A 57,671-nucleotide genomic window follows, 5' to 3' on the forward strand; every position below is an offset into this window, starting at 1 on the left:
TTTTGGCTTGTTTTAGGTATCGGTTTGTGGTTAGTTTATCTTATTTTTAAGTTTTCATTCCCCTCCTATTTTTTCGTCTGTTCGTAGTTAGTTTATTTTTTATGTCTCTTTCTTTTAACCTTATTTATTTCGATTATCATGACGGAACATAAAATTAAACAATAAAAATTTATTGATATTCGATAAAGGATATTGTATACTACAAATAATTCTAAATTTGTGAGGTCTTATTTATGAAAAAAGAAACGCTATTTTTAAAAATTGCGATTTGCATTTTATGTATTCCCGTCATCTTACTCGCCTTTATCGGTCTACCGCTTTTAATTCGTGAGGCACTTGATGCATTTCCTAAACAGCTTGCCTTAATTTACATTGCATTTGGCAGCATTTATTTAAGCGCCATTCCTTTTTTTACAGTCGTATTCCAAGCTTTTAAATTATTATTATTAATCGATAAAAAAGAAGCATTTTCTAAATCTGCTGTTCATAAACTAATGATCATCAAGGTTTCTGCCTTTATTATTAGTGGTTTATATGTGCTTACATTGCCATTATTTTATATGGCAGCAGAGTATGATGATGCCCCGGGTGTCATCATTGTTGGGCTAATTGTTATTTTTGCTGCATTTGTGGTGGCTATTTTCGCCGCTGTGCTCGAAAAACTGTTAGCTAATGCCATTCTAATTAAATCTGAAAACGACTTAACGATATGAGGTGAACGAAGTGGCAATTATTGTAAATGTAGATGTTATGCTCGCAAAACGTAAAATGTCCGTTACCGAACTATCTGAAAAAGTCGGGATTACTATGGCCAACCTATCGATTTTAAAAAATGGGAAAGCAAAAGCCATTCGTTTTGGAACCTTAGAGGCGCTTTGCAAGGCGCTCGACTGCCAACCAGGCGACATTTTAGAATACCGTAACGATTCTTAAAAACACGCAAACAAGCACACATCGTAATCACGATGTGTGCTTGTTTACTTATAAAATAATATTTTCCTGAATGAGCGCTAAATTTCGAATCACAATATAACGTTCTTCTATATCAATCGCGCCGGCCGCTTTTAATTGTTGCAACATCCGATTCACACTACTCGCCGATGTTACACCACAAAAACGAGCGATTTCTTCATTTGTAACAATAAAATCAATTTTATGCCCATTCTCTACTGGAACACCAAAAAGTTCATATAATGTATATAAATGCGTGCAAACCGCACCTATTTTCCCATTCATAAGCATTTGTTGCATTCTTTTGATTGCTTTTAAAAGCCTCATTCGGTAATAATCTTTCACATGCGCTTGAAGTTCAGGCTTACTATTCACATCTTTCCAAAACTGCACCCGATCAATCTTATAAAGCACGGCCACTTCTGATTCCACGCGAATATTAAACGGCGCATTTGTAAACTGCGAATATTCGTCGCGAAGTAGCGAGACGATATCCAGGCGGTTTATATACTCCAAGTTAAACTCTCTACCATCTTTTGAAATTAAACTCGTCTTCACAATTCCCTCTTTTAAAATATAAACAAAAGAATCTTGTATCCCTTCATACGTCAAATATTTCTTTTTTTCCTTTGTAATTATTGAAAAAGCGTGTTGCTCGACATAATCACTCAAGGCCTCACTTTTCATCCTTTTTTACACCCCTTATTTAATAAGCACTTCTTATAGAATAAAATGTTCCGAAACATAATTCCTCAACATTTGTTGTGTAAATTCGTTTTTATCTTATTATCATACCAAAATAAAATGTAGAAAAGCCAGACCTCACCTATACTATTCCCATACTTCTTTAAAATTTTAAAAACGAGGTGGCTTTTTTGAAAGAAAAACTGTTTAATAAAGGATTTATTAGCATTACACTAATTAATTTTATCGTATATTTAGTTTATTACTTAATGATGGTGATTATCGCGGTCATCGCACAAGAAAACTTAGGCGCCTCACTCGGACAAGCCGGTTTCGCCTCTGGTATTTATATCATTGGCACATTGCTCGCGCGCCTCTATATGGGGAAAAAATTAGAACTTTTTGGGAGAAAACAAGTTTTGCGCTACGGGATTTCATTTTACTTTCTAACAACCATCGCCTATTTCTTCCTTCCCAATTTATTTGTTCTGTATCTCGTCCGCCTTTTAAATGGATTTTTTTACGGTATGACTTCAACTGCGACAAACGCCATTGTAACAGCCTATATTCCTGAATCACGAAACGGCGAAGGAATTAATTATTACGGACTAAGTACCAGTCTCGCGGCCGCAATCGGTCCTTTTATCGGCATGATTTTACTTAACACAACAAACTTCCAAGTCATCATTGCCGTTTCCTCCGTTATCATTTTTTTAACAGCCATCACATGTTTCTTAGTGCCAGTAAAAAATCTACCGCTCTCAACCAAACAAATCGTGCAATTAAAAAAATGGTCTCTGCATAGTTTTATTGAATATAAAGTGTTGTCCATTTCGTTTATCGCTTTTCTCATGGGACTCGCCTATTCAAGTGTTTTAACCTTTCTATCTTCCTACGCGATTACTACCGATTTAGTCAAAGTAAGTTCCTACTTCTTTGTCGTGTATGCTCTCGTGATTACGGCAACAAGACCGCTAACAGGACGCATTTTTGATGCCAAAGGAGAAAAATTTGTGATGTATCCTAGCTATATTTTCCTTGCCATTGGTTTATTTACGCTGAGCATGGCAACAAACGGCATTGTCCTTCTTCTATCTGGTGCATTAATTGGGCTTGGTTATGGAACTTTCATGTCAAATGGGCAAGCAATTTGTCTGACGCTTTGTAGCACGCACCGAATTGGCGTCGGGCTCTCCACCTATTTTATTGGCCTTGATTTGGGCCTAGGTATTGGACCATATCTTCTCGGCGAAATTCACGCCATTTTATCTTTCCAAGGCCTATATATTGTCGCGGGTATCATTCCGATTCTTTGCATTATCTTATATACCATTTTAAATAAAGCGCATGCCGCAAAACCTACATTTTCGAAAGAAGGCGTAAAAGAATGAACTTTGTTAAACATTTATTTGTAACCCCTAGAGGCTACATTATTGGACTAAAGGAGGGTGAATCTTCTAACCACCTACGTGACGTTTATATCAACGACACCGTCCGAAAACAACTTGACCATTTCGACTCCCTCACACTACTTGAAAATCAAATTATTGGCTACAAAAAACTTTCAGATGAAGAAGAAAAACAATTGTTAGCCAGATGGCAAACTGAATATTTCACAACCTCATGAAAAAAGCTAATTCTTAAAAAGAATTAGCTTAGCTATAAGTAAACATATAAAGCGCAGAATGGATGTTTAACGGTGAAAATCGCTGTTTGCTTCCAGTCTGAGCTTTTTTGTTAGACGCGGAAGTAGTTCAATCATATTATCTTGCACAATTTTTTCATCATAAGGGATAGCAGTATGTAAGGCATTTTGTCTTAGCTTTTGACGCTCTTCAAAACTAGTACGCTCAAATTGAATTAATTTATGCGCAATCGTAGAAGGATTGCCAGCTTCCGTAAAATAACCATTTTGACCATCAATTAAATAGCCTTTAATGCCAGCAATTTCACTACCAATGACTGGTGTTCCGCATGCCATCGCTTCAAGCCCTACAAGACCTAAACTTTCTCCCTTTCTCCGGCTAGGAAAAAGGAGGACGTCCATTTCATTATAAAGCGCGACTAACTCTTCTTGCGGCAACAGATCATAACATGTTACGCTCGCCTCAATGCCAAGCTCCTTAATCAGTGCTTCTTTTTGTTTATTTTCCTTACCACTGCCGACCATAATTAGTTGAACCGAACCTGTTACCTCGCGTTTAAATTCCGCAAAACCGTAAAGGGCATCATCCCAGCCTTTATCAATATCAATTCGTCCTACGTATCCTACGCACATCGAGTTATTATTCGGTCTTTTTTCCTTTGGTGCAAATAAATTTCGATTGACACCACCAGAGGGTGAAATTAAAATATTATCGGCTTTTAGGTTATAGCGTTTTACAACAACCTTTTTAAAATAATCAGAGGGAACTACAACATGATTAGCTTCTTTAAGAAGGCGCTCCACCCATTTTTGCAAACGTTTTTGAATGCTGGTCTCTGGAAATACATCGCTTCCGTGCAAATTCACAGTTAGATTAATGCGCGGATTTAAAAGTTTCGCAAACAAAATGGGCAGTGCGCTGTGAGAAGCATAATGCAAATATATGAGGTCATGTTGTTTAAAAAGTAAAGTTACTAAAATCTGCCAATAAAAATTAAGATAAGTCATCATTTTTTTGAATCTACTTATCTCCTTTTTCATCGTAATAGTATCCACTGTTTTTGCAGCCTTTTCGAGAATGTGGATATGATTTTTCACAAAAATACCATATGAAGGGTATTCTTTTGATGGGAACATGTTGGCGATGACAAGTATTTTCATATCTCCATTCCTTTCTCTTGTGAAGCAGTTTGATGCCTTTTTTCGCGAAAAGCACGATAAGCGGTTAACATTGTGGGAATATAAATGAGGATAATACCGCCCATCAACACCAAATTAATGAGTGTAATAAGCCAAACAGAATGAATTAAAATATTAAGCGTTGCCCCTACAAAAAGAAAAGAAGTGGTAATCAAATGTCTTTTAACCGAAAAACCTTTCCAAATTTTCATGGAAAAGTAGGTTCTCGCTAAAAAGAAAGCGATATAGGCGCAACCTGTCGCAATAGAAGCTCCAATAGCCCCGTATATAGGTACAAGAAGCAAATTAAGCCCTACAGAAACCGCTAAAGCAATAATCGAAACGAGAATATTAAGCCAACTTTTCTTTAAAAAAAACGATACCTAGATTAGTTGTTTCACTAACTGTCATCATTAGCGGATAAAAACATAGAAACGGGAAAATATATTGCGCTTCTCTATATTCAGGCGATAAAATCATAATAATAACCCCTTTAAACAGAAGTAGCCCTGTGAATAAAAGCGCTATTAAAAACATAATGCTATCGCTCACTATTTTAAAATAGCGCATTGGTTTTTGTTTTTTATACCATTCATACGCGGTCGGCACCCAAAAATTCGAAAAGGTTATCTGAAGAATCAGTAACGCGCTAGCAATTTTAAACGCCGCTGTATAGAGGCCTAGTTGCTCAAAGTCACAAAAATAGCGAATAAATAATTTATCAATAATCACGAATAAACTATAAATTACGGTAGCCACAACTACAGGCAAGCCAAAACTGGCTAACTTTGGTAATAACGTCCGGTCTATATGGAATAAATTAAATCGGAGTAAGCGATAATTTTTAAGAATAAGGATGCTATCTCCAATAATTTGTCCAATAATCGTGGCATAAACGACGGTTATAAAAGTATCCGAAAACGCCAGTAAAAATACAACGGTGCATAGTAAAATCATAAATTTAATCAAAATATTAAATATCGAGAACTCAAGCGCTTTATTTTGCATCCGAATATGCAAAAAGATAAATCGTTCAAAAATTAAAAATAGCGTTGAAAATGCAATCAAGTAAACTGCCTGATAATATACCTCACTATCAAATAAAAATAGGGAGAGCGGCTTAGCAAACAGACACATACATGTGATAACAAAAACTGAAAAGACTAGTGGGACAAAAATAGCCGTTTGAAATAGCTTGTTTTTATCCGTATAATCATAAAATTCTCGAGCGAACGCCTGATCAAACCCAAGATAAATCACACAGATTATTAATGTTTGAGCAAGCATAAACATACTTGTTTTCCCGTATTCCGTTGGCGAAATAAAATAGGTCACAACCGGGATGGTTAGTAAATTCAAAACGGCGGAGCCTAATGAGCCAATCGCAAATTGCATTAGTCGTTTAATGAGAGTTTTCATTTTTTTCACGCAAACTTTCTTTTTGGATAAATAGACCACCGCAAATTAAACCAAATAACGTGGAGGACAAGGCTGAAAATAAAACGTGCCCTGCAACTGTGCCGTATAAAATGAGGACGAAAAATAAAACACTATAGATAGTTCGTTTCTTACAAGCTTTTACAGATAAATAAAGAAGTAAAGTCAATGTCATGAGTAAACCAACAACGCCTAAAGAAAAAAGAACATCTAAAAAATCCATTTCGACCAGGTCCCCGCCTTTCCAGTCTGCAATACGCGTGTTAAAACCAAATCCGATTAGCCGTAATAAGTCATTTCCTGTATCCGTATAGTAAGAAAAGGCAATTTCCAGAAAATTACTACGTGAACTCGTAAAAAAGCGAAGAAGATCATTATTATACAGCCCGTAAAAATAATTTAGGCGCAAAATTAATCCAGCTAAGACGCTTAAAATAAAGAAGCGACCTTTTATGTAAATGATACTTACAATAAGAGCAATAAGTATCCCTGTTATCAATTTAATAGTCACACCAATATCTTTTTGAAAGAAAAAGAAACGAATAAACAAAATCAGTGTCACAATTACACCGTATATAATTCCTGTTTTTGTCCCTAAAAGTAACAATCCAAGCAAGTTACCTAAATATAAAAGGCAGATGGATAGTAAAGGAAGAAACGACATTTGGCGCATTTTTTTAAATAAATACCATCCTGTAAATGTCGCAGATGCAATAAAGCTTAGCGTCGTATCATTATTTGCAAAAAAGAAAGCTTTATAACCTGCATCCGAACCCGCATACGTTTGATTCCCAACACCAAAGATAAATGGAATTAATAAACCTAACGTAAATAACGTACTAATGGTTAAAAAGATTTTTTCATATTGGCTTTCTTTAAATTGGTCCGCGCGTTGATAAACATAATACGGAATAAGCACCCATAGGAAAAACTTAACCATGTTCGTCAAATCATAATAAAATGCAGTTGCCTCGTTTTGAAGTACTATCGTTTGGACAAACAGTGTAATAAGTCCGCAAAACAAAAACATGGATGTTAAAATCGTATATAAGTCTTTCTTAAAGCCTTTCTTTAATATTTGAAACACTAAAAAGGCAATACAGATCAAACGATAAAACACACCAATGGGCAGGTTTATTCCTTCAGTCAGAACAAAACCATACACTGTATCAATGAAAGGAAAAATCGAAAATAACACCATGAAAATTTTTGTTTCTTTTAGCAAAATTATCCTTACCTCTCTTGTTTAATCACTCTTGCTGGAATTCCTCCAATAACACTATAGGGTGGATATTTTTTGGCCGCAGGGACAACAGCACCTGCTGCTACAACGCATCCATCAGGAATTTCTGCTCCTGCTAAAATGGTCACTCGTGTTCCAATCCAAACATCATCACCTATTGTGACTTTCTTTTGGATAGTTCCTGTGTCTAAAATTTTCTTCTTTCCTTCAATAAAATGTGTATCCGTTAAAATGACAACATCCGGGGCGATTAAAACATCATCGCCAATATAAACGGGAGCTGTAGCAATAATCCGCGCATTATCACCGATAGAGGATCTGCTACCAATATAAATATTTTTAGTAAACCTTAGTTTTAATTTAGGACGTAAATTACTATTTAATTCACATTTTCCAAACATGGACTGGGCTACTCGGTTTTTCATAGCTCGTAGTCCCCTTCCAAAAGCCATTCGATTGGGCATTGGAAAAATATTTAATACCGAAAAAATTATTTTAGCAAACATTGTTTCCCTACCTTCCTAACTGTCTTTTATGAACGTCTGCCTTTTAAAAAAACGTACGATGCTCATCTCTTTTTTAGGAATAATCATAATAATTATCCAAACGATTCTTCACACAATTTAAAACGGTTCCAATGATTGGAACATTTGTCTTACGCAATTGATCAACTGCAATTTTAGTCCGATCTTTTAACGATTTTTCACTTCGTAATACAACAACCGTTCCGTCCACATATGGCGTTAGGACAAGTGCATCAGAAGAAGCTAAAATCGGTGGTGTATCAATGATGATTTGGTCAAACTCTTGACTAAATTGTTGCATGAGTTTCTCCATTTTTTTAGATATAAGTAGTTCATTAGGGTTTGGAGGAACTGTTCCGCTAGTTAGAACAACGAGGTTATCAATTTCGGTTTGACGAAAAACCTCACTTCGCTCCATATCTCCTGTTAATAAATTAGATAGCCCTACGTTAACACGGATATCAAATGTTCGATGTACGGTTGGTTTCCTCATATCTGCATCAATTAAAAGCGTTCTGTTACCTTGTTTTGCATAGCAAACCGCTAAATTAGCTGAAATAGTAGATTTTCCATTATTTGGTTCTGGCGATGTAATCATGATAGATTGATACTTTGTGTCTACAGAAGAAAAATGAATACCGGTTCGAAGTGTTTTAAACTGTTCTGAAATAGGGCCATTTGGATTAACGATGGTAATTAAATTTCTCCCTCTAGTGATTTGTTCACTCATAATCATCTTCCCCGCTTTCTTCGACTACCGCTTCGTTTATTTTTAGTAAATACTGATTCCTCTTTGATTTCACTAATAATAGTGAGCACTGGAAGATTTAAAAGCGCCTCTACATCATCCGCAGTTTTAATCGAATTATCAAGCAGGTGACGAATAAACATAATAATGATGCCGATAATTACGCCTAAAGCTGCTGCTACCATAAGAAGTAGACCTTTGCTTGGCTTAACAGCTGGTGCGTCTTTATCAAACGTTGCCTTTGCTAATATATAAACATTATCTATTTGCATAATTTTAGGAATTTCACCTTTAAAAGATTGAACTATACTATTTGCAATGGTGACAATTTCTTTTGGATCTTCACCTTCTACTGAAATTGTAATCACTTGCGAATCTGATGTACTATTTATCTTAATCATATCTGTTAACTCTTTAACAGTATATTTATTGTTTATTTTTTTTGATACTTGCTCTAATAAACCAGGACTTTTCATAATCGATGCATATGTATTAACAAGCTGTAAGTTAGCCTGAACATCTTGAGATTTCATTTGCGCGTTTTCAGGTACTGACTGATTAATCAAAACTTCTGTTGAACTTCTATAAATAGATGTTGAAAAAAAAGTAAATATAAATGAGCATCAGTAAGATTGAAATACCTGTACTTGCAATGAGAACCCACTTGTTTTTTTGTATAAGATTTCTTAGTTGTTTAAGATTTAAACTTTCTTCCATCGTACCCTCCTAAATATGTATTATCGAAACCAAAATTTTTTTCAATTCTTCATCTCTTTTTTAGCCATTATCTATAAGATTGATTTACTTCAAAAATAAGCGCCATTTTAAACAAACTTAGTAAGACTAGTTGAAAATAAATCGTTCTATTGGCTTTATTCCTAACCCTCCTCTATTTTCTAAAAGATCTTCCTTAGATGCAGTTTGTGTATTTTTTAGATATTTATATGAAATGTTGTGATTTTTTAAACTTTTCTCAATATATGTGCTACACAAATACACTATTTTATATTCATTTTATAAACCCATTTTATATCATAGCAGTTTGATTTTTTGAAAAACAGATAACTTTAAAACTTTTACTTTGTTTTTTGTGTACGTTTTGTTACGAAATACTTTAGTTACCTATTAAACAACTTATGGATATAATTTTTTAGCTATTGGTTTAATGAACCGCAAAAAAAGAAGAGGAGAGCCCTCCTCTTCTTCTTCCTAACTTACATATTCTTTTGACATTTGACTAGCTACCAGCTCTAATAAGTCCACCACACGACATGCATAGCCCCATTCATTATCATACCAAGCTAAAACTTTAACTTGTTTTTTTAAAATAACCATCGTACTTAAGCCGTCAATAATAGCGGAGTGCGGATTGGTTGTAAAATCAACAGAAACAAGTGGCTCATCAGTATAATCTAATATTCCTTTATAATCTGTTTCAGTGGCAACTTTAAAAGCCGTATTCACTTCTTCCTGAGACACTTCACAGTCAAGTGTCGCAACTAAATCTACGAGTGAAACATCTGGTGTTGGAACACGAAGACTTGTCCCATTTAGCTTTCCTTTTAAATGCGGTAAAACAAGCGAGATTGCTTTAGCAGCACCCGTTGTTGTTGGTATGATTGATGTTGTACAGCTTCTTGAGCGTCTTAAATCCTTGTGCGGATTATCTAAACTGTGCTGATCGTTTGTAAAGGCATGAACAGTCGTGACTAAACCGTTTTGAATGCCAAACTGATCATCTAGCACTTTCACAACTGGCGCTAAACAGTTGGTTGTACAAGAAGCATTGGAGATGACATGGTGGCGCAAAGGATCATATGCCCCTTCGTTAACACCCATCACAATTGTAATGTCTTCATTTTCTCCAGGCGCTGTAATAATGACTTTTTTTGCACCTGCTAGTAGGTGATTCCCGGCTGTTTCTTTAGACCGAAATTTGCCGGTTGCTTCAATGACAATATCCACATTTAGTCTCTCCCATGGTAATTTCTGCGGGTTTCTCTCTCGCACAAGTTCAATTTCTTTTTCGCATACGCTTAAATGATTTTCATCAATAATCTCGATATCATGATTAAATTTGCCGTGAACACTATCATATTTAATCAAATGACGTATTGTTTCAGCTGGATAACTGGCATTAATTGCGACCACTTCATGAACATCATCCATAATTAATTTTCTAAAACACATTCTACCAATACGCCCAAACCCGTTAATTGCTACTTTCTTCGACAACCTAAATTCCCCCTTAGAATTAGTTACAAAGCAAATTGCATAAACAGTATAGCATGTGTATTTAAAAAAATGTAAGCGTTTTCTTTTCGTGAATAAACGAACAAAGTAAAATTCATCCTCTTTTAACAGAATTTTTTATAAAATTTCAAATTGGATTATTAGTTTTCTACAAGGGATTATTATATACTTTGATTGACGGGACAAAAAAATGTTTTGTTAAACTGTAGAAAAGGAGTGAATTTGTGTATTTAAAAAAACAGAAAAATAACGGGGTGAAAAAATGGATGGATACGTTTACGCGCATATTTTAAGAATCTTAAATTACTTAGAGTGTCAATGTTTAACAATGGACCATCTACAGCAAGAACTTACAAAGATAGAAAGCGAGACTCATTTAAGCAAAAATCACATACTTGAAGTACTTTACAAACTGGAAGAATATGGATATGTACTTCGGGCATACGGGAAAAGTGATACAAGTTATCACATTACAACAAAAGGTAAAAACTTAATGGCGAGAATTAAAAAAAACACTAGTCTTCAAAAACTAGGTGAAAATGGTATTATTCCATTTAAAAGTAAATCTTAATGAATATCAAAATGGCAACGATCGTTTGGTCGTTGCCATTTTGATTTGGGTAGATAGATTAGGTTAAAGAATTGCGCTCTGTTACTCGGTAAATATGAATCGTTAAATAAACTTGTTCGTCCCTTGTGAGTGATGCAAAATGCGTGTTTTTTAAATAAGCATCAATTTTCTGTGTGCATTTAAATGCTTCAGGATATTTAATTTGTACTTGATCATATAAAAAGTCGTCTCCAGAGTCGACCACTTCCTCCATCAGCATTCTTTGGGCAAAATATTGTAGGTGCGTCACAAAACGCGTGTAATTTAGCGACGTTTCATCTAAAACCATGCCGTAATGGTATGTAACAATGTTTAAGATGTCCTGAACAATTTGCGTCATTGTTACTGTGGTGGTCATTTGTTGGCCATCTTGGCGCGCATTCACGATATGCAGTGCGATGAAGCCCGCTTCATCTTCATCTAATAAATATCCGAACTCTTCTTGAATAATGCCCAGTGCTTTTAAACCAACTTGATATTCGGGTTGGTAAAAACGTTTAATTTCCCATAAAAGTGCATTTTTAAGATTAATACCTTGTTTGTACCTAGAAAGCGCAAAATTAATGTGATCCGTGAGCGTTAAATATATATTATCACTCAGTTCAGCATTTAATTTTTCTTTCGCATACTGAACAATATCATCCGCTACACGTAAATGTTTAGCGGAAATTTCGCTCAGTAATTCAGAAAGCTTTTCGGAAAGCTCGTGGGATTCCATGACAAACGTTTTTTCAATCTTTGTTTCATCCACATCATCTCCAACTTTCTTTTGAAAAGCCAATCCACGTCCCATGACAACGATTTCCTTAGCTCCCTCATCTTCGGCAACGACAACATTATTGTTTAAGACTTTCTTAATCTCCATTTTGTCTTAACCACCCTTTCAAAAGAAAAAACCCAAACTAATTCCAAAACTATAAAAAACAATAGTCTTCGAATTAATTTAGGTTTTGCCTGCCGCACAGTAACAATCCTACAATTCTTGTTTTATTATAGTATATAAAGAAAACGTTTGCAATACCTATTTATTATTTATCTTCTATTATTATTTTTTTTAAACGAAATGTCATATATTTATTTATTATACTTGAAAATTTAGTGTTTTGAAACAGGGAGATGGGGAATAAAAATAATTATAAGCGGTTTATAAAAGGAGGATTTCAAGAATGGCAGATTTGAAAACAAATCAAGTTCGGGCAACTAAAAAAGTTCCCAAAATGAGTGACGCATTGCCAAAAGAAAATTCCCACCATCAGTTTGCTGAGAAGACACATGTAAAAAGTAAACCAGCCACGGAACAAAAACAACAATTTCATCGTAGGATTTTAGATTAGTAAGATAAAACTTAAGCACCCAAACGTAAGGGTGCTTTTTTAGGAGGAAAAGGAATGCCCAATGTTAAAATGACGTTTATTAATTTACCAGTTAAAGATTTAAATGAATCCATCGCATTTTACACAGAGCTAGGATTTAAATTTAATCCCGATTTCACAGATGAAAATGCCACTTGCATGATTATTAACGATACTACTTTTGCCATGTTACTAGTCGAACCCTTCTTCAAACAGTTTCTCCCTTCAACCGAAATCGCAGACTACAAAACAACTACTTCCGTCATAAACGCTCTTTCTTTTGATACTAGGGACGAAGTGGACGAACTCTATGAAAAAGCAATTAACGCTGGGGCTAAAAAGGGGTACATCATGGATGAGCAAGGTATGTACTCCAAAAGCTTCCACGATATTAATGGTCATATTTTAGAACTCTTCCACATGGATATGAATTCGAAGTAGATAAAAGCGTTCGAGCCTCGGCTCGAACGCTTTTAATGTACATATTCTTCGGAATAGAAATGTTCACAAATTTGGGAAATGCGTTTTAAATCCACATTCCCGCCAGAAATAAGAGACACAACTTTTTTACCCTCTACATATTTTCTCGTTTTTTCTGAAACAAGAGCTGCTGTACTAAGCGCACCTGCGCCTTCCACGACCGCCTTCCCGCGTTGTAGCAAGTCTTTCATCGCACTTTCTAATTCATCCTCTGTGACCGTTACAACTGTATCCACAAGTTCACGAACAATTTCAAAAGTAATGACCCCAGGCACTTTAACCGCGCATCCATCCGCCATTGTAGGCGCTGTATAATGAGATATGATTTTACCAGCATCAAAAGAGGCTTTCATTCCATGAACATTTTCCGCTTGAACGCCAATAATATGAATATTCGGGTTAAAAGATTTAAGTGCTACAGCAAGACCGGAAATAAGTCCGCCTCCGCCAATCGGTGCAATAACTGTATCCACATTCCACATACTATCTAAAATTTCAAGTCCAATCGTCCCTTGTCCCGCAATAACAGACGTATCGTCGTATGGGTGAAGAAAAGTTTGGCCAGATTTTTTGACAATCTCTTCGCATTTCGCCTTGGCATCATCGAACGTTGCGCCAAATAAAATGACTTCGGATCCGTAACCGCGTGTCGCATCAATTTTTGCTTGCGGAGCTGTTTCAGGCATAACGATTGTGCTCTTAATCCCTTGAAGTCTTGAGGAGAGCGCCACGCCTTGTGCATGATTGCCGGCTGAGCAAGCGATAACACCTTGTTCCCGTTCTTCTTTTGTTAAAGTGGAGATTTTATTGTACGCACCGCGAAATTTGAATGAGCCAGTGAGTTGCATGTTTTCAAGCTTTAAATATGCGTCCGCACCTGTTATGCTTGTTAAATAGAAAGATTTTACAAGTGGCGTTACGCGCGCATTGTTTTGTAGCACTTCTCTTGCTCTTTGTATGTCCCGAATGCTGACATAGTGGTCTGTATTCATTTAAAGCACCTTCTCTACACGTTTAAATGGTAAATCAAGTGTCTCTCCCAGACTTTCAAATGTAATTTCACCTTGATATATATTTATACCCGATGAAAGTGCGTCACTTTCTGCAATAGCTTGATTTAAGCCTTTCTTTGCAATATCGACTAAGTAAGGAATATTTCCTTTTGCGAGCGCCATCGTAGCTGTTCGCGGGGTTGCACCAGGCATATTAGGAACCGCATAATGTAAAATATCATGTTTTATAAAAACTGGATTGTCATGTGTTGTATAGTGATCAATCGTTTCCACCGTACCACCTTGATCAATTGCAATATCGACAATAACGCTACCCGGTTTCATCGTTTTCACCATGTATTCTTTCACAATTTTCGGAGGCTTAGCACCGGGGATTAAAATGGTTGAAATAAATAAATCCGCCTTTTTTATCTCTCTTTCTAAATTTTCTGTTGTAGAAGGTAAAACTTGGACAGATTTTCCGTCGTAACGTGTTTTTAAATATTCCACACGTTCAGGGTTTAGTTCTAAAATGGTCACGTTACACCCAATACCTATAGACATATCCGCCGCATTTAAAGCAGCATTACCACCGCCTAGAATAACCACTTCACCAGCGCTTATGCCGTCAATGCCCGGAAGCAAAATCCCTTCCCCGCCGTGTTGTTTCTCTAAATAGTAAGCACCCATGAAAACAGCACGCCGACCAGCAATAGCACTCATAGGCTTAAGTAGCGTTAAAACACCGTCATTCGAAATGGTTTCCCCGGCAATCGCTGTCGTGCCTGCTTCCATCATCGCCATAACACAAGGTTTAGACGCTGCCAAATGAAGGAAACCCCAAATAATTTGATTTTTTTTGAAGAAAGCATATTCTTCCTGTTGTGGCTCTTTTACTTTTACAACAAGCTCCGCATCCCATGCTTCTTCTTTTGTTACAATTTTGGCGCCGGCCTCTAAATACTCTTCGTTAGAAAAACCAGAACCTAGACCAGCGTCACGCTCCACTAAAACAGTTTGTCCATTGCAAGTTAATATTTGTGCATTTTCGGGTGTCATCCCAACACGAGCTTCACCTTTTTTCACTTCTTTTACAACTGAAATAATCATTTTGACACTTCCTTTGTGATAGTTTGAGAACAGAGTAGGCCTATTAGTCCGTTTTCAACTTGCTTCATTTGCGACTACAGAATAACACCCAATTAAAAAAGCTGTCAATTCAACTTTGAGAATAAAATCACAAACTTATTCTTTACATAAAACTCGAAATCAGTTCTCTATGAGTGGATTTCCCATTTTTTTGAACTTCATTTTATACGCTAGATAAAACTTTGTCCAAACTCCGCTAAAAAAAAACTGGACAAATTAGAGATTTGTTTATATTGCTTATCTGTAAGCGTAGTCATAGGATAAAGATGTAAGGTAAATTACTCAAAAAGCACGACGCTCATCTCCGTTTTAGTCAAAAGGTGCTTTTAAAGAGGGTTACATTTATTTACCCCTTGATAGAAACTGCAAATGAAGTTCTGCGAAAGGAAGAAAATATATGTACCTGTCTGCTAGATCTCGCATTATTTTAGAAAAAATACTTCCTGAAAAAGGTGACGCAACAATTCAACAGCTGGCAAGCGACCTTGGTGTCAGTGAACGAACGGTAAGGCGTGATTTGGATGAAGTAAAGCAAACGCTTGAAAATTTTGATCTCATCCTCGTTCGTAAAGGAAGTAAGTTGTCTGTCAGTGGCAGTCTTCAAAATCGTGAAAATGTCCAAAAAACGCTGCTTGATTTAATCGGTAATGAGTTTACTCCACTCGAAAGACAATATTTTATTTTACGTGTGCTTCTTACAACAAATGAACCCGTTAAACTAATTGCACTCGCTAGCGAGCTTTCTGTTACAGTGGCAACCGTCGGAAGTGATTTAACAAGGCTTGAAGAAGAATGGAACGGCAAAATCCGCATCGAACGAAAGCGCGGAATTGGTGTTAAACTAGATTGTTCTATTATTGAAAAACGTGAATTACTTCGTGAACTTCTCTTTATGTCAATGCCAAAAATCAAGCTTTATCAATACTTGGTAGATATTCTAGATGGTGCCCCTGTTTCAAACAATTATGAGTTTTTAACGCATTTTATTGATTTTCAAATACTTGAACTTGCGGACCGGAGCTTAACACGTTGGATGAAAAAACTTTCTTATGAAGTGAACAATGACTCGCTCGTAGACCTACTTATCTACCTTTTAATTGCAGTCAAACAAATTTCAAAAGGAAAAATGATTTCTAAAAAAAGCGATAACCATATTTTTATACAAGATTATCCGGAATATGATATCGCGGAACGAATTCTAAAAGACTGTTTACCAGACCAGACTATCCCAGAAGCTGAAATCACAGAACTTACCATGCAAGTGCTCGAATCAGAAATTCGAACAGGCGAAGATGTATTTTATCGAAATGAAAAAGTACAAGCCATTCGGATTGCTAAAAAGCTCATTTCTCGTGTTGCAAAGGAAATTGATTTACCGCTTTCCCAGATGTCACTGTTAAAAGGCTTAACCGAGCATATACAGTACTCACTCATACGCCTAAAGAAAAAAATGCCACTTAACAACCCGCTTTTACCACTGATTAAAAGTGAGTTTGGCGACTTGTTTTATGTTGTACAACACATTGCATCCGAACTTTACCCTTTCAAAAAATTGCCTGAAGAGGAAACAGGTTTTATCGTGCTCCATTTTGAAGCTGCTATCATCCAATCGGAGAATTTAAGACCATATAGCGCACTTGTTGTGACATCCAGAAGCAACGGCGTAAGCACGTGGCTACGCGCCAGATTTCGCAAACGTCTACCAAAGCTTCAAAAAATTAAATTCGTCACGCCACTCGAACTCGTCAAAGAAACCAACTTACATAAATACGATATTATTCTTTCGACAACCGATTTAACCGACTTTAAAGTGGATTATGAACTTATCAGCATTTTCATTTCAGATGCAGAAATGAAAGACATCCAACATAAACTTGAAAAAATTGTTTCCGCAAAAGGCGATGATGTAGATTTTCCGGGTTTTGCGAGTGACACAAAAAAGTTACCTGAAACCCTTTCTAACCTAAAATCAATGCACCAATTTTATGGGCTCATTATTTCATTTTTAGAATCCATCTACATCGAAAGCGGTAGCGACATGACGCGAAACAAAGAAGATAATTTACGTTCCTTCAGTCAATCCATTGCAAGTAAAAAACCTGACCTTTCTTCTGATAAAATTTTTAAGAAGTTGAGTTCCCTTGAAGCTAGACAAAAAATCATTTCTGGCGGTACCAATTCTGCCTATTTTTTAGTAAATGACAATGTCCAAACAGCTTCTACACATATTTTCACACTAAATCATTCCATTGATTTTCAAATCGAGGACGGCTTAAAGTCCCCTGTATCAACCGTCATGGTTTTATGCTACCTTACGAACTTAATGCCGAACTGCTTGAAATTACAACGTACCTCTTAACGGTTTTAACAGAAGACGATGCGGCCATTTTACTAGCAGAATCAGGCGACGAAACAAAAATCATATCTTTATTCACAACATATTTAGAAGAGTTTTTAGAACATAAGCGGAAAAATTAATTTTCACTAACTAAATTGTCATTATCATGTTTATAAACGCCTCCAGTTAGTTGGCAAATGAGCATGTTAATATAAAATTTCGAGGAGGAATCATCCACATGTCAAATGCTTTAAATGATTTTCTAACACCGCAACTTGCCGCATTACGTGAACAAGGTCTATACAATGAAATTGATTCCATTCAAGGACCAAATGGCGCCAAAGTTAAAATCCATGATAAGGAGTTAATCAATTTATCTTCCAATAACTATCTCGGCTTTGCAAATGATGAGCGCCTAAAACAAAAAGCAATTGAAGCTACAAAAGAATACGGCGTCGGTGCAGGAGCCGTTCGTACTATTAACGGCACAATGACAATCCACGATGAACTTGAAAAACGTATCGCAGAATTTAAACATACAGAAGCCGCTATCGCCTTTCAATCTGGTTTTAACTGTAACATGGGCGCGATTTCCGCTGTTATGACTAAGAAAGATGCCATTATTTCAGATGAGCTGAACCATGCCTCTATTATCGACGGTTGCCGTTTATCAGGCGCTAAAGTCATCCGTGCACGCCATCAAGATATGGACCATTTGCGTGAACTTGCCAAAGAAGCAACAGAGAGCGGGCAATATGAAAAAGTCATGTACATATGTGATGGCGTCTTTTCAATGGACGGGGATGTCGCAAAACTTCCGGAAATCGTTCAGATCGCTGAAGAGTTTGGCTTAATCACTTACGTAGATGATGCTCACGGCTCAGGTGTAATGGGCAAAGGAGCAGGAACCGTTAAACACTTTGGCCTTTCTGATAAAATTGATTTCCAAATCGGGACATTGTCCAAGGCGATTGGTGTTGTGGGCGGATACGTTGCAGGTTCAAAAAAACTAATTGACTGGCTAAAAGTTCGTGCAAGACCTTTCCTATTCTCCACATCACTAACTCCAGGCGCTGCCGCTGCGTGTATTGAGGCAATCGATATTATGGAAAGTGATCCTCTGACTATGGAAAAACTTTGGGAGAACGGACACTATTTAAAAGCTGGTTTAAAAGATTTAGGGTTTGACATTGGTCACTCGGAAACACCTATCACACCTTGCATTATTGGCGATGAGAACTTAACACAAACCTTTTCGCGTCGTCTGTTAGAAGAAGGCGTATATGCAAAATCCATTGTTTTCCCTACCGTTCCAAAAGGCACTGGCCGAGTTCGTAACATGCCAACTGCTGCCCATACAAAAGAAATGCTCGATGAGGTACTTAAAGTTTATGAAAAAGTAGGTAAAGAATTAAACGTGATTTCTTAACACACAAAAAAAGCGAGGCTAAGCATTCCATCGTCCAAAATGAGCTTAGTCCCGCCTATAAAAAATTATTGATACGATTATTATACCATTAAACTAAAATATTTGGAGGTTTTTCTGATGAAAAAAATTCTAATTACTGGCTGTTTAGGTCAAATAGGTTCCGAACTTACGATGCGTCTTCGAAATGATTATGGAACTGAAAATGTGATTGCGACAGACATTCGCCATATTGATAGCCCAGTTTGTAATGAAGGTTTATTTGAAATTTTAGATGTGACCAATAAAGAAAGTATGCTTGAACTTGCGAAAAAACATGAAGTGGATACGCTCATCCATTTAGCCGCTCTTTTATCTGCTGTTGCGGAAGCGAAGCCACAACTTGCTTGGGATTTAAATATGGGTGGCCTTATGAATGCACTTGAAGTCGCTCGTGAGCTCGATTTAAAATTCTTCACACCAAGTTCAATTGGCTCTTTTGGCCCTGGCACTCCGGCTAATGACACGCCACAAGACACCCTTCAACGGCCAACGACTATGTACGGGGTTACGAAAGTCGCTGGTGAACTTTTATGTGACTACTACTATACTAAATTCGGTGTAGATACACGTGGCGTTCGTTTCCCTGGATTAATATCCTATACGACACTCCCTGGTGGTGGAACCACGGATTATGCGGTCGATATTTATTACGAAGCGCTTAAGAAAAAAAGCTACACTTCCTTTATTGGAGAAGGCACCTATATGGATATGATGTACATGCCTGATGCGATTGATGCGATTGTCACACTTCTAGAAGCTGATCCATCTCGCCTTGTGCACCGCAATGCTTTTAATATTACGGCTATGAGCTTTGAACCGGAACAAATCGCAGCCTCCATTCGAAAAGTTATCCCTGATTTTAAAATGGACTATGATGTGGATCCTGTTCGTCAAAAAAATTGCAGACTCTTGGCCAGATTCTCTCGATGCAAGTTGTGCTAAAAATGAATGGGACTTTAATCCAAAGTTCGATTTAGATCGAATGACTCACGATATGCTTGAAAAACTTGCCAAAAAACTAGAAAATGATAGTGTTGTAAAATAACGTTTCTTTCACAACAACCTTTTAATTAACAAAAAATGTTTTGTGAGGCTCATTTTCACTGCCTCGCAAACAGTGGGGAGAATAACATGGAAAATCAGAAATTAAAAAAAGAAATTGGTTTTTTTACGGCACTAACAGTTGTTATTGGCACTGTTATAGGTTCTGGCGTATTCTTTAAACCTGAAGCGGTATTTTCAGCTACCGGTACAGCCGGTCTTGGACTACTTGCTTGGATTTTAGGTGGTGTCATTACCATCTGTGGTGGTCTAACAGCCGCAGAATTATCAGCTGCTATCCCAGAAACTGGCGGGATGATTGTCTATTTAAGAAAAACGTATGGTAAACTAGCTTCATATATGCTAGGTTGGGCGCAAACTGTCATTTATTTCCCGGCGAATATTGCGGCTCTTTCCATTATTTTCGGCACTCAGGTAGCCAATCTATTTGGAACAAGCGATGCCATCATCATTCCAGTCGCTATCCTAGCTGCAGTATTTGTTATGCTAATGAATTTTTTAGGTGCCAAAGCGGCCGGCTCACTTCAAGCTGTTACCACAGTATGTAAGCTTTTGCCTTTAGCACTCATTATTATCTTCGGTTTATTTCATCAAGGCGATGTTGCTTTTAGATTGTTCCCAATGAGTGTAGAAGATCATCCTTTCTTAACAAGCTTAGGTTCCGGCTTAGTAGCGACAATGTTTGCTTATGATGGTTGGATTCATGTTGGAAATATTGCCGGTGAGATGAAAAATCCTAAAAAAGACTTGCCAAAAGCCATCGTTTTAGGCTTAACTATCGTAATGTTCGTATATTTACTAATTAATATCGCGTATTTAATGGTAATGCCTGCCGCTGCACTTGCAGCAACTGCAACACCTGCTGCTGACGTGGCCAATATTATCTTTGGTTCAATTGGCGGAAAACTTATTACAATCGGTATTTTAATTTCCGTATTTGGCACTATCAACGGCTATACGATGACAGGTATTCGTATCCCTTATGCAATGGCAATTCGCAATCAACTTCCATTTAGTAGCTGGTTCGCTAAACTAGGAAAAACAGCTGTCCCTTATAATAGTGGAATTGTTGTTTTAATCATATCAATTATTATGATTTTCTCAGGTAAGTTCAATCAGCTAACTGATATGTTGATTTTTGTCATTTGGATTTTCTATACACTTGTCTTTATTGCAGTCTTTATTTTGCGCAAACGCCACCCGGATATGGTACGCCCATATAAAGTGCCACTTTATCCAGTTATTCCAATTATCGCGATAGTAGGTGGACTTTTCATCGTCTTAAATACTTTATTTACTCAACCACTCAATGCCGGTATTGGACTTCTACTAACAGCGATTGGACTTCCGATATACTTCTATAAAAAAAGTAAAGGCCACATGACAGAAGATTAATTGGAGGAGTGAAATACATGTCAACGATTGTCTGGGTAACCCTCAGTGCCCTCATTCTTATCGTGATTGTCATTTCTGAACTCGATGAACGAAAAAGTAAGAGAAAATAACTGGACAGTTAAGTAACAAGTAATGTGCTATCACTAAAAAAAGCGATTGGGCTTCTTCCCCAGTCGCTTTTTCACGCCTACCAATATTTAATAAAAAACCTATGATACTTATAAATTAAAATGAGTAAAAGTAAACTTAAAATAATCGGAATAATTGTCATAAGCTCAAACATATTTTGATCTCTAAAATAATAAATCCCAAAACTCATAATAGAAAAATAAAATAAACTGATAAAAAAACTATATAAAAATGCTGGTAAAAAATGCTCCTTTTAATTGAACCCAAACCGAAAAACTCGACTTACCTTTATTTTCTAAAATGAGAGTGGCTACAATAAATAAAAATGAAATGATAAATGTCAGTATCAATACTCTTACCACGTTTTCCCTCTCCTTTTCAATACCCTCTAGTATCATATCACCAAATGTATGACGCAAAAAATCATTTTTTAAGGTATAATTCTCCGATTTTTGTATATTCATATTGGTTTCTTTTGCTATTCATTATATAATTTAAATAGAAAAATAACTTCGGAGGATTACAACAATGATTTTTGAGTGGCTAATTGATTTTTTGGTATGGTTATTTTGGGATATTATTCGTGAAGCGATAACGGAATTTTTTTACTGGTTATTTGATAAAATTACTTTTGGCAAACGAGGGAGAAAGATTAAACCGCGGAAAATAAAGCCAGCTAAAAGCAAATACGGACGGATTAAGCGAGGGAAATATAGCCGTTATTAATACACTTTTAGGGCTTTGTGCTATAAAATTGTATATTTTATTTGGAGTTGAAAGTTTTTTACTTTTTAAATAGAGAAATAAATAAACAAAAAGGGGAGATTTATATTGAAAAAACCAATCCATAAGAGATGGTGGTTTTGGGTCATCATTGTTTTTCTTGGTCTCGGCCTAATCGGCAGCTTTTCAAATGAGGATACTGTAAAAAAAGAGGATTATCAAAAACTTGAGGCAAAAGTTAAATTAAAGAATAATGAAATTGCTGAACTAAAAGATCATTTAACTGATTCAAAAACCAGTATAGACAAGTTAAAAGATGAAAAAGATGCTATTCAGGATAAACTTAGTGTTTACGAAGAAAAAGAAACGGAAATCGCAAAAAAAGAAGCGGAAAAGTTACTTAATTCTGCGGAGAAATCACTAAACGCAACTGATTTAGACAAAGCAAAAGATTTCATTAATAAAAATGAGTTTTTATCTGTAGATTCATTCTCAAGCGAGCTCGATTCTATTCAAGAAAAAATAGACAAAAAAGTAGCTGATAAGAAGCAAAAAGACGAGAATGCTAAAAAAGAAGCAGCCGCGAAGAAAAAAGCTGAACAGGAGGCAGAAGCTAAAAAGAAAGCATCTGAAAACAAGCCCCCTGCTACCAAAAAAGATAATGGTGACCAAAAAACAGCTGAGAAAGCACCAGAACCAAGGCAAGCTCCGAAAACGAACCCACAACCCAAGCAAACAGAGCCTGTGCCAAAAACAAGTGAAACAGTAGCTACTGTTTTCGTTGCACCACAATCCGGGAAAAAATATCATTATTCATCTGATTGTCGCGGATTAAGCCGGGCAAACTCTGTGAAAACTATGAGTAAAAATGAAGCCATCGCAAGCGGATATTCGCTTTGTGGTTTTGAAGATTAATAATTTAATACAGATGATTTCAACTCACATTTTAGCATCGATACTAACTTATTGATGCTTTTTTTTATTTCCTTGTTATATATATTCTCCTACAACACAAAATGCTCTCCCCTAAAAAATTTTAGGAGAGAGCATCTGCTAATTATTGAACAGGAACATCATAAATGACAGGCTTCCAGTTTTGATCATACACATAAAGTTGAACTTTATCTGTTTTAGCAGTGATCTTATCTTGTGCCCAAACACTAATTGAATTTCCGCTTACACTTGCACTTCTAGCAAGTTGTCCGTTAACATAAAGTGCCGCACCACTAGCAGTTCCTGAAGTGACCGTCCCTGTAATGCTTCCATCACCTAATTTATAAGGATCAATGGTAGCTGTTAGGGTAGGTTTTGCTGGTTCAGTTACCACTACATTTGTACGAGCCAACTCTTTAAAATTGGAATCTAAAGTCACTACTTCTACTTTTTGTGTTGTTGCTGTAACTAAATCTTTAGCATACACTTGGTAGGAGCCGTTAGAAACATTAAGTGCTCCATTTTTTACAACCACACCATTTACAAGGAGCTGAACACGTGCAGCATCGCCTTTATACGTTCCTGATACATAATTTGTACCTATTTGATAAGGTTGGGCTGTTACGCTTGCTGTCACTTTTGATGCTAAAATAGTAGATTGCGCTGCTGGGCTTGCTGCTCCTGCATCATTTAGAGCTTTAACCATAAAATTATCCCCGACAACGTTCATTTGCGCTTTATCTGGTGCATAAATAATGTATGTGCCGTCTGTATTGACTTGACCATAGCGAAGTAAGCTCCCGTTTTTGTCATACAAACCAATTTTAGATGTTCCTTTATCTGTAGTACCTGTTACATAAGCGTCGCCTTTATAGTATGCATTGATTTTCGGTGCATTTAAAGTCATACCTTTTACAGTACTAGCTGCTTGTGGGCTTACATTACCACTTGCATCTTTAGCAACAACTTGGAATGGTGTTCCAGATTGTTTCATTGAACCATTATCATTTACATAAACTTTATAAGTACCATCTGCTGCCACTGCAACAGTTCTAAGTGGTTGACCATTGACAGATAATGTAACAGTAGATGCTCCTGCTGGCGCTTTACCAGTTACATATCCCCCATCTACATAATAGTCATTAATGGTCGGTGCTGTTGTTAATGGGTTTGATTTTTGTTTCACGGTACTTAGAGCTGTATCACCAGCTACCCCATTTGCATCTTTTGCATACACCTGGAATTGTGTACCTACTTGACCCATCTGTGCGCTATCATTGACATAAACTTTAAACGTACCATCTGCATTAACTGTTGCACTACGAATATCTTTACCACCAACTGATGCAACGATAGTTTTAGCACCTGCTGGGGCCTTACCAGTCACATAACCTGAATTTACATAATAATCATTCACAGTTGGAGCTCCTAATTTCGTACTATCAGCAGTCACTTGAACAGTAGTAGGATTACTTACTAATCCGTTTACTGGACTAGTTTGAATGACGCTAATACTTGTACCTGCAGCTTGTTTTGGAATATTAATTGTATAGTTACCTGATGCGTCTGCTTTCACTGTATATGTTTGTCCGCCCATTTCAGCTTGAACAGTAGCATTTGGTAAAGCTTTTCCTTGTACTTTTTCAGAAGCTGTTGTTACTGGGTTTACAGTTGGAGCAGCTGGTTTTGTTGTATCTTCAACAACTTGAGAAGCTGCATCACTTGAAATACCATTTAGACTTGATGTTACTTCTACTTTATCTTTGTTTGCAAAAGCACTAACTGGCGAAGAATATGTTCCTGACGCAGTTGCTTTTGTTACATAAGTTTTCACATTACCACTTGCAGATGTGACACGGATGGTTACATCTGAATTGGCTACAGCAGTTCCGCTTACTGCTGTTGAATTAAGCGTTAATGCATTAATTGTCGGGGTTGCTGGTTTCGCTTGTTTCACTGTAACCGAAGTCGCTTCCCCTTCATTTCCAGCTACATCTTTTGCTGCAACTTGGAGTACAGTACCATAGGCTTGGGCGGGAATTGCTGCCGTGTAATTACCTGATGCATCTGCTTTACCAGTTCCAATAAGTGTTCCCCCACGATAAATATTGATTGTAGCATTTGCTTCCGTTTTACCTGTCACTTGTGTGGAGTTCGTAAAAATATCATTGACATTAGGTTTACTTGGAGGTGTTACATCCGAATTTTGCAAGCTAGGATTTCTAAACTGCCCTGTTGTAAACAATCCATTACTTACCGCATATTTATTATATGGTCCTAAATTCAATGTAATCGTTTCATCAGATGAAGTCGCTACAAATGTGGATGTAAAAGTCTTCCACGTATAATCTTTTAGTGTTACTTGTAAGTTGCTTGATGAACCTGATGTTGAGCCAGTTCCGCTTTTTAGAGAAAAGCTAAAGAAGTTCGAATCATTTGTTTCATCAGTAAATTCTGTTTCAGCTACACGATAGTCAACAGAGAATTTATAGGTTTGTCCAGGCGTTAAACCTGTCACTTTTTGTTGCGCGGAGGAAAGCCCTTGAATATAATTATTTTCCATAAGAGCCTGTGCTTTTAAATTAAGAACACTGCTACCGTTAAATGAACCCGTTGAAACATAACCTATTCTTTCAGGTCTATCAGCATTGATTTTATATTCATTATTAAATGCTGTTAGGTTTTGAATCCCCCCACTTGAAAAATAAGCCCAACCAGTATTAACATTTTGACCAAATTGAGTGAATGATTGGTCTTTCATAAACTCTTGGCTTTGAACAGATGATGTAAGATTTGGTGCCGCTTGTACGTTAAATGGCACCGCTCCAACAACAATTGTGCTAGCAATTATTCCTGCTGATAAAACGCTAGCTGTTGTTTTCTTCATTTAAATTTCTTTTCTTCATAAATTAAAACACTCCTTTTTTTATAAAAAAATATATTTAAAACCGTAAAACTTGTTGTCAACTCCTTTCTTTTCAAAATGAAGTTGCAAATTTAGTAATCTAACTGGTGTTAGATCTAAAAATCGTAATCAATTCTTTCACTCCCTGTTGCTAAAAATTTTGCGTATTTCATATAAAAATTCGGTTGCAATACATTTTCTTCTTAAAAATTACATATAATTCCTTTTAATGTTAGATTCTAAAAATTGAATATAGAGTATTTTAGATTTTCGAATCTCTTTTATAGCCACTTTTATGACCCATACTATTTTTTAAACTCATCAGCCTTACACTTACATCATAATCATTTTTATGTAACATAGAAATAGTTGTATTTGGAATTTACAGCCTATCATTTTGTATTTTTCGTCACAAAATTCCATAAAGCTTGTTTTTGGCTTTAAAATAAGTTTTACCTTTGTATTCGTTTAATAAGTCAAAAGGAAAAGCACCTCACGAGAGCTAATATTTTTTAATCTGTAACTGTACTCTAATTATGCTTTCTGAATCTACTGGTTTTCATTTTAAATAAATTTCAATTTCATTCAAATTTACTAATAGCTTTTGAGTGTTATTTGATTGCATCATTTCCCTCATTCATTAAGGCTTATCGGTATTGGTATATTTTTTAAATTGCGTTCAGCAGCTTGTATATTAAATTACTTAAAAATTTCATCCAACGAGATGCAATCGTGCCATTTTCACATACCTTTTAGTTTCTCTCCTTCAATTTTTAAAAATATTAATTCTCTGTAATTATCGAAGCTATTATCTCTATAAAAATTTCCGCCCTTGTTTTCATTGCCAACAAGTATCAATTTAATCCCAATTTTTCGACATTTTCTCAAAAAAAACCTTAACCCGTTTAAAATCAACGAATTAAGGTTTTTTCATTTCCATATTTTTTACCAAAATGGAGCTGGCGGGAGTCGAACCCGCGTCCAGAAATATCGGCACTCGAACTTCTACGCGTGTAGTCTCGATATTAGAATTTCGCTTGAATCTCGGCCTCGAAACGGGCTTCCTTTCAGCTAGTTTGATTGATCTCTTTTTAAAGACTACAAACGGAAGCCTTTAACCGTATCCCACTTAGAGTAAGACCCTTACCGTAGCACATGGGCGATGCACGGAGGATCAGCTTAAGCTACTATTACGCAGCGAAAGCTAGGTTTTGTTTTTCTTTGCCAGTTATTATTGGCTTTTGCGTTGTTGACGAGGACGACCCCTCGACGCGCCATCCGAGCTCGAACTATCCCTGTCGAATCCGTAACAGCCCCGAATGAAAAACTCTAGCTTTCTCATTATACTAAAAAAACAGCATAGACACAAGCGTAGAGCGACTTTCTCCTGACTAAATCGATTAAAAAACGAGACAGAATTCCAATCCGCTCGGCAGATTGAAATTCCCCTAACGCTGACGCTCCTTAAATGCGCGTTCAATATCTCGTTTGGCTTCTTTACGTTTTAAATCTTCGCGTTTATCATACTTCTTCTTACCCTTCGCCACACCAATTAGAACCTTCGCGTACCCATCTTTCAAATACATTTTAAGCGGAACAATGGAGTAACCAGCTTCCTTCGTTTCACCAATCAAACGACTAATTTGTTTTTTATGAAGAAGTAGCTTCCGCGTTCTAAGCGGCTCATGATTATAACGATTCCCTTGTTCATAAGGACTAATATGCATATTGTGCAAAAAAACTTCACCTTTATCCACTCTCGCATAAGCATCCTTTAAATTAACACGTGCCGCACGCACAGATTTAATTTCCGTACCTTGAAGGACAATGCCAGCTTCAAACGTTTCTTCAATCGCAAAATCATGACGTGCTTTTTTATTTTGAGCTATGAGTTTTCCCTCACCTTTTGGCATTTTCATCCTCCTTTCTAACGACGTTTTTTCTTCTTACTATTTTTAGGTTGCCCTTTTTTGGCCACACTTTCATAAAAAGCTTTCTTCTTTTTCTTCTTCGGCTTCGTGTACCAGTCACCGTCAGCTTGTTTTTCATCCTTACCAGACTCTTGCTTGCGCCGTTTATTAGGTCGATTTCCTTTTTCTTTAAAAGCGCGAGTTTTGCTGATAGGCTTTTGTTTTTGGAATTTTGTCTTGCCGCCCTCTTTGCCTTCACTAATTAACGCAAAGTCAATTTCTCGTGCATCAACATCCACTTTTGTTACTTCGACTTCGACCTCGTCACCAATCCGATAAACCCGGCCCGTGCGTTCGCCAATCATCGCTAACATATTTTGATGGAATTGATAATAATCGCCTTTCATGGCACTAACATGAACTAAACCTTCAATTGTATTTTCCAGTTCAATAAACAGACCAAAATTAGTCACAGAACTAATAATACCCGTAAATTTCTCGCCCACTTTGTCGACCATAAATTCCGTTTTCTTCAGTTCATCTGTTTCACGTTCCGCTTCAATCGCACGACGCTCCATTTTGGAAGAATGTTCCGCAATATCAGGCAGTTCTTCAGCGCGTTTTGCAAGCGTTTCTTCCGAGACGTCACCTTTAATTAAATATTCGCGAATAAGACGGTGAACCATTAAATCGGGATACCGGCGAATTGGTGAAGTGAAATGTGTATAAAAATCCGTTGCTAGTCCGAAATGGCCTGCAGAAACAGTATCATATTTAGCTTGCTGCATAGAGCGCAACATGACCGTTGAAATGACCATTTCTTCTGGTTTTCCTTTCACTTCATCAAGAACTTGCTGAAGTGCTGCTGGGTGCACCTGATTCGATGTTCCCTTTACGACTAAACCAAAATTGGTAATAAATTCAAAGAAACGTGCCAATTTATCTTCTTTAGGGTCCTCATGAATACGGTAAATAAACGGGACATCCATCCAGTGAAAATGCTCCGCAACCGTTTCATTGGCCGCTAACATAAATTCTTCAATTAAACGTTCACCTGCCGACCTTGATCGTAAGACAACCTGTTCTGGACGGCCTTTTTCGTCTACTAAAACTCGCGCTTCTTTTGCATCAAAGTCAATAGCTCCTCGCGCTTCTCGTTTTTCATGAAGGTGTTTAGAGAGTTCGAACATATCCTCAAGCATAGGGACGATGTGCGCATATTTTTCGCGTAGTTCCGAATCGTTTTCGACTAAAATGGCATTGACATCAGTATAGGTCATGCGCTCGGTTGTTTTAATAATACTCTCAAAAATTTCATGGCTAACGACGTGTCCCGTCTCATCAATTTCCATTTCACAACTCATTGTGAAGCGGTCTACTTTGGGATTTAAAGAACAAATCCCATTTGATAGACGGTGCGGCAACATCGGAATTACACGGTCCACTAAATAAACACTTGTAGCGCGTGAGCTGGCTTCCTTATCAAGCTCCGAGCCTTCTTTCACATAATGCGTGACATCCGCGATATGCACACCTAGCTTAAAATGACCGTTTTCGAGTTTTGTTACAGTAACCGCATCATCTAAATCTTTCGCATCTGCCCCGTCAATCGTAATAATCACTTGGTCCCTTAAATCACGGCGAGAACCAATTTCGTCCGGATTTATTGCATCTTCTGTTGCATTCGCCTCTTTCATCACAGCATCGGAAAATACCGTTTCAATCCCGTGCTTATGAATAATTGATAAAATATCAACGCCCGGATCGTTTCTATGCCCAATAATCATTTTAACAACGCCACGAGCGCGATTATGTGAATGTGCATACTCGGTTAATTCCACAATAACCTTATGCCCATCAACAGGCTTAAGTCCATCAGCTAAATCTACGTGTACTTCTCCAAATACACGTTTATCATCAGGAATAACAATCCCATCGCCTACTAAGTCTTCCACATATGTACCAACTAATTGCGTCGTTTTACGCTCAACAATTTTGCTAATGGTACCCTCAGCTAAATTATCGCCTTTTCGTTTTGTAATATTAGCGAAAACTAAATCACCATTCATAGCATCGTTTACTTCTGTTGGTGGGATAAAAATATCGTCCAAGTCTTTCTCTTCTGGTAAAACGAAACCAAATCCACGCTCATGCGCCCGAAAAGTCCCTTTGATATAGTCCATTTTTTCAGGTAAGGCATACCGATTTTTTTTTCGTTCGAATGACGTCCCCTTTATCTTCTAAACGAACTAACGCCTTCACCATTTCTTTAAAAGCATCCGCTCCGTCTAAATGAATAGCTGCTTCTAAATCATCTAATGAAAAAGTTTGTTCTTTTTGTGCACGCAGAACCTCTAATAAGCGATCCTCCATTTGATGTTCCTCCATTATTCATCCCTCCTTAATCTTTATTCTTGCCAATCTAAACGGTTTAAAAAGTCTAAAATATCATTTTGCAACTCTTTACGTTCCTTATCTATCGTAATAACATGGCCGGAATTTTCATACCACTTAAGCGATTTATCCGTAGATTCTACAGTATCATAAATCCACTGTGCTCCGTCCACATCCACCATATCATCAAGTTTTCCCTGGGCAATAAAAATCGGAGCATAAATCATGTCGACTTCACCTGCCACAGTGTTAATTTCATCTTTTAACTGAACAATTTGGTCCATAGATTCTTCTTTATAATGCACCATGTCAGAGTCGATTTCAGAAGGCATCTTCCCCTCAAGCCGTTTATAATTCCGCACATAATCCATATACCCCGAAATAATAGGAGATGAACTATCCATTTTGGTTGGTGCACTCATCGACACAATTCCCTTTACAGGCTTTGTAAAACCAAGTTTTAAAGAAAATAACGCGCCTAGCGACAGCCCAGCAACAGCAATTTCCTTGTACCCCAGTTCCTCCAAATGCGCATAAGCCTCTAATACATCCTGCCACCAATCACTTGGCCCCGTTTGAAGCAATAAATCTGGTGATACGCCGTGGCCCTTATACTGCGGCGCATAGCAAGTATACTCATGATCCTGCAAAAACCGCCCAAGCATCCGCACATCCGCTGAGCTCCCTGTAAAACCATGAAGTAACAAAACCGCTCTTTTTCCTGTTTCAAATAAAAAAGGTTTTGGTGGTGTAAATTTCATTTTAAAACGCTCCTCACGCAACTTTTGATTCTTCTCTAGTGTACGTGAAAAACACGTCCCAAGCAATTAAAAAAAATCATATTCGATTGAACTAGGTATCTTCTTATTTTAATTCTGACGTCTAGTATCTATTGCTCGTAGTGTTCAGTTTATTTTTACTTGTTAGTGCTATCTCTGGTCGTGTTTATATTGTGCTTCTAAGTGCTGTTGCACTAAATGCCTTTTATGGATTAAATACTCCCTTTGGTCGTATTTATATTGCGCTTCTAAGTGCTGAAGCACTAAGTGCCTTTTATGGATTAAATACTCCCTTTGGTCGTATTTATATTGCGCTTCTAAGTGCTGAAGCACTAAGTGCCTTTTATGGATTAAATACTCCCTTTGGTCGTATTTATATTGCGCTTCTAAGTGCTGAAGCACTAAGAAGCGCAACAAAATACCACCCACAGTTTTGTAGGTGGTTTGTCATCATATGCTTATTTAATGAAAAAGCCTAATGCAATGAGAATTGCAAAGAAAATGATGGATAATACAATTGTTGCACGATGTAAATATAATTCAAGGCCACGTGCTTTTTGTTTACCGAATAATTGTTCAGCTCCACCAGAAATCGCGCCGGAAAGGCCGTTACTTTTACCTGGTTGAAGGATAATTACTGTAACAAGAAGTACGGATACAACAATCAGCGTGACTGTTAAAAATGCACTCATTCTTATTCCTCCTAAAAAAACCGTCCGTTTTGACTAAAGATAATCTTACCATAATAAAGGGCCGCGTACAATAGATGACATACAATTAGTTTGTTACAATTCTGTGAAGGTACTACTTGCTGCTTTTTCTTTTAATGCGTCGAGTACTAGGCGTAAATTTTGAACGGGAACTTGTCCAGGGGCAGATGCTTTTCCGACACTGCCGTATGTGATAGCAGAGCCAAATAGATTACCGGAAAGTCGTGTAATGACACCTGAATCGCCCATCGCAATGGCAATATACGGTTTAGTCGCTTCTTCTTTTAGCACATTCATTGTGTCGAGCACAACTAGTGAGTCAGCCCCGTCCCTAGGCATAACGGCGATTTTAGTTATATCCGCTCCTAAAGCTTCCATTTTAGCAAAGCGTGCTAAAAGTTCTGCTTTATTTGGGGTTTTCCGGAAGTCATGATTGCTCATTAACACTTTTACAGAAGCTTCATGCGCAGCGCGAACAAAGTCTGTTATCGCCTGTTCGTCGTGAAATAGTTCAATATCTATCATATCCACTTCACCGGTACGAGCGATAACACGATTTAGTTCAAAATAAAAGGGTTCTTTTACATCTAACTCTCCCCCTTCAGCATGTGAACGAAAAGTAAAAAGGAGTGGCTTATCCTTTATGAGCGGCTTAATCTCACGAAGAGCCCATTTGACAGTTTCTAAATCCTGCACCTTGCCAAAATGATCGGCACGCCATTCCAAAATATCTACGGGCAAATCATTTATAGTCTCCACTTCTCGTTTTAAATCCGCAATCGTTCTACCCATGAGTGAGGCACAAATTTTCGGAGTTCCGTCTCCGATGTTCAGATTTTTTATCGTTATCGTTTCCACTTTCATTCCTCCTTCTCGTTTTTTTAAAAGAAAATACTGTGTGCATTTGCTTCCGAGCTGAATAAATATTTCCCGTCTTGACCTTTTTCAATGAAAGGAAGTAATTCAATATAATGATCAAACTCTTCAAAAGACGGAATAGCACCTTTTAATGTACAACCCGAAAGAACCGTATAAAGCTCTTCCGATGTAAAAAACTCGGGTAAAAAATCACTCACTTTAGTCGAAAGAAGCATTTCTTGGTTAATTTTTTGTGTCGCATCACGTAAAATGTCCAAATGATCAAAAGCAAGAGGCCAAGAGAATGCTTCCTCTACAGAAACGAGCGCCACATTTGCCGCATCATCGCCTGCCACGCGTTTTAATAAAGCTTCTTTTGGCACAAAGGCATAATGCGCACGTGTAATGATCCAGCCACGCGGGTCACGACCGGGCTTATCATAAACGCCAAAAGCAGTGAGCGGAATATCCGTTAGACCTGTTTCCTCTTCTAGTTCACGAATACCCGCCTGATACGCGTCCTCATCAGGATTCACAAAGCCACCGGGAAACGCCCATTTCCCGCCTTCAATATTAGGCTTTCCTTCCGCATTTAAACGGCTTCTTTCGATTAAAAGCACATGTAGCTGGCTCTTTTCTACAGTAAAAAGTAAAATGTCACTCGTATAACCATCTGGTGTTCGAAATTTCTTCGCATCATAGGCTTTTAACGCCTCATTTTCATTTACAAAGTTCTCTGTCATTCCCATTGGCCTCATTTCTATATGATTTCCGTTATGATATGCTTCATTTTAGCATGTCAGACATAAAAAAAAATACCCATCTTTACGAATAAAAAAAACGTACATTTCGTAAAAATGGGTATTAAATTAAAGCACTTGCTTATTTTTATAGGTTCCATCAGGTGCGATGCGGTGTGACATTTGATACTCACCTGTCGCTTTATTTTTTGTGAGACCAGGCACTGTTAAGCCTTTATGTGTCCGGCGTTTATTTTTCTTTGCTTTGGATGTTCTTCTTGCAGGTACGGCCAACTTGAATCACCTCCTCCATTTAGAGTTCATGGACATATGACGTGATTTCACGTCTTGTTTTAGCTTCTTTTACTTCAGTAAACCTTGTTAAATGCAAAGTTCCAATTATTTTTTCATCTGACGGGATGCCTAATGCCTCACAAAATAGAGGACTAAAGATATATTTGTTTGTACGCCAAATCATTCCTATGTTTTCTTCCCATCCGAGCAGTTGAAGATTTTGAATAAAGGCGCTTGTGGCCGCGATAGCCTCGAAATCTTTCTTTTCATTTCCAACGATTTTGGACGTAATAATAAGCGTTATCGGGGCGGTTCCTATCTTAGCCATTGTACTTTCACGTATTTTTTGCTCTTCTTCTTGTTTTTCACAATTTGCTTTAACGACTGCTTCGACGTACTTTTCTTTTTGCGCTCCCGTGCTCATCATGTATACTTCCCACGGCTCAACTTTGCTATGAAAAGGGGCAAAAGAAGCGATTTCAATTAAATGCAATACGGTTTCTTTGGATATTGGTTCTTCGGTAGCTTTTTTGATTGAACGGCGACTCTGAATGATTTCAGCTATACTCCGCATGTCTAATCTCCTACTTTATCAGTTGGTTTTTGGACGTGGACAATTTCATATTGGGTAATTGTGTTGCCCAAAATACCTTTACGGTCACGTTTTTGCTCGCGTGAATCTTTTGTACGACCATGCGCTTTCTTAAATGAATCGCTCTTCACCCATGCTTTTTGTGCTTCCTCACTTACCCATTTACTAGATACCACGACTTCCTCATAATCACTATCAGGCAAATGTGTTTGCCATAATTCGAATCCTAAAAAGCCATCTACGTCAGCAATATCTTTTGTTGGGTGACCCGAGCCATCAGCGCCCGTAAATTGCTGAATGACATGTTCTGCGTAACCTTTTTCCACTTTAATCGTATTTGTCACAATAATCATCTATTTTCCCCCTAAACGTTTCCAATTGATTACTTCGATTATAGTGATAATGATTCTCATTGTCAATTAAATTTTTGTTAATACCCATTCTGCAAGAACACTCGCCTGATTTTCCGTCTCGCTTTTAGCCGCAAACAAAAAGGTCACATTGTCCTTTTCAAGCTCCGTTTTGACCTTTTTTAAAAATTCGAATCGCTCTTCATTCATGGAAATTTCTTCTAAATAGCGATTTTTAAATGTAGCGAAATCAATTTCTCCGTTGTGGAAAGCTTTTCGGAGTTCATTTGTTGGCGCGATATTTTTTCCCAGCTGTCTAATTTTGCCTTTCCCTTCGAAATCCCTCTTGGCCACAGTCGGTCAACTAACATACGATAGCCGTCACTTGTTTCAATTTGGGCATAAATTCGTTTTTGTTTTAGCATAAGCCCGCTCCTTTTAATAAAAAAAGCCAGATGAAGTCAATCACCTAGCTTGCTGTATATTTTCTTGTTGGCATTCTCGCACGATGTCGAAGATGCTTGAAACATCTTTTTGAATTTCTTTATATTCACCTTTTTGGTAATAATCTACATAGCTTTCTAAGCCGCGGCCAATGACTGTAAACTGCGTTGGATGTTTGGCTTTTTCTGTGCAATGAATGGCATGGCTCGACAATTTCGATGCCTCAAGTTCACTAAAATGAAAATTATGAACCAAAGCAGCCACCAAGCTCGCCTGAATTTCACTTCCATCCGCATCCATGTCTGACCCAAGCATCGTCAACATCCCAAATAAATAAGATGTTACTACTTTGGCTTCGAAAGGATTTTTTTGATTAAATTCAATAACCTCAGCAACCTTGCACGCGCAATTTCTTGCTGCTTCAAAAAAAGTTACTTCCACTTTTATGGCACTCCTTTTTTAAAACTTCCTTTTGAAATATATCTATTATAACACTTTGCCAGTAGCTTTCAAGAGTTAATTTAAATACTCAAAAACATAAAACCGGTCATATTGCCATTTATAAAATAGCGATATTACCGGTTTTTTATGCTTGAATCCATTTATGTACTTTCTTCATGCATTATAGATTGCTGAATTTCATTCAACAGTTCCTTTAACAACTTGAGCTTTTTCTATCATAGAATCATATTCGTTAGCAAATTTTACTTCCTCTTCGTTTTCATAACCATAAAATAATACTTCATTGACATTTTCTCTATTAAAAAAGTATACGGCTTCCGGTGCTAGCATTCCTTGAGGTATCAGAACGGAACCATAGTCATAATATACTTCTTTTCTTTTTTCCTCAATAATGCTCGCTCTAGCAATAATCATTAATTGTGAGCCGTCCCCATTTTTCAATTTAACTACTGATCCTAGAGGCAAAATTTTTTGTTCGTTTATCATCTATTTATCCAACTTTCTTTTTTGGTATTTTCCTACAATATCTAACCATCTTATCAAGTTATTTTCCCAAATTATATAGTATAAAATAAAAAGCAAAAATCCATAAAAAAGTAATGCAAAAATTTCATTACCGATTGCATGTCCTAGTAAATAACCATCTTCGTTAGTTTTGTATAAAACATAAATAACGCCTATACTAGCAAATGCAATTGCTAAAGTTACTATCCACGCTATTATTTTTTTAGATGTGGTCACTTTTTTATCAGAAAAAATATTCCATATATTATTGCTTCGTATTGCTTGACCTAATTCATGTTTTGAAGCGGGTTCCACATCTTTAAGATTTTTATATAAGATACGATGAGTAAAAAAAGTTAGGCATACAAATTCCAAAAACCATATTGTACACAACCTTAATAGTGTGGCTACTGTATAAACTCCATAAAAATCATTTATATTCCCAAGTAAGTGGAATATGCTCCCTAACATAAATAAAGTTAATAGAATATAGATAATATATCGTGAGCTATTTTTAGACTTTTGATTACTTAAAAGTTTACTCTTCTTTGCTTTTAAAGGTTGCTTTTGTTTCGTATCAAAATAAATTGCATCCCCAGCTACTTCACCTATGTATATAATTCTTTTTAAAATAGTAATCCCCCCTACCACAATTTAAAATTATCAAAATTCCATTTACCATGTGCAAACCCATCATAAAATGTGTTTGCCACACTATTTACTTCTATGCTTCTAGTAAAATACGCTCTTTCAAAAAAACCGCCCTCTAAAATTTAATTTTAAAGAGCGGTGCATTTTTATTATTGATTTTCAAGCGCCTTTTTCTCGCGCATACGTTCGCGAATGCCGACGCGTTTAATTTGTTTACTGCGAAGTTGGCCACATGCGGCGTCAATATCCGTACCGTGTTCGCGACGAATCACGCAGTTTACGCCGTTCTTTTTCAGTACGTCGTAGAAGGCAAGAACATCTTCTTTGCGGCTTCGTTCATATTGATTATGTTCGTCCACCGGGTTGTAGGGGATTAAATTGACATAGGCGAGTTTTTTGTGATTTTTGAGTAAATTCGCCAGTTCTTGGGCTTCCTGCCTAGAATCATTGACATCACGTAACATAATATACTCGTAAGTTACCCTGCGATTTGTTTTTTCAATATAATATTCAATTGCTTCCATGAGTGTCTCAATTGAGAACGTCCGATTAATTCGCATGATTTTCGTCCGAATATCGTTATTTGGAGCATGCAAGGAAACGGCTAGGTTCACTTGGAAGTCCTCATTTGCGAAGTCTTTAATGCGCGGTGCGAGTCCACTGGTTGAAACGGTGATGTGGCGTGCCCCAATTGCGAGCCCTTTATCATGATTCACAACGCGTAAGAAGCTCATGACATTATCATAGTTATCAAACGGTTCGCCTATTCCCATTACGACAATATGACTTACACGTGCGTCATTATCACGCTCGTCTAAATAGCGCTGAACATTCATAATTTGTGAAACAATTTCACCTGCGTCTAAATCGCGCTGTTTCTTTAAAAGTCCGCTGGCGCAAAATGTACAGCCAATATTACAGCCCACTTGTGTTGTTACACAAACGGATAAGCCGTACTCGTGACTCATAAGCACCGTTTCAATTAAATTACCATCTTCTAGTTTAAATAAATATTTAATCGTACCATCGCTTGATTTTTGTACAATTTGTTCTTCTAAGTTATTTAATACAAAATTTTCTTTTAAAATTTCAATACTTTCTTTTGGAACGTTTGTCATCTCATCAAAAGAGCCTACGCGTTTACGATAAAGCCACTCCCAAACTTGTGTAGCCCTAAATTTTTTCTGTCCTTTGTCTAGAAACCATTCTGTTAAATCATCAAACGTTAATCCGTAAATGGATTTTTTCGTCATTACTCAGCCTCTTCTCATTTATTTTCTTTTCTCTATTTTAAAGGTTTTTATTTATTCAAGCAACCCTACTTTTCTCCTCTTATATGTCTATTTTTAAGTTCGACCTTTTATGCTCGCTTCTCCTTCTATATAAAAGTCATATAATCTTTAAAAAAACTTAAATCAAAATTCTTTTACAACATTCCCCCAGTAGCATATACTTATTTTAACGACTAAAAATGAAATGGGGCCTATTTAAATGACTTCACCATTTAATCAAGTTGAACAAATTATTTCTGAAATTGAAAAAGTTATCGTGGGAAAACGCCACGTTATTGAATTAAGTTTAACAGCACTTTTTGCTGGCGGTCATGTCTTAATTGAAGATGTTCCAGGAGTTGGTAAAACGATGCTTGTTCGTGCACTAGCTCAGTCTCTTGATATAAGTTTTAAACGTATCCAGTTCACACCTGACTTATTGCCATCTGACGTTACAGGAATTTCGGTCTTTAACCCTGAAACGCGCGTTTTTGAATTTAGACCCGGGCCGATTACCGGAAATATTGTTTTAGCCGATGAGATAAACCGGACTGCACCAAGAACACAAGCCGCATTACTAGAAGGGATGGCCGAGAATAGCGTTACCGTTGATGGTGTTACGAGAAAGCTTATGGATCCTTTTTTTGTTATGGCTACTCAAAATCCGATTGAGTACGAGGGAACCTATACACTACCTGAGGCGCAGCTTGACCGTTTTCTATTTAAAATCGAAATGGGCTATCCAAGCGCGCAAGAAGAGCTCGACCTTCTTTTCGGGAAACAAAACGCGGATAAACTAACGGACGCGGAAGCTGTTGTACATTTAACCGATCTTTTAGACTTAAAAAAAGCAAGTCAGGCGACACAAATGAGTGCGGAACTCTTGCAGTATACGGTGGATCTTGTTCGTGCGACTAGAAGCCATCCTGCTGTTTCGCTTGGGGTTAGCCCGCGTGGAACCATTGCGATGATGACGGCGGCTAAAAGTTATGCTTTCGTAAAAGGACGTTCATATGTTGTGCCCGATGATATTAAATATTTGGCGCCGTTTGTATTTGAACACCGTTTGCTACTTACGCCAGAAGCGACTTACCAAGCGACAAAGCAAGTTGATGTAGTTCAGGATGTTTTGGAGCGTGTTGCTGTGCCTGTTGAAAAGAGGTCTTCCAATGCTTAAAGGGAGGCTTTTACTTTTTTCAAGGTGGTTGGCGCTACTCCTCCTTTATGCGGCACTCATTGCCTATACCCTTTTTCAAGGCGATACGGCTAGCTGGTTTTTAACTTATTTTTTCACCCTTATTATGCTTTTTTTAATCTTTTCCTCTCTTTTTCGGCTAAAAAATTGGCAAGTTCAGCGTGTCTTTTCGAAAAAAGAATATTTCGACGGGGATTTTGTGCAGATGGAACTGCAATTTAAAAGAAAAAGCTTTTATCCAGTCGGGTATTTGCTTGTCGAACAACGAATTCCGTTATCGCTCGGCTCTCATTACGCGAGGCAACAAACCATCTATCCTTTTTCAAAAAAGAAATAACGGTTGCGCTTAAACCGTTCCAAGTCAAACGCGGTAAGCATTCCTTTTCAAAAATCACGGCTGAGACAAGTGATGCTTTTGGCTTAATTGAAAGGAGCCGAAGACTTGGCGAGCCTGAACAGCTCATCGTGTATCCCTCTTATTTCCCTGATATTTTACTGCGACTTGGGGAAGCGAATCCGGACCGGGACGCGAGTGCGAATCACTGGACGCTACATAAAAACGATGCTCTCCATAGCTTACGCGAATTTATGCCTGGCGACCGGATGACATGGATTGATTGGAAAAGCACCGCGAAAACAAATACGATGATGACCCGTGAATTTGAAAATAGCAGCGCCCGTAAAATGCAAATGATTTTTTTTGGCGTAACACACGACTATTTTGAACATGCGTTACGCGCCGCCTACTCGTTTTCCCGAAAAATGCTTGAGGACCACGCAGAAGTTAGGATTACAATTTTAGGTGAGAACGGGCAAACTTTTGACTTTAGTCGTGACAAGAAACGCATTACTGAAATTTCTCATGCTTTTGCGGAATTAAAATCGTGCGATGAAGCGGTTTTAATCCAGGAATTGCAGTCTGTTTTAAAATGGCAGAAGGATACCTTTATTTTTACGCCGGTCATTTCTGATGCGCTTATAGGGCTTCTGAATAAGTCCAATTGGCGGGTTTCACTTGTCTCCATTTTAGACCAACAAAACCCTACAGAACATGCCCTTTATTTACGCAAAGAATGGCTTGAAGCGGGAGGTGATGCGTGATGCGTTCGAAAGTGATTACGCTCATCCTCTATGTTTTATCTGTTCTGCTTATCTCTGAATGGATTTACCCGTTCATCTTTTTAACAGATTTGAAAAACCCGTTATTTATGGTGATTTACCTCGCCCTTTCACTTGCTGTTTTCTTTCTAGGATGGCGATTTTATGTAACAATTCCCATTCACCTTGTTTCCATTTATCTATTAATGGGGATTTATTTTCATCAAGGACAGCCACTTGACCCGAAATTTTTAAGCGATTTTATTCAAATCACTGGGGAAGGATTGCGCGACCTGCTATCGTTCAACGCTTACGACATCAGCATAGCGTTTATCACGCTGATTTTCTTTGTCGCCATCTGGTTGCTTAATTACATTACAAGCTTTACGATTTTGAAAAAACAGCGAATTATGAGTGTGCTTGCGTTAACCGTTGCTTACATTGCGGTTGTCAATACATTTACCGAATACGCCGGTCAAATGGCCTTAGTGCGTACCGTTATAATTGGCTTCTTACTGCTTCATTTTGCCTTATCCAAAAGACTTGAAACGCCTAACCGCTTAAGTGGACTTACTGAGAAAAAACGCCCTATTTTGTACCATCTCAGCATTATTTTACTGATTAGCATTTTTCTTAGTAGCGCACTTCTTTTCCCACAACAAAAACCTGTTTTTGATGATCCTGTACCTTATATCCGCGAAACGCTTGGCATGAATACGACAAGGACGGTTGGATACAGCGAAGACGACTCAGAACTTGGTGGCGCCTTAAAACCAGACCATTCTCAAGTCTTCCAAGTTTGGTCTGAAAAAGAACATTATTACCGCGTTGAAACAAAACGCACATATACGGGACGTGGCTGGGCTACACCAAATCGAACGAGTCTTGAGAAATTTAAGAGCGGCGAATCATTTCCACTCACACTAACCGATGATTTTGATACTACAAAACAAGTGCTCGATATCCAATTTGACAGCGCGAATAATTATCTCGTCTACCCATATGGCACTGAGATGTTTACAAAAGAAGGGGCCACGTTCTCACTCTCTGACGAAACAGAAAAAGTGACGCCTAATGCGGCGATTCGTGACTATTCGCTCTCGGCGTTTGAACCTGTTTATGATGTGAAACGAATGAAGGAAGCGAATTTCAACTCCCTTTCTGAAACCTTTTTAAAAGCCTATACAAATCTTCCAGATGAGTTACCGAAACGAGTCCGTGATTTAGCAGCGAAAGTGACGAAAGATGCTGATACACCTTATGATCAAGCCAAAGCGATTGAAAACTTCCTTAGCTTTACGGGGGGCCTTTCGGTATAGCACAGAAGATGCAAAAGCAACGCCGCAAAATGCTGATTATGTTGATCAATTTTTATTTGAAACAAAAGTCGGCTATTGCGATAATTTTTCCAGTTCTATGATTGTAATGCTTCGTTCACTCGGTATTCCTGCTCGTTTTGCCAAAGGATTCACTTCTGGCGATAAAGTGCGTAGCGAAAACGGTAAAACACTCTTTTCTGTAAAAAATAGTAATGCACATTCTTGGCCTGAAGTCTATTTTCCTGGGACGGGTTGGGTACCGTTTGAGCCAACCGCTACATTCCAAAATCCTGAAGAATTTATTGATTCAAGCACAGAACGCCAAGTGACAAGTGACGCACCTAGTACTTCAGAAGAAAATGAGGCACCTACACAAAGAGAAACAGCCGAACAACGAAGAAATGCTGAACAAGGTTCTGATACGAAAAAACCGACAAAAAGTGAAACGGATTCTGTGAAAAAAGAAGCGACACATCCACTTCTGATTTTATGGATAGCCCTTGGCGCAAGTTTCATAATCGCTGTTTTGATGTTTTTATTCCGTAAATCCATTCGGCTATTCTGGTTTAAGCGAGGCATTCAAAATGATAAATGGGATTTCCCGACAAGCTATCGCAAGTTACTACGCTTACTTAAAGCCTATCATTATCTCCGCGAACCAAGCGAAACGTTATCTTCCTTCGCTTCTCGTATTCAAATTGACGGCTTTACAAGTCTAACGTTAGCTTATGAAAACTGGCTTTACGGCGAGGAATCCACTCCTCTTCCAAAAGAAGACTTTGAGCGCATCATTCGCGTACTTCGCTCTAAATAACAAAAAGGTCATTCCATCTCGGAATGACCTTTTTTATGTAAGTTAATCTACTTTTTTATCTTGTAATAAATCTCGAATTTCTTTCAAATATTCTTCCGACTTATTCACTTCCTCTGGCGCCGCCTCTTCTTCTTCCTTACGACGTTTCGTTAGACCAATGAGAACTTTAATAAAGACAAATAATGAAAGAGCGATGATGACAAAATCTACAACAGATTGAATAAACAAGCCGTATTTTAAGTCCGCAGATCCTACGACAACATGTAAGTCACTAAAACTAACTCCGCCTAAAATCATTCCAACAAGCGGCATAATAATGTTATCAACAAGCGAAGATACGATTTTTCCAAAAGCAGCCCCGATAACAACCCCAATAGCTAAATCAAGGACGTTTCCTTTTAAGGCAAAATCTTTAAATTCTTGCACATGAAAATTTTTTACTTACGCTAGTCCACTCCCCTTACCTTATAAATAAATTCCATTCATACTTATTCAATTTTTATTTTTGTTCTATTATTATTTTCGTTCTATTTTTTTAAAAAATTAAATTTCAGCGTACGCGCGAACTGGACTTGCTTCAGCCTCAATTTTGAGCGGAACCGCATGGAGTCGGATCTTTTTAGCATGAGCCAGAGCTTCTAAATTCGTCAAATTTTCCAATATAAAAATATCAGCCCCTAATAGCGTCTCATGCACCCGAAATGGCGCGTAATCAGGTGACGGCGTGTCCATCCCAACGAGCTTCACTTTTTTCTCGCAAAGACGCGCGGCCAGATTTTCAGTCAAAACAGGATGGCTATTGTAGTATTCTTGAGAGCCGTAATGCGCATCAAAACCCGTGTAAAATAGCACCATATCCCCTTCTTCTATGCCATCAAATTCAGCGCGCCAATCAATCTCTTTAAGACCGCGTACATCAAACATCCGGGCATAGCCGGTAAAAAAATCCACTGGAAAATGAGACGCAAAACGGGCATCACGCACTAAATGCATTGGCATGTCCACATGCGTCCCAACATGTAAATTCGTTTTTAAATCGTAAAGCACATACCCCTCTTTTTCAAAAAAATGAGTTTGCGAAAGGTTTATCGGAGTGTCTTGCGGATAAACAGGTGAGCTATTCCCAATTGCGTGCGATAAATCAACATACATCAAAATAGTCCTCCTTAAAAGCATATAAACGCTGGATTCTAGTCTGTCATTTCAACAATGATTTTGCCAATATTTTTACCTTCAAAAAGAGAAATAAAGGCGGGAACAATTTGATCAAATCCTTTTAAAACCGTCTCTTTATGCGTCAACTTCCCTTCTCGAAGCCATTTAATGAGCTGTTCTGTGTGGCTTCTTTGTAGTCCTCCTTATAATTCGTTACCGAAAAGCCCTGCATTAACGCATTCGCTTGAATTAAATAGCGCTGTACTCGCGTCCCAACATCCTCTTCTGCCGGTGAATTATAATTGGAAATAGTTCCACAAACAGGAATACGCGCAAATTTATTTAAAAGTGGCCAGACCGCTTCACTAATTTCACCGCCAACGCTTTCAAAATAAACATCAACACCGTTCGGGCACGCCCGCTTTAGATTTTCAGCAAAATTCGGATCATGATAATTCACAGCCGCATTAAAACCAATTTCTTTGACTAAATAGCGCGCTTTATCATCCGTGCCTGTAATACCAATCACATGAGCGCCTTTGATTTGTGCAATTTGACCGACCGTAGAACCAACCGCGCCCGCTGCAGCGCTAACCACGACTGTCTCATCTTTTTTAGGCTTACCTATATCTAAAAGTCCGAAATAGGCTGTAAGCCCCGTCATGCCTATCACGCCTAAATACGCTTTAGCCGAAATAAAGCTTGTATCAATTTTACGCACTTTCTTTTCAGAAACGATGACCTCTTCTTGCCAGGGCACTTGGCCGACAACTAGATCTCCCTCTTCAAAATCACGACTTTCTGAACGAATAACACGTAAAACGCCGGTACTTTTAATTGGCTCCCCGTGTTTAAACGACGGCATATCAGCCGACTCATTGTTCATTCGGCCCAGCAAGTAAGGATCTACGGAAAGAAAAACTAATTTTAAATGAAGCTCAGAATCATGTAGCCCGTTTAAACGTACTTCTTTTGTTTCAAACGATGCTTCCGTTATTTTTCCAGCAGGCCTTTCTTTTAATATAATTTGTTTCATTTTGGTCACCCTCCTTCGTTATTTGCATCACTACCACGAGAGCAGGATTTCTAAACGCAAAAATCCATCCTGAAACTGATAAAAGAGCACCTGTTTTCTGTTAAAGTAAAGAGCAGACGACAAAAAACGACAAGCTTATCATTTTTATCCGTCTGCTTTAAACGTTTATTTATTTACGACTTTTTTAAATTCGAATTTGTTCATCCACCCTTTTTTCTTACGGATTGAAATATAGCCGATAATAGCAATGACCAACGCGCCTAAAAAGTCTACAAACAAATCGCCCATTGTATCCGCAACTGCCGCGTGTCCTTCAAGTGGCGTGCCATTTTCGAGCATTGTTTTTTGCATGTTCATACCAAAAGAATCAGCGGTAAATTCATAAAATTCCCAAACTACACCGAGAAATACCGCAAAACTAAGCGCAAACAAGGCAAACAAAAAACGGGCTCATGCTTAATGTAACATTTTCATTGTTATTCAGTAGATTGACAATGGAGAAGCCAAGTCCACCTAGCATTGCACCGCTAAATGTGTGTAAAATTGTGTCCCAATTTGGAATAAGATAATAAAAGCTTTGAACCTCTCCTAAATAAATCGCACAATAAAGGAAAACGATAAAAACAATATACATCGCATCTGGTATTTCAAACTTCATTTTTTTACTTAACATCGAAGGTAGAAAGAGCACTATAACGCCTAACAAGCATTGCATAATCATAAGCGAATAATCGCCTCTTGTTTTTTCTCCCTCGCCAAGATAAGCATCTGCCGGTGTTAAAAATAAATTGATTGTTGCATACACAATTGAAGCAACTAAAGTAATAAGTACAAAAATAGCCAAAATTTTAGTCCAATTCCATTTTTTCATAATTTCAACTCCCTTTTATGTTGTCTTTACCCATTATATAAGAATTTAAAAATAATTTTAAATTTTTTGCAGGGTTTTATGAAATCTATACGTCTAATATTTATAGAAAGGTGGTGAAGTGGTGGAAAGCGATGAAGAACTAGTTAGGCGAATCAAACGCGGGGAAACAGAATGCTTTGAAACGTTATTACGGAGATACGAAGCGAATGTGTATGCCGTGGCCTATAAAATTTGCAAGAAACACCGAGAAGCTGAAGATATTGCTCAAGATATTTTCCTTCAAGTCTTCCGCTCACTTGATCAATTTGATAATCAGGCCAAATTTTCGACTTGGCTCTACCGTCTTTCTTTAAATAAATCACTGGACTACATACGGAAGCAAAATAAAATGAATGAAGTCGCAAATGATGTGGCTATTCAAAATGCCGCTATTTCGGCTACACCGGAAAAACTTATTTTAGAACGAGAAGAACGGCAACTTGCTCATGAATATATTGCGAGTTTAGCGCCGAAATATCAACACGTCATTCAATTATTTTATTTTGAGGAAAAAACGTATCAAGAAATTGCCAAACTACTCGATATTTCCATTAAAACCGTTGAATCAAGATTATATCGTGCGAAAAAAAGGGATGCAAAAAATGAGAAGAGGTGAAATAGAATGACCTGTTTAACAGATGAAATTTTAATGGCTTATCATAATTTCGAATTTGATGATGCGACAAATAAAAAAATCGAAGCCCACTTGGCTGAATGTAAAGTTTGCTCAGAACGCGCTTCTTTCTTCAAAAGTCTGCATGATGAATGGGAGACCCCTTCTGTTTCACCCCCGTCTCACTTTGCTGCTATCGTTTTAAAAGAAACGCAGAAACCACGCATTCAGCATCGTAGAAAACCGCGAATTTATTTACAACTTGCTTGTGCCCTCGTTGCAGCGATTTTATTTTTACAATTTAATGTAGCAGTCAATATCCGAAATATCACGCTAAATGTAGTCAACTATACTGATAAAGCAAGCAGTAAAGCGGAAAAGTTCAATTAAAAACGGAAAAGGCGATGTGAATCAATATATTCACGAAAAAAGAAAAGAAAACGGAGGCAAAAACAAATGAGACGACCAAAAAAATGGGTTTACTTTTGGAGCCTATGCCCAGGGCTCGGCCATTTATATTTACAATATATGAATCGTGGTTTACAATTTATGCTCCTTTTTTACGGAAGCATTTTCTTGATGATACAACTTGATGCTGGTGTATTTGCCATCTTTTTACCTGTCATCTACTTCTACAGTTTTTTTGATGCGATTAAGCAATACCACTGGATTTTAGATTCCGGTTTTTACGAAGATAAACCCCTTATTGAATGGCGAACCCTATTTCTCCATAAACGCATTCTCGGTTTTGGATTACTAATTATTTCAGGCATCGTCATTTTTAATACCGTTATTGATCAATTCCTTTATCTTCTCCCGGCATCTATTAGCGATTTTCTCTATTTTAATTTTACAAAAGGCATCGCAGTCGTAGTTATGATTATTATCGGCATTGTTTTGATTCAAAAAGATAAAAAAACGTCCAATTGGGAATAAAAAATTAGTGGAGCGGCTTAATTTGCCGCATCCACTAATTTTTTTTGATAATCTCTATATAAAACTTCAAATTTCGCCTTATCAAATGTATAAGACTCACCTTCCGCCGCCTTTTTAAAGGCATCCAAACAAAGTGTCCAGCCCGCTAAATCGCGCGGTGTATGCTCCGTTACTTGCGTGATTTCTTCAGTAAAAATAAGCTGCGTTTCATTCTCACTTAAAGGAACAAACTGAAAGTAAACCGCATCGTTATCCCAAGCAAAACCAAGCGCCGCATTTTCCTCGAACTCTAAAATAGGCATTTTGATTTTCTCTGTTTCCGTCATATGAAATAACAAATAACCAGTCGCCGAAAGTTCACCCATTTCCAGTTCACCAAACCATTTTTGTAAGCCTGCTGTTGTAGCCACAAGCTTAAAACATGAAGCTATCCCGTTATTAATACCTGCTTCCATACGAAAAATCGTTTTATCCCCTTGCTTTACAAATTCAGGTTTCATAGTTTACCTCCTATTTGATAAAGTCTTGGACGGCCGCCGCATTTTTCGCAACATCAATTCGAAGTACTGCTCCGGCTCCCGAGATGCGCTCATTTTGCCATGTGCCCTTCACAGGTACTGTGAGTGTCTCTAAATCAGACGTTCTGCCGAGTGCGAAGTCCATTCCCGTTTTTAATACAAGAGAAGTGGGTAAATCGGTTGTCGTGTAACCTTGAACCGTTCCAAGTACGCTTGGCAGTTTAAACACGCTTGTGGCTGTAATTGCTTGATCTTTCACTGCTTCAAGCACCTGCTGCTGACGTCTTACTCGGCCAAAGTCCCCTTCTGCATCTTTTCTAAAGCGAGCATATTGAAGTAGCGTATGACCATCCATTTTTTGCTTGCCGGCTTTTATGTTCGCGTCAATATTTTGCGACATATCTTTTTCAGCATCAATTTCGATTCCATCTGGCGCTAGTGTATCAATAACTTTTGGAAAGCTTTCAAAACTCGTTACAACATAGTAATTGCAATCAATTCCAAAGTTTTCCTTCACCGTTTGACGTACTAGTTCAGGACCCCCAAAAGAATAGGCTGCATTAATTTTATTTTTTCCATGCCCGGGTATATCTACGTATGTATCACGCATTAAAGAAACAATTTTGGGCTCTTTTTTCTTTTTATCATAATGGGCAATCATGAGGGAATCCGAACGCCCCTGATCCTCTCCGCGTGAATCACTACCAATAAAGAGCACATTGACACTGTCTCCAGATGCCGCCTCTCCATTAAACGTAAATTCTTTCAATTGATTATCCGCTTCTGCTGCTTTTAAACTTGATTTATATTGAAAAAAGCCTGCTATACCAAGGCCAATCACGACTAAAACGAGTAAAAGCAAAATTGTGCCAAAAACTCGTCCTTTCCTAACCTTTCTTTGTTTCGCATGTCTTGCCATATGTTTCACCTCTAATTTTTACTCCAAGTATCCTTTGATACACTCTATCTTACAATAAAATGTAAAAAAAAGAGAATGAAAACATATAAGAATTGTTAAAGATTGGAAAAACAACGCTTTTTAAAGCACAATTCTGCTATATTTAAATTATTAAAATGTTGACGTATCCGTATTCCCCGTTGAACTATCTGAATTTCCTGAGCTTGAGTCATCTCCATTTTGACTCGCACCAGAATTAGCATCCGGCGGTGTCATACCTTCTTGACTCGTTCCGCCTTGATTACTGGAACCTCCCTGCCCGCCAAAATTTCCTGGGCCATTTTGCTGCATCGTTCCATTCATATTAGTTGTATCTGAACCCGCATTCGTTGTAACAAGCATATAACTTAAAACAGCAATGACAATAACTGAACAAACGCTAATGATAATCGTTGCGATTTTCCATTTATTTTGCAGCGTTTTTGATACTAGTATCGTTTGATTTTGTTCTTCCATATCAATCATCCTTTCCTACAATCTAAATTAACAGTAAAATAAGAAAAAAGTATGACATAGAGAAGAAGAAACTGTAAAATGAATTTTTATCGCGTATAATGTAAATAAAATTACATAAATTTAAAAGGTGGTCGTAAAGATGAAGCAAAACAAAAAGAAATGGTGGATTATTGGCATTTCGGCACTTATTATTGTACTTATTGCCGGTGGAGTCACTTTTTTCGTCCTCAATAAATCCGCTGACAAACAAGCAAAAGACGCGGCAGAAGAGTTCACAAATCAGCTTGCCGCACAAAAATATACCCAATTAGGCGACCAAGTAACATCAAAATCATTAAAAGATCTCGGCTTTACTAAAAAGGAGATGGAAGAAAAATACGAAACCATTTTTAATGGTCTTGGCGTTAAAAATATTAAGGTGTCCAATTTAAATGTTACACCAGGCGAAAATAGCCATAGCTATCAGTTAACCTACGATTTAAATATGCAAACCAGTCTCGGTAAACTTAAAACTCAAAATTATAAGTCTACTATCTCAAAAGAAGATGACGCGTGGAAAGTTGACTGGCTCCCTGCTCTAATTTTCCCAGGAATGGTTAAAGACGACAAAGTTCGCCTCCTGACAGATGAAGCAAAACGCGGTGACATTGTGGACCGTAATCAGAAGAAATTAGCCACAATCGGCAACTTTAATGAAGCAGGTATCATACCAGAAAAACTAGGCGAAGGTGATGAAAAAACAAAAAACATCATGGTCATAAGCCAAAAATTAGACGTGCCAGCCGAAGACATAAACCACGCTTTGGAACAAAAATGGGTACAAGCTGACAGTTTTGTTCCCATTAAAACCATTTTAACTGGTGATTTAAAAGAATCGCCTGGACTCACTTATGCACAAAAAGAACTTCGAACCTATCCTCTCAACCAGGCCACAGCTCATTTAATCGGCTATGTGGGTGAAGTGAGCGCGGAAGATATCGAAAAAAATCCTAAGTTAAATGTAGGCGATATCATTGGAAAAACAGGACTCGAACGCTATTTCGATAAAAAACTCCGTGGTAAAAACGGCGGGGAAATTAAAATTATTAATGACCGCACCAAAGAAGAAAGCAGTTTGCAAAAAGTAGCCAAAAAAGACGGCGAAACCGTCCAACTCACAATTGATGCAGCCGTCCAGAAAAAAGCATTTGATAGTCTAGGAAGTGAAGCAGGCGCTGTCACCATGATCAACCCTCAAAACGGCGATTTATTAGCGCTTGTGAGTACCCCTTCCTACGATGCGAATCAAATGGCGGCAGGAATTTCGGCGAGCGATTACAAAAAATATAGCGAAGATAAACGAACTCCATTTTTAGCCCGCTATGCGACCCGTTACGCGCCTGGTTCTACTTTTAAAACAATAACTGCTGGTATCGGTTTAGATTTAGGTGTAACAAAACCAGATAAAATACGCCATATTGATGGCCTTAAGTGGCAAAAAGATTCTTCGTGGGGCAACTATTTTGTCACACGTGTCCATGATAAACCTACTGTGAATATGACAGACGCCCTTGTTTATTCTGATAATATTTATTTCACGCAAGAAGGTCTTGAAATCGGCAAAGATCGTTTAACCGCTGGACTTAAAAAGTTTGATTTTAACCAAGAATTTAATCTTCCTTTTTCAATGGAACCCGCCCAAATTTCAAACAACGGTTTAAACACGGATATTTTATTGGCTGATACATCTTACGGGCAAGGTGAACTCCTTATGAGCCCTGTTCAACAAGCGGTAGCCTATACGGCGATTGCAAATGGCGGTAAAATGGTCTATCCAAAATTAGCGGCCGGCGAGAAGCAACTTGCAGCTAAACAAGCCATTAAAACAGAATCCGCTAATCTCGTCAAAGATGCTCTTGTTAAAACTGTATCTGACCCAGCTGGAACTGCGCATAAGCTTGCCTCAAATCACCGAATCGCAGCCAAAACCGGAACAGCTGAATTAAAACAAAAGCAAGGCGAAGATGGTCTTGAAAATGGCTTTTTATACGCCTTTGATGCGGATAATCCAAACTATTTAATGTTAGGTATGATTGAAAATGTTAAGGGTCGTGGTGGTAGTAGTTTAGTTATCGAAAAACTAAAACCTGTCATTGATTCAATGTACTAAAAAAATCACGGTCAGCTGACCGTGATTTTTTTTGAGTCCCGTCTTTTTTTCAACTGTTTTATTACGAGAAAAACGACTGTAACGCCCACTGTCGCACCTACAAAATCAAGAATAACGTCCTGTACAAGTGGTGTTCTCCCACCTGTCAAATATTGATGATATTCATCTGTTGCTGCAAAAATTAGGGGGAAAAATAGTCCTGCGGAAAACGCCCACTTATATTTTTTCGTAACGCCTAGCACTCCTACGAATAAAGAACCACCCATAATAAAATAAGTGAAGAAATGGGCCCCTTTCCGTATGAAAAACTCAATAAATGAGCTATATCCTTTAGCGGCAATGCTAATTTCTGAACCAGCATAGTTAAACGAAATATGTGATAAGGCACTCTCAAACGGCCTTCCCGCTAGAATCTTATCCAGCCACGGGACAAGCGTTTGTTGATCATACGTTTCAGATGACGATTTAAATAAGGTAAACATAATAATAAGCGCACATAAAAAGCTCAGTGCTATCCAAAATTTTTTTATTTTTAAGCATAATTTTCTCACTTTCCATGATAATTCCTATTTGATTATATCACTCAAAGATTAGAAAAAAATGAAAAAAAGACTTCTTTTTTGGATTATTATTCACTAATTTTGCCATAAAAAACCGTAGCCCTATAAAACGAGGAAAGGCTACGGTTTTCTTTAAGAAAATTTTTGTTTCATATTTTTGCGCCGATAGACGAAAAAATAAACAGACAACGGCCACCAAAGCACCGCAAAAATCGGGTAAATCGCCCAAACAGTTTGTGGGGTTGTAATTAAATTAACGGTGATAAGGAAAAGACTAATAAGCAAAGTGCTTAAAATGGAATAGGTAAAAATATGTCTTGCAAAAAACATGGATAGTGGCCAAAATAAAACAGCAAATACTGGATAAATCCACCATGTGTCTTCTGTTGTCACCAAGTTTGTCATGATAAAAAATAAAGTTAGCCATAGCGTCCCGACAACCGAAAAGGCACGAGGAAATCTAGCAAGCAAGACGGATAGCGGCCACCAGTAAATGGCGAAGGTTGTAAAGATACTGAACGGGAACCGCGGCTCGAAATAGATGTTTAAGCCGATGTAACATAAAACGAGTAGTGTACTCATAAGGAAGGAGTAGCCAAATTTGGCACTATATTTTCCTCCAAAAATAATAATCGGCCAAGCGAGAACAGCGGGAATTGCATATAAAACCCACGCATAGTCTGGCGTTTCAAGGTAATTGGTCAGTCCTAAAACGACAAGAATCAAGATACTCGTTAAGAGCGTATAACTTTTTAAATGCTTACTTCCATTAAATAAAAAGAAATAGGCTGGTGAAAGTAGTAAAACGGCTGTATAAACAGACCAATATTCTCCTGGAAAAACTAGAAAATTTAGTAAAATCAGAAAACCGATGATAAAGCAGCAACTTATAAATAAGAAGCCTCTTGTACTTTTATCCATTTATTTCAACTCCTCCTTTTACGGTGCCAGTAATAAAACATGGATAGAGGCCACCATAAAATACCAAATGTGGGGTACACAAACCAAATGGTGTTTGGTGTGTAGTAAAAATTTATAAAGATAAATAAAATGATAAAGAGGATACTTCCCCAAATCGCAAAATCTAAATTTAATTTTGCATAAGCCAATTTTTTACTACCACCAATTTTAAGCTCAGCTTTAATTTCATCAATATCACCGAAATCAACAAGAACTTTGTTAATGGCATCTTCTTGAGATTTTCCTTCTTCCATCAAGTCATATACTTTTTCTTCCATATCAAGCAAAATTTCTTCTTTTACTTGTAAAGCTCGATCACTATTTGGAACATCTTCAAAAATTTTGTCTACAAACTCATAAATTCTTCTCAATTTGCACTCTCCTCCAAAAATATTGCCATGATTTCTTTTATTTCTTGCCATTCTTCCGTCATTTCGTCTAAATACATTTTTCCACGCGCTGTAATCGTATAATACTTTCTTTTCCCACCATGACTTCGATCACCGTAATAACTTTTAATGAAGCCCTTTTTCTCTAATCTTTGAAAAACGGCATATAAAGTGGCTTCTTTAATTTGAAATTTTTCTCTCGTTCTGTCACTAATTTCCTTTGAAATTTCATAACCATAAGAATCCCCATCCATTAAAATCCGTAAAATAATCGAATCCACGTGGCCACGCAAAATGTCGCTTCGTATTTTGAACACCTCCAAAATTACTCTACCACGCATTACTCTATCACATAGAGTTAATTTAACATCCTTAGCTTAACATGAATTACTCTACGTGTCAAAGTAATTATAAAAAAAGTTTATTTTCTCGTTATTATGGGAATTTTTACAGCAGGAGGTGGCGTCAAATGAGCGCTTTACGTACATTTAAAGCTGAAAGTTCTGATATAAAACACCTCATTTCTTTTGAAAACCATAAAAATGATCATCACTTACACGCCTATTTAGAATTTGAGGAACCACTTGATTTAACAATTTTAGAACAAGCAACCCGCTTACTTGGAAAAAAACTACCGCATCTTTTTTCTTACTTTAAACAAAATCATAGTAGCGCAGCATGGCATGAAAATCATTTTGCCACGCAAGATTTTATTTCTTTTATCCAAACCAAAGAACCTGAAAAAGAAGTACAGCAAGCACTTGTAAAAAAACTGCAAATAGAAACCGGTCCTCAAATCAGGCTTACTGTTATCCGCTCCCGAAATAAAGAGGAGCTGGTCATTATTTTAAATCATATGTTAGTGGATGGCGGCGGCTTCAAGGAATTGCTATATTTACTTGCAGATTGCTACTCCAAGCTCCTCAGAAATCCTGATTTTACGATAAAAGAGGAACTACCTAGAAGAGGTTTAAATCAAATTTTTGAAAATTTCAGCCTCAAGGAGAAATGGCAAATTTTAAACGATAAAACCGCGATCCCCCCTACTAAAAACCCATCCAGCCCTTTAAAAGGCGATACGCACCATCCTTATATTTTGCGTACTAAGGTTTCTAAAGCCCAATTTTCGTATATAAAAGCCTACGCCAAAAGCCACGGGGTGACAGTAAATGACTGTCTCCTTACCGCGCTTAGCCTAGCCATAAATGAAAAATTAGCTGCTACTGAACTTGATATAGATTGCCCTATCGATATTAGAAAATATAACAAGCAATCAAATGGCCTTACCAATTTAACCGCCAATCTAACATTTTCGTTTAATGAAGATGATTTTAATCATTTTGAAACGACCTTACTTCGCAAAAAAATGCTTTTTAAAGAACAAAAAAATAGTCTGCAACCACTACACAAATTCTATGTTTTAGATCTTATTTATAAGTTTCTTTCCTATAAGACATACAAAAAACAGGTGAAAATACGCTATGATATCCCACAAACTAGTTTAACGAACATGGGAATTATTGATGAGACTCTTCTTCATTTTAGTCAAAATATAGTACGCGACGTATATATTTCTGGGTCTTTAAAATATGCTCCGTATTGTCAAATTGCCGCCACGACATTTAAAGACGAATTAACCCTTTCCACCAATTTACACGGAACAAAGGAGGATTATTATTTTCAATTAGCTCTTTTAGAGACGATGAAAGGGCATTTGCCGCATTGAAAAACCCAAAAAATTAAGGGTTTTCAGACTGCTGACAAACGGCAATCTTCGTTGTTACCCCCTCCGTTCCGGTGCTCACGTACTCGAGTACGCTCCGCTCCAGTACTCGGCACTGCTAGAATCTCACCATTTGTCAGCAGTCTGATTTTGGTGAAAAGCGTTTTGTTTTACGTAAACTTTAAGTTTTTCTACAAACTGAAAACCCCTAGAATTAGGGGTTTTCAGTTGATCAGTCTTTTATCATCCTCATCAAAATATTGATTTCCTATAGTGGGAGCTGAATTGAGTAGTTCATTTACAGTCACAAATTGGTAACCCTCTGCTTTTAATTTTTTAAGTGTTCCGTCCAAACTTTTCGCTGTTTTTGGATGGATATCATGCATTAAAATGATTGCCCCATCATAAGCATCTTTTACAACTTCACCTGTGATATGCTTTTCATTTCGATATTTCCAGTCTTCCGTATCCACACTCCACTGTGCAACCGGAATCGCCATTTGGTTCGAGACCTCTTTATTAATGGCCCCGTATGGCGGTCTGACCATTTCAGGAAATTCATTAATTTCATGGTACACAGCCATTTGTGTTTTTAAAATCTGCTCGGCAACTTCTTGTTTGGAAATTTTCGTAAGCATCTTATGGTCAAATGAGTGATTGGCAATTTGATGCCCTGCTTCTTTTTCTTTTTTTACAATACCGGGGTTGGCTAAAACTTCTTTTCCAAGCACAAAAAAGGTCGCTTTGGCATTGTATTTTTTTAATGTGGCTAGAATTTCAGGCGTGGTGGTATAACTTGGACCATCGTCAAAAGTTAATGCGATTTTTTTTCCTTTAATCGGCTTATGAACAGTAGGAACAACATCTGCTGGTAGAAAGCGTGTGTTAAGCTGGTTGGCTAATGAACTTAGCGGCAAAATCACTTGATTTATTTGCCTGTAGCCTGGTATTCGAACGGGGAGAATTAAATTTTCCTCATCTATTTGAAAATTTGTATCATCTAAATCACTTGGATAAACGGCCCCACCAAGTATTCCAATCTTATCAAGCGGTATTTTCTGAGAGGCCATAATATGATTTTGCATGGTATTTTTTAATTGCCGTAGCGAGTCTGGTTCGTTTTTCAAGATATCTCGAAGTTTTAATAATTTCCCACTCTCTTCATCTACAGCAAACTGACGACCGACTTGATCTACTTTTCTAGCAGAATAGGAACGTCCATTTCTACCAAAATCTTCTTTTTTTAATTGATAATTAGACACCCCATTTGGTAATGGTTGTTTATCGAATGTAAAAAAAAACAAGTGAATCTTTCTTTTTTAACTCCTCTTTAGAAACTTTCTCTATCTCTTTTTTTTAAGTAATCATTATCTTCTTTATTGCTTAGAACTGGAATATAGGCGGTTGTTTGTTCATTGAGGTCTTTTTTCTCCATTTCTTTTAAAATGGTCTTTCCCTATTCGTTGATTCATTTCTAATTCAATATTTTTTTGCACTTCGCTACGCGCTTTTGCTAATTCGTACTTATGGAAAAACCAAAAACCGAAAAATCCCCCTGCAACAACTAGCGCCGCGAACATAGAAATCAGTGTTTTTCTATGTTTCACATTGCTCACCTCTTCTTCTAAAAAAGTATTTCTATACTTTTCACAACCTATTATACATTGTATTTTATTTTTTTTCATTAATTTTCTTGTATTTTTATATTTTTGATTCGATTATCCTATTAAAAAAACACGAAAAGTGGGAGCTTTTTCGTGTTTTTATAGTTAGCTCAGAAATGAAAATTCCTGAAAAACTATCCAATTATTTTGTGAACAAGTTCACTATTAATAAGTATATCATATTTTAGACAAAATGTATCAATTAACACCTATTTTATCCAAGCGCCACATCAAGTACCATCATCACTGCAAATCCCGCCATTGTAGCCGCAGTAGCTAAATCGGTAGAGCCTTCTACTTGGGATTCCGGAATAAGTTCTTCTATCACGACAAAAATCATAGCACCTGCTGCAAAAGCTAAAGCATAAGGTAATACAGGTGTCACAAAAACAACTAAAAGCGCTCCAATAACCGCGAAAATTGGTTCTACTACAGCGGATAACTGGCCATACCAAAAACTTTTCGCCCGACTAAGCCCCTCACTCCGAAGCGGGATTGAAACAGCTGCTCCCTCAGGGAAATTTTGAATCCCAATACCAAGCGCCAAAACAGCAGCCGTTACAAAGGACTCTGTATCCCCTACCAAAATCGCCCCAAAGGCAACACCAACCGCTGCCCCCTCAGGAATATTATGAATCGTGATGGATAAGACAAGAAGAATACTTTTCCGTAATTTCGTTTTAGGCCCCTCTTTCTCTTTTTCAGGAAAGCCGAGATGTAAGTGGGGAATGAGACGATCCACAAGTCGTAAAAAAATACCGCCTAACACAAACCCAACTAATGCCGGAACAAAAGAAAAACGTCCCATATCCGCACTTTGCTCAATAGCTGGACTTAATAGCGACCAAAAACTAGCAGCAAGCATGACACCCGCAGCAAAACCAAGCATCACATTAGTCATTTTTTGATTAAGATTCTTAAAAAAGAAAACTAGCGCCGCACCTAACGCTGTGCATCCCCACGTAAATAACCCTGCCAGAAGGGCAAGTAAAACTGGATTTAAAGTTGAAAGATAAGCTATCACAAAAAAAACTCCCTATATTTAAATAGATGAGGTCT

At 37.5% G+C, this 57,671-nt stretch carries 61 protein-coding genes, 1 other RNA gene and 4 pseudogenes; 24 read left to right on the top strand and 42 right to left on the bottom strand.

Annotated features, from left to right (window positions below):
- Positions 1–233: 233 nt before the first annotated feature.
- On the top strand, positions 234–713 hold the full coding sequence (locus LFLEISCH_RS00005; RefSeq protein WP_007471676.1) for a DUF2975 domain-containing protein: 480 nt from the start codon (positions 234–236) through the stop codon (positions 711–713).
- A gap of 10 nt (positions 714–723) precedes the next feature.
- Positions 724–933, top strand: a complete 210-nt coding sequence (locus tag LFLEISCH_RS00010) for a helix-turn-helix domain-containing protein (protein ID WP_007471685.1) — start codon at positions 724–726, stop codon at positions 931–933.
- Positions 934–981: 48 nt separating this feature from the next.
- Here the strand turns inward: LFLEISCH_RS00010 and LFLEISCH_RS00015 are convergent, their stop codons facing one another.
- Positions 982–1,638: a Crp/Fnr family transcriptional regulator gene (locus LFLEISCH_RS00015; protein WP_007471687.1), complete on the bottom strand. Its 657-nt coding sequence runs from the start codon at positions 1,636–1,638 to the stop codon at positions 982–984.
- A gap of 188 nt (positions 1,639–1,826) precedes the next feature.
- Here LFLEISCH_RS00015 and LFLEISCH_RS00020 point away from each other — a divergent pair, with 188 nt between their 5' ends.
- Both LFLEISCH_RS00020 and LFLEISCH_RS00025 read left to right on the top strand, forming a co-directional pair.
- Positions 1,827–3,026, top strand: a complete 1,200-nt coding sequence (locus LFLEISCH_RS00020; RefSeq protein ID WP_007471689.1) for an MFS transporter — start codon at positions 1,827–1,829, stop codon at positions 3,024–3,026.
- A complete protein-coding gene (locus LFLEISCH_RS00025; protein WP_007471691.1) occupies positions 3,023–3,262 on the top strand; it encodes a hypothetical protein in 240 nt (79 codons plus the stop codon). Before LFLEISCH_RS00020 ends, LFLEISCH_RS00025 begins: the two co-directional genes overlap by 4 nt.
- A 66-nt stretch (positions 3,263–3,328) precedes the next feature.
- On the opposite strand, the gene LFLEISCH_RS00030 is transcribed toward LFLEISCH_RS00025, so the two are convergent.
- The 8 genes from LFLEISCH_RS00030 to LFLEISCH_RS00060 all read right to left on the bottom strand — a co-directional run bounded on the left by LFLEISCH_RS00030 (position 3,329) and on the right by LFLEISCH_RS00060 (position 10,646).
- Positions 3,329–4,441 (bottom strand): glycosyltransferase family 4 protein, encoded by a 1,113-nt coding sequence (locus LFLEISCH_RS00030; protein WP_007471693.1) that lies wholly within the window; start codon positions 4,439–4,441, stop codon positions 3,329–3,331.
- Positions 4,438–4,764 (bottom strand): hypothetical protein, encoded by a 327-nt coding sequence (locus tag LFLEISCH_RS15660; protein ID WP_479481404.1) that lies wholly within the window; start codon positions 4,762–4,764, stop codon positions 4,438–4,440. The genes LFLEISCH_RS00030 and LFLEISCH_RS15660 overlap by 4 nt, the downstream gene beginning before the upstream one ends.
- Before the next feature lie 46 nt (positions 4,765–4,810).
- Positions 4,811–5,878, bottom strand: a complete 1,068-nt coding sequence (locus tag LFLEISCH_RS00035; RefSeq protein ID WP_241432848.1) for a lipopolysaccharide biosynthesis protein — start codon at positions 5,876–5,878, stop codon at positions 4,811–4,813.
- Positions 5,862–7,121, bottom strand: coding sequence for an O-antigen ligase family protein (locus LFLEISCH_RS00040; protein WP_007471695.1), 1,260 nt, complete (start codon positions 7,119–7,121; stop codon positions 5,862–5,864). The genes LFLEISCH_RS00035 and LFLEISCH_RS00040 overlap by 17 nt, the downstream gene beginning before the upstream one ends.
- An 8-nt stretch (positions 7,122–7,129) precedes the next feature.
- On the bottom strand, positions 7,130–7,564 hold the full coding sequence (locus LFLEISCH_RS00045) for an acyltransferase (RefSeq protein ID WP_223196454.1): 435 nt from the start codon (positions 7,562–7,564) through the stop codon (positions 7,130–7,132).
- Positions 7,565–7,718: 154 nt separating this feature from the next.
- Positions 7,719–8,393: a CpsD/CapB family tyrosine-protein kinase gene (locus LFLEISCH_RS00050; protein WP_051057265.1), complete on the bottom strand. Its 675-nt coding sequence runs from the start codon at positions 8,391–8,393 to the stop codon at positions 7,719–7,721.
- A gap of 2 nt (positions 8,394–8,395) precedes the next feature.
- Positions 8,396–8,977 (bottom strand): YveK family protein, encoded by a 582-nt coding sequence (locus LFLEISCH_RS00055; RefSeq protein WP_007471700.1) that lies wholly within the window; start codon positions 8,975–8,977, stop codon positions 8,396–8,398.
- Between the two features lie 643 nt (positions 8,978–9,620).
- Positions 9,621–10,646 (bottom strand): glyceraldehyde-3-phosphate dehydrogenase, encoded by a 1,026-nt coding sequence (locus LFLEISCH_RS00060; protein ID WP_007471702.1) that lies wholly within the window; start codon positions 10,644–10,646, stop codon positions 9,621–9,623.
- 280 nt (positions 10,647–10,926) lie between these two features.
- Here LFLEISCH_RS00060 and LFLEISCH_RS00065 point away from each other — a divergent pair, with 280 nt between their 5' ends.
- A complete protein-coding gene (locus tag LFLEISCH_RS00065; RefSeq protein ID WP_007471703.1) occupies positions 10,927–11,235 on the top strand; it encodes a DUF3116 family protein in 309 nt (102 codons plus the stop codon).
- 58 nt (positions 11,236–11,293) lie between these two features.
- Here the strand turns inward: LFLEISCH_RS00065 and licT are convergent, their stop codons facing one another.
- The gene (gene licT, locus LFLEISCH_RS00070; protein WP_007471705.1) at positions 11,294–12,139 is read right to left on the bottom strand and encodes a BglG family transcription antiterminator LicT; all 846 of its coding nucleotides are present in this window, start codon (positions 12,137–12,139) and stop codon (positions 11,294–11,296) included.
- Between the two features lie 301 nt (positions 12,140–12,440).
- On the opposite strand from licT, the gene LFLEISCH_RS15345 reads away from it, so the two are divergent.
- Together LFLEISCH_RS15345 and LFLEISCH_RS00075 are read left to right on the top strand one after the other, a co-directional pair.
- Positions 12,441–12,608, top strand: a complete 168-nt coding sequence (locus LFLEISCH_RS15345; protein WP_007544943.1) for a hypothetical protein — start codon at positions 12,441–12,443, stop codon at positions 12,606–12,608.
- A gap of 54 nt (positions 12,609–12,662) precedes the next feature.
- Positions 12,663–13,067 (top strand): VOC family protein, encoded by a 405-nt coding sequence (locus LFLEISCH_RS00075; protein WP_007471708.1) that lies wholly within the window; start codon positions 12,663–12,665, stop codon positions 13,065–13,067.
- Between the two features lie 32 nt (positions 13,068–13,099).
- Here LFLEISCH_RS00075 and tdcB read toward each other — a convergent pair whose 3' ends face one another.
- Together tdcB and ald are read right to left on the bottom strand one after the other, a co-directional pair.
- Positions 13,100–14,098, bottom strand: a complete 999-nt coding sequence (gene tdcB / locus LFLEISCH_RS15180) for a bifunctional threonine ammonia-lyase/L-serine ammonia-lyase TdcB (RefSeq protein ID WP_007471711.1) — start codon at positions 14,096–14,098, stop codon at positions 13,100–13,102.
- Positions 14,099–15,208 (bottom strand): alanine dehydrogenase, encoded by a 1,110-nt coding sequence (gene ald / locus LFLEISCH_RS15185; protein WP_007471712.1) that lies wholly within the window; start codon positions 15,206–15,208, stop codon positions 14,099–14,101. It lies immediately after the preceding gene.
- A gap of 436 nt (positions 15,209–15,644) precedes the next feature.
- Here ald and LFLEISCH_RS00090 point away from each other — a divergent pair, with 436 nt between their 5' ends.
- The 6 genes and pseudogenes from LFLEISCH_RS00090 (at position 15,645) to LFLEISCH_RS00120 (ending at position 23,277) form a co-directional block, all read left to right on the top strand.
- Positions 15,645–17,606 carry a BglG family transcription antiterminator gene (locus LFLEISCH_RS00090; RefSeq protein WP_007471714.1) on the top strand — a complete coding sequence of 654 codons (1,962 nt, stop codon included), beginning with the start codon at positions 15,645–15,647 and terminating at the stop codon, positions 17,604–17,606.
- Between the two features lie 217 nt (positions 17,607–17,823).
- Positions 17,824–19,014: a glycine C-acetyltransferase gene (locus tag LFLEISCH_RS00095; protein WP_007471716.1), complete on the top strand. Its 1,191-nt coding sequence runs from the start codon at positions 17,824–17,826 to the stop codon at positions 19,012–19,014.
- 117 nt (positions 19,015–19,131) lie between these two features.
- Positions 19,132–20,098 (top strand): annotated as a pseudogene (locus tag LFLEISCH_RS00100) (L-threonine 3-dehydrogenase).
- Between the two features lie 86 nt (positions 20,099–20,184).
- Entirely contained in the window at positions 20,185–21,510 is a 1,326-nt protein-coding gene (locus tag LFLEISCH_RS00105; protein ID WP_007471723.1) for an APC family permease, read from the top strand.
- 657 nt (positions 21,511–22,167) lie between these two features.
- Positions 22,168–22,365 carry a hypothetical protein gene (locus LFLEISCH_RS00115; RefSeq protein ID WP_007471726.1) on the top strand — a complete coding sequence of 66 codons (198 nt, stop codon included), beginning with the start codon at positions 22,168–22,170 and terminating at the stop codon, positions 22,363–22,365.
- A gap of 105 nt (positions 22,366–22,470) precedes the next feature.
- On the top strand, positions 22,471–23,277 hold the full coding sequence (locus LFLEISCH_RS00120) for a coiled-coil domain-containing protein (protein WP_007471727.1): 807 nt from the start codon (positions 22,471–22,473) through the stop codon (positions 23,275–23,277).
- A gap of 142 nt (positions 23,278–23,419) precedes the next feature.
- On the opposite strand, the gene LFLEISCH_RS00125 is transcribed toward LFLEISCH_RS00120, so the two are convergent.
- The 5 genes and pseudogenes from LFLEISCH_RS00125 to LFLEISCH_RS00140 all read right to left on the bottom strand — a co-directional run bounded on the left by LFLEISCH_RS00125 (position 23,420) and on the right by LFLEISCH_RS00140 (position 31,265).
- Positions 23,420–26,182: an Ig-like domain-containing protein gene (locus LFLEISCH_RS00125; RefSeq protein ID WP_007471729.1), complete on the bottom strand. Its 2,763-nt coding sequence runs from the start codon at positions 26,180–26,182 to the stop codon at positions 23,420–23,422.
- A gap of 969 nt (positions 26,183–27,151) precedes the next feature.
- Positions 27,152–27,517: a transfer-messenger RNA gene (gene ssrA, locus LFLEISCH_RS14875) on the bottom strand.
- A gap of 131 nt (positions 27,518–27,648) precedes the next feature.
- The gene (gene smpB / locus LFLEISCH_RS00130) at positions 27,649–28,113 is read right to left on the bottom strand and encodes an SsrA-binding protein SmpB (protein WP_007471731.1); all 465 of its coding nucleotides are present in this window, start codon (positions 28,111–28,113) and stop codon (positions 27,649–27,651) included.
- Between the two features lie 14 nt (positions 28,114–28,127).
- Positions 28,128–30,498 (bottom strand): annotated as a pseudogene (gene rnr, locus LFLEISCH_RS00135) (ribonuclease R).
- A gap of 20 nt (positions 30,499–30,518) precedes the next feature.
- The gene (locus tag LFLEISCH_RS00140) at positions 30,519–31,265 is read right to left on the bottom strand and encodes an alpha/beta hydrolase (RefSeq protein WP_007471737.1); all 747 of its coding nucleotides are present in this window, start codon (positions 31,263–31,265) and stop codon (positions 30,519–30,521) included.
- A gap of 131 nt (positions 31,266–31,396) precedes the next feature.
- Here LFLEISCH_RS00140 and LFLEISCH_RS00145 point away from each other — a divergent pair, with 131 nt between their 5' ends.
- Entirely contained in the window at positions 31,397–31,762 is a 366-nt protein-coding gene (locus tag LFLEISCH_RS00145) for a hypothetical protein (protein WP_040504714.1), read from the top strand.
- Here the strand turns inward: LFLEISCH_RS00145 and secG are convergent.
- The 11 genes and pseudogenes from secG to rlmN form a co-directional block, all read right to left on the bottom strand.
- On the bottom strand, positions 31,742–31,975 hold the full coding sequence (gene secG, locus LFLEISCH_RS00150) for a preprotein translocase subunit SecG (protein WP_007471741.1): 234 nt from the start codon (positions 31,973–31,975) through the stop codon (positions 31,742–31,744). The two genes, LFLEISCH_RS00145 and secG, sit on opposite strands and share 21 nt — an antisense overlap.
- Positions 31,976–32,068: 93 nt before the next feature.
- Complete coding sequence (gene aroD / locus LFLEISCH_RS00155) at positions 32,069–32,857, bottom strand: type I 3-dehydroquinate dehydratase (protein WP_007471742.1); 789 nt, start codon at positions 32,855–32,857, stop codon at positions 32,069–32,071.
- Between the two features lie 17 nt (positions 32,858–32,874).
- Complete coding sequence (locus tag LFLEISCH_RS00160; RefSeq protein ID WP_007471745.1) at positions 32,875–33,594, bottom strand: NUDIX domain-containing protein; 720 nt, start codon at positions 33,592–33,594, stop codon at positions 32,875–32,877.
- A 126-nt stretch (positions 33,595–33,720) separates the two neighbouring features.
- Positions 33,721–33,885 carry a 50S ribosomal protein L32 gene (rpmF, locus tag LFLEISCH_RS00165; RefSeq protein ID WP_007471747.1) on the bottom strand — a complete coding sequence of 55 codons (165 nt, stop codon included), beginning with the start codon at positions 33,883–33,885 and terminating at the stop codon, positions 33,721–33,723.
- Between the two features lie 19 nt (positions 33,886–33,904).
- Complete coding sequence (locus LFLEISCH_RS00170) at positions 33,905–34,459, bottom strand: nitroreductase family protein (protein ID WP_007471749.1); 555 nt, start codon at positions 34,457–34,459, stop codon at positions 33,905–33,907.
- A 2-nt stretch (positions 34,460–34,461) separates the two neighbouring features.
- Positions 34,462–34,830, bottom strand: coding sequence for a heme oxygenase IsdG (isdG, locus tag LFLEISCH_RS00175; protein WP_007471751.1), 369 nt, complete (start codon positions 34,828–34,830; stop codon positions 34,462–34,464).
- Positions 34,831–34,896: 66 nt separating this feature from the next.
- Positions 34,897–35,252, bottom strand: a pseudogene (locus LFLEISCH_RS15665) (DUF488 domain-containing protein).
- Positions 35,253–35,292: 40 nt separating this feature from the next.
- On the bottom strand, positions 35,293–35,712 hold the full coding sequence (imm48, locus tag LFLEISCH_RS00185; protein ID WP_007471757.1) for an Imm48 family immunity protein: 420 nt from the start codon (positions 35,710–35,712) through the stop codon (positions 35,293–35,295).
- A gap of 198 nt (positions 35,713–35,910) precedes the next feature.
- Positions 35,911–36,219: a DUF4176 domain-containing protein gene (locus LFLEISCH_RS00190; RefSeq protein WP_007471759.1), complete on the bottom strand. Its 309-nt coding sequence runs from the start codon at positions 36,217–36,219 to the stop codon at positions 35,911–35,913.
- Positions 36,220–36,888, bottom strand: coding sequence for a hypothetical protein (locus tag LFLEISCH_RS00195; protein ID WP_007471761.1), 669 nt, complete (start codon positions 36,886–36,888; stop codon positions 36,220–36,222). It abuts the gene before it with no gap.
- A 149-nt stretch (positions 36,889–37,037) separates the two neighbouring features.
- Positions 37,038–38,141: a dual-specificity RNA methyltransferase RlmN gene (gene rlmN, locus LFLEISCH_RS00200; RefSeq protein ID WP_007471763.1), complete on the bottom strand. Its 1,104-nt coding sequence runs from the start codon at positions 38,139–38,141 to the stop codon at positions 37,038–37,040.
- A 238-nt stretch (positions 38,142–38,379) separates the two neighbouring features.
- Between rlmN and LFLEISCH_RS00205 the strand changes: the two genes are divergently transcribed.
- The 5 genes from LFLEISCH_RS00205 to LFLEISCH_RS14460 all read left to right on the top strand — a co-directional run bounded on the left by LFLEISCH_RS00205 (position 38,380) and on the right by LFLEISCH_RS14460 (position 42,585).
- Positions 38,380–39,336 (top strand): AAA family ATPase, encoded by a 957-nt coding sequence (locus LFLEISCH_RS00205; protein WP_007471765.1) that lies wholly within the window; start codon positions 38,380–38,382, stop codon positions 39,334–39,336.
- Positions 39,329–39,691: a hypothetical protein gene (locus LFLEISCH_RS14445; RefSeq protein WP_007471767.1), complete on the top strand. Its 363-nt coding sequence runs from the start codon at positions 39,329–39,331 to the stop codon at positions 39,689–39,691. The genes LFLEISCH_RS00205 and LFLEISCH_RS14445 overlap by 8 nt, the downstream gene beginning before the upstream one ends.
- Before the next feature lie 128 nt (positions 39,692–39,819).
- Positions 39,820–40,455: a DUF58 domain-containing protein gene (locus tag LFLEISCH_RS14450; RefSeq protein ID WP_007471768.1), complete on the top strand. Its 636-nt coding sequence runs from the start codon at positions 39,820–39,822 to the stop codon at positions 40,453–40,455.
- A complete protein-coding gene (locus LFLEISCH_RS15670; RefSeq protein ID WP_051057266.1) occupies positions 40,455–41,771 on the top strand; it encodes a transglutaminaseTgpA domain-containing protein in 1,317 nt (438 codons plus the stop codon). The genes LFLEISCH_RS14450 and LFLEISCH_RS15670 overlap by 1 nt, the downstream gene beginning before the upstream one ends.
- The gene (locus LFLEISCH_RS14460) at positions 41,731–42,585 is read left to right on the top strand and encodes a DUF4129 domain-containing transglutaminase family protein (RefSeq protein WP_051057267.1); all 855 of its coding nucleotides are present in this window, start codon (positions 41,731–41,733) and stop codon (positions 42,583–42,585) included. Before LFLEISCH_RS15670 ends, LFLEISCH_RS14460 begins: the two co-directional genes overlap by 41 nt.
- Positions 42,586–42,627: 42 nt before the next feature.
- Here the strand turns inward: LFLEISCH_RS14460 and mscL are convergent, their stop codons facing one another.
- From mscL to LFLEISCH_RS00235, 4 genes and pseudogenes are all read right to left on the bottom strand, one after another.
- Entirely contained in the window at positions 42,628–43,011 is a 384-nt protein-coding gene (gene mscL / locus LFLEISCH_RS00220; RefSeq protein WP_007471770.1) for a large conductance mechanosensitive channel protein MscL, read from the bottom strand.
- A 117-nt stretch (positions 43,012–43,128) separates the two neighbouring features.
- The gene (locus tag LFLEISCH_RS00225; protein ID WP_007471771.1) at positions 43,129–43,737 is read right to left on the bottom strand and encodes a cyclase family protein; all 609 of its coding nucleotides are present in this window, start codon (positions 43,735–43,737) and stop codon (positions 43,129–43,131) included.
- 145 nt (positions 43,738–43,882) lie between these two features.
- Complete coding sequence (locus LFLEISCH_RS00230; protein WP_007471775.1) at positions 43,883–44,776, bottom strand: MDR family NADP-dependent oxidoreductase; 894 nt, start codon at positions 44,774–44,776, stop codon at positions 43,883–43,885.
- A gap of 165 nt (positions 44,777–44,941) precedes the next feature.
- Positions 44,942–45,647: pseudogene (locus tag LFLEISCH_RS00235) on the bottom strand (DUF2238 domain-containing protein).
- A gap of 121 nt (positions 45,648–45,768) precedes the next feature.
- Between LFLEISCH_RS00235 and LFLEISCH_RS00240 the strand changes: the two are divergent.
- From LFLEISCH_RS00240 to LFLEISCH_RS00250, 3 genes are all read left to right on the top strand, one after another.
- The gene (locus LFLEISCH_RS00240) at positions 45,769–46,302 is read left to right on the top strand and encodes an RNA polymerase sigma factor (RefSeq protein ID WP_007471777.1); all 534 of its coding nucleotides are present in this window, start codon (positions 45,769–45,771) and stop codon (positions 46,300–46,302) included.
- 6 nt (positions 46,303–46,308) lie between these two features.
- On the top strand, positions 46,309–46,689 hold the full coding sequence (locus LFLEISCH_RS00245) for an anti-sigma factor family protein (protein WP_007471779.1): 381 nt from the start codon (positions 46,309–46,311) through the stop codon (positions 46,687–46,689).
- Between the two features lie 66 nt (positions 46,690–46,755).
- Entirely contained in the window at positions 46,756–47,235 is a 480-nt protein-coding gene (locus tag LFLEISCH_RS00250) for a hypothetical protein (protein ID WP_007471781.1), read from the top strand.
- 17 nt (positions 47,236–47,252) lie between these two features.
- Here the strand turns inward: LFLEISCH_RS00250 and LFLEISCH_RS00255 are convergent, their stop codons facing one another.
- From LFLEISCH_RS00255 to LFLEISCH_RS00265, 3 genes are all read right to left on the bottom strand, one after another.
- The gene (locus LFLEISCH_RS00255; protein WP_007471783.1) at positions 47,253–47,735 is read right to left on the bottom strand and encodes an SRPBCC family protein; all 483 of its coding nucleotides are present in this window, start codon (positions 47,733–47,735) and stop codon (positions 47,253–47,255) included.
- A gap of 10 nt (positions 47,736–47,745) precedes the next feature.
- Entirely contained in the window at positions 47,746–48,672 is a 927-nt protein-coding gene (locus tag LFLEISCH_RS00260; protein ID WP_007471785.1) for an LCP family protein, read from the bottom strand.
- A 150-nt stretch (positions 48,673–48,822) separates the two neighbouring features.
- Positions 48,823–49,167: a hypothetical protein gene (locus LFLEISCH_RS00265; protein ID WP_007471787.1), complete on the bottom strand. Its 345-nt coding sequence runs from the start codon at positions 49,165–49,167 to the stop codon at positions 48,823–48,825.
- 139 nt (positions 49,168–49,306) lie between these two features.
- Here LFLEISCH_RS00265 and pbp4 point away from each other — a divergent pair, with 139 nt between their 5' ends.
- Complete coding sequence (gene pbp4 / locus LFLEISCH_RS00270) at positions 49,307–51,316, top strand: penicillin-binding protein PBP4(5) (RefSeq protein ID WP_007471789.1); 2,010 nt, start codon at positions 49,307–49,309, stop codon at positions 51,314–51,316.
- Between the two features lie 11 nt (positions 51,317–51,327).
- Here pbp4 and LFLEISCH_RS00275 read toward each other — a convergent pair whose 3' ends face one another.
- The 4 genes from LFLEISCH_RS00275 to LFLEISCH_RS00290 all read right to left on the bottom strand — a co-directional run bounded on the left by LFLEISCH_RS00275 (position 51,328) and on the right by LFLEISCH_RS00290 (position 53,566).
- Positions 51,328–51,867, bottom strand: coding sequence for a VanZ family protein (locus tag LFLEISCH_RS00275; RefSeq protein ID WP_007471792.1), 540 nt, complete (start codon positions 51,865–51,867; stop codon positions 51,328–51,330).
- A 141-nt stretch (positions 51,868–52,008) separates the two neighbouring features.
- Complete coding sequence (locus LFLEISCH_RS00280) at positions 52,009–52,797, bottom strand: hypothetical protein (protein ID WP_007471794.1); 789 nt, start codon at positions 52,795–52,797, stop codon at positions 52,009–52,011.
- 5 nt (positions 52,798–52,802) lie between these two features.
- Positions 52,803–53,207 (bottom strand): permease prefix domain 1-containing protein, encoded by a 405-nt coding sequence (locus LFLEISCH_RS00285; protein ID WP_007471796.1) that lies wholly within the window; start codon positions 53,205–53,207, stop codon positions 52,803–52,805.
- Positions 53,204–53,566 (bottom strand): PadR family transcriptional regulator, encoded by a 363-nt coding sequence (locus LFLEISCH_RS00290; protein ID WP_007471798.1) that lies wholly within the window; start codon positions 53,564–53,566, stop codon positions 53,204–53,206. The genes LFLEISCH_RS00285 and LFLEISCH_RS00290 overlap by 4 nt, the downstream gene beginning before the upstream one ends.
- A gap of 128 nt (positions 53,567–53,694) precedes the next feature.
- Here LFLEISCH_RS00290 and LFLEISCH_RS00295 point away from each other — a divergent pair, with 128 nt between their 5' ends.
- Positions 53,695–54,951, top strand: a complete 1,257-nt coding sequence (locus LFLEISCH_RS00295; protein WP_007471800.1) for a condensation domain-containing protein — start codon at positions 53,695–53,697, stop codon at positions 54,949–54,951.
- 221 nt (positions 54,952–55,172) lie between these two features.
- On the opposite strand, the gene LFLEISCH_RS00300 is transcribed toward LFLEISCH_RS00295, so the two are convergent.
- The 3 genes from LFLEISCH_RS00300 to LFLEISCH_RS00310 all read right to left on the bottom strand — a co-directional run bounded on the left by LFLEISCH_RS00300 (position 55,173) and on the right by LFLEISCH_RS00310 (position 57,636).
- Positions 55,173–56,252, bottom strand: coding sequence for a polysaccharide deacetylase family protein (locus LFLEISCH_RS00300; RefSeq protein ID WP_007471802.1), 1,080 nt, complete (start codon positions 56,250–56,252; stop codon positions 55,173–55,175).
- A gap of 108 nt (positions 56,253–56,360) precedes the next feature.
- Positions 56,361–56,633, bottom strand: a complete 273-nt coding sequence (locus LFLEISCH_RS00305) for a hypothetical protein (RefSeq protein ID WP_149022028.1) — start codon at positions 56,631–56,633, stop codon at positions 56,361–56,363.
- Positions 56,634–56,826: 193 nt separating this feature from the next.
- Positions 56,827–57,636, bottom strand: coding sequence for a ZIP family metal transporter (locus LFLEISCH_RS00310; RefSeq protein ID WP_007471806.1), 810 nt, complete (start codon positions 57,634–57,636; stop codon positions 56,827–56,829).
- Between the last annotated feature and the right edge of the window lie 35 nt (positions 57,637–57,671).

Origin of the sequence: Listeria fleischmannii subsp. fleischmannii LU2006-1, from assembly GCF_000344175.1 — a bacterium.
GTDB lineage: Bacteria > Bacillota > Bacilli > Lactobacillales > Listeriaceae > Listeria > Listeria fleischmannii.

Coding starts and splice junctions, on each gene's coding strand:
- LFLEISCH_RS00005 (WP_007471676.1), top strand. CDS start 234: ATGAAAAAAGAAACGCTATTTTTAAAAATTGCGATTTGCATTTTATGT.
- LFLEISCH_RS00015 (WP_007471687.1), bottom strand. CDS start 1,638: ATGAAAAGTGAGGCCTTGAGTGATTATGTCGAGCAACACGCTTTTTCA.
- LFLEISCH_RS00025 (WP_007471691.1), top strand. CDS start 3,023: ATGAACTTTGTTAAACATTTATTTGTAACCCCTAGAGGCTACATTATT.
- LFLEISCH_RS00030 (WP_007471693.1), bottom strand. CDS start 4,441: ATGAAAATACTTGTCATCGCCAACATGTTCCCATCAAAAGAATACCCT.
- LFLEISCH_RS00035 (WP_241432848.1), bottom strand. CDS start 5,878: ATGAAAACTCTCATTAAACGACTAATGCAATTTGCGATTGGCTCATTA.
- LFLEISCH_RS00045 (WP_223196454.1), bottom strand. CDS start 7,564: ATGAAAAACCGAGTAGCCCAGTCCATGTTTGGAAAATGTGAATTAAAT.
- LFLEISCH_RS00050 (WP_051057265.1), bottom strand. CDS start 8,393: ATGAGTGAACAAATCACTAGAGGGAGAAATTTAATTACCATCGTTAAT.
- LFLEISCH_RS00065 (WP_007471703.1), top strand. CDS start 10,927: ATGGATGGATACGTTTACGCGCATATTTTAAGAATCTTAAATTACTTA.
- licT (WP_007471705.1), bottom strand. CDS start 12,139: ATGGAGATTAAGAAAGTCTTAAACAATAATGTTGTCGTTGCCGAAGAT.
- LFLEISCH_RS15345 (WP_007544943.1), top strand. CDS start 12,441: ATGGCAGATTTGAAAACAAATCAAGTTCGGGCAACTAAAAAAGTTCCC.
- LFLEISCH_RS00075 (WP_007471708.1), top strand. CDS start 12,663: ATGCCCAATGTTAAAATGACGTTTATTAATTTACCAGTTAAAGATTTA.
- tdcB (WP_007471711.1), bottom strand. CDS start 14,098: ATGAATACAGACCACTATGTCAGCATTCGGGACATACAAAGAGCAAGA.
- ald (WP_007471712.1), bottom strand. CDS start 15,208: ATGATTATTTCAGTTGTAAAAGAAGTGAAAAAAGGTGAAGCTCGTGTT.
- LFLEISCH_RS00090 (WP_007471714.1), top strand. CDS start 15,645: ATGTACCTGTCTGCTAGATCTCGCATTATTTTAGAAAAAATACTTCCT.
- LFLEISCH_RS00095 (WP_007471716.1), top strand. CDS start 17,824: ATGTCAAATGCTTTAAATGATTTTCTAACACCGCAACTTGCCGCATTA.
- LFLEISCH_RS00105 (WP_007471723.1), top strand. CDS start 20,185: ATGGAAAATCAGAAATTAAAAAAAGAAATTGGTTTTTTTACGGCACTA.
- LFLEISCH_RS00115 (WP_007471726.1), top strand. CDS start 22,168: ATGATTTTTGAGTGGCTAATTGATTTTTTGGTATGGTTATTTTGGGAT.
- LFLEISCH_RS00125 (WP_007471729.1), bottom strand. CDS start 26,182: ATGAAGAAAACAACAGCTAGCGTTTTATCAGCAGGAATAATTGCTAGC.
- smpB (WP_007471731.1), bottom strand. CDS start 28,113: ATGCCAAAAGGTGAGGGAAAACTCATAGCTCAAAATAAAAAAGCACGT.
- LFLEISCH_RS00140 (WP_007471737.1), bottom strand. CDS start 31,265: ATGAAATTTACACCACCAAAACCTTTTTTATTTGAAACAGGAAAAAGA.
- secG (WP_007471741.1), bottom strand. CDS start 31,975: ATGAGTGCATTTTTAACAGTCACGCTGATTGTTGTATCCGTACTTCTT.
- aroD (WP_007471742.1), bottom strand. CDS start 32,857: ATGAAAGTGGAAACGATAACGATAAAAAATCTGAACATCGGAGACGGA.
- LFLEISCH_RS00160 (WP_007471745.1), bottom strand. CDS start 33,594: ATGACAGAGAACTTTGTAAATGAAAATGAGGCGTTAAAAGCCTATGAT.
- LFLEISCH_RS00170 (WP_007471749.1), bottom strand. CDS start 34,459: ATGCGGAGTATAGCTGAAATCATTCAGAGTCGCCGTTCAATCAAAAAA.
- isdG (WP_007471751.1), bottom strand. CDS start 34,830: ATGATTATTGTGACAAATACGATTAAAGTGGAAAAAGGTTACGCAGAA.
- LFLEISCH_RS00190 (WP_007471759.1), bottom strand. CDS start 36,219: ATGATAAACGAACAAAAAATTTTGCCTCTAGGATCAGTAGTTAAATTG.
- rlmN (WP_007471763.1), bottom strand. CDS start 38,141: ATGACGAAAAAATCCATTTACGGATTAACGTTTGATGATTTAACAGAA.
- LFLEISCH_RS00205 (WP_007471765.1), top strand. CDS start 38,380: ATGACTTCACCATTTAATCAAGTTGAACAAATTATTTCTGAAATTGAA.
- LFLEISCH_RS14445 (WP_007471767.1), top strand. CDS start 39,329: ATGCTTAAAGGGAGGCTTTTACTTTTTTCAAGGTGGTTGGCGCTACTC.
- LFLEISCH_RS15670 (WP_051057266.1), top strand. CDS start 40,455: ATGCGTTCGAAAGTGATTACGCTCATCCTCTATGTTTTATCTGTTCTG.
- LFLEISCH_RS00225 (WP_007471771.1), bottom strand. CDS start 43,737: ATGTATGTTGATTTATCGCACGCAATTGGGAATAGCTCACCTGTTTAT.
- LFLEISCH_RS00230 (WP_007471775.1), bottom strand. CDS start 44,776: ATGAAACAAATTATATTAAAAGAAAGGCCTGCTGGAAAAATAACGGAA.
- LFLEISCH_RS00245 (WP_007471779.1), top strand. CDS start 46,309: ATGACCTGTTTAACAGATGAAATTTTAATGGCTTATCATAATTTCGAA.
- LFLEISCH_RS00250 (WP_007471781.1), top strand. CDS start 46,756: ATGAGACGACCAAAAAAATGGGTTTACTTTTGGAGCCTATGCCCAGGG.
- LFLEISCH_RS00255 (WP_007471783.1), bottom strand. CDS start 47,735: ATGAAACCTGAATTTGTAAAGCAAGGGGATAAAACGATTTTTCGTATG.
- LFLEISCH_RS00260 (WP_007471785.1), bottom strand. CDS start 48,672: ATGGCAAGACATGCGAAACAAAGAAAGGTTAGGAAAGGACGAGTTTTT.
- LFLEISCH_RS00265 (WP_007471787.1), bottom strand. CDS start 49,167: ATGGAAGAACAAAATCAAACGATACTAGTATCAAAAACGCTGCAAAAT.
- pbp4 (WP_007471789.1), top strand. CDS start 49,307: ATGAAGCAAAACAAAAAGAAATGGTGGATTATTGGCATTTCGGCACTT.
- LFLEISCH_RS00280 (WP_007471794.1), bottom strand. CDS start 52,797: ATGGATAAAAGTACAAGAGGCTTCTTATTTATAAGTTGCTGCTTTATC.
- LFLEISCH_RS00290 (WP_007471798.1), bottom strand. CDS start 53,566: ATGCGTGGTAGAGTAATTTTGGAGGTGTTCAAAATACGAAGCGACATT.
- LFLEISCH_RS00295 (WP_007471800.1), top strand. CDS start 53,695: ATGAGCGCTTTACGTACATTTAAAGCTGAAAGTTCTGATATAAAACAC.
- LFLEISCH_RS00305 (WP_149022028.1), bottom strand. CDS start 56,633: ATGAAAAAAAATAAAATACAATGTATAATAGGTTGTGAAAAGTATAGA.